Origin of the sequence: Ammoniphilus sp. YIM 78166 (genome assembly GCF_004522215.1) — a bacterium.
In the GTDB taxonomy this organism is placed as follows: Bacteria; Bacillota; Bacilli; order Aneurinibacillales; family RAOX-1; genus YIM-78166.
The window spans coordinates 749,731-804,132 of the sequence record NZ_SDLR01000004.1 but is presented as its reverse complement, the minus strand read 5'-3'; the positions used below and the strand labels follow the sequence as shown (position 1 = coordinate 804,132).

Below are 54,402 nucleotides of genomic sequence, written 5' to 3'. Positions count from 1 at the left end.
TCTTCCAAAAGAATATATTTATTCGTTATAATGAACATATAAAGAGGAGGATGGATGCTCATAAAACGTATTAGTAAGCATATCTACTTAATGGTGTTGCTTTTATGTATCTCCGATGCTGTTTTTACCGATCTGGGCTTGCGCGCGGGTCAAATATCGGAGTTAAATCCACTGATGAATCATGTTTACTTCCATACCGGGATTACCTGGTTTTATCTCATTAAGGTAGGGCTTCCTCTTCTTCTCTTCCTGTTCAAGGCACACATTCCTTTTAAGAGGGTCTACAAACCACTGGCCCTTACTTTAACCCTCTACCTTCTAGTAAATGGCTTGCATTTGGTTTGGTTTTTTAGCCTTCACCCATGGTGAAGGCTAGCTCTCATTTCCTAAAGGCAACCACACTTCCACCCGGGTTCCTTCATCGACTTGGCTAGAGATATTCATCTTCCCGCCATGCGCTTCGATAATTCTATAGCTGACCATTAAACCCAAACCCATCCCTTTCTCTTTCGTCGAAAAGAAGGGTTCCCCTAGCTTGGCTAACCGCTCCTCCGGAATCCCTGGACCTTCGTCAATAAACCGAATGAACAGACGATCTTCCTGTCGGCCTGCTTGGATTCGAAGCGTTCCCCCATCCGTCATCGCTTCAATGGCATTTTTGATTACATTAATAAACACCTGCTTCAACTGGTTTTCTTCACAGGAAATCAACGGGAGATCAGGTTCAATGTCGGTTTCGATAACCACATTATTTAAGATCGCCTGTGTGTTGGCTAGGGTAATTACATGATTGAGAATAGTGCCGACTTCTTTGGGTTGGAAGTTGAGCACATGTGGCTTAGCCAACAGCATAAATTCACTAACGATGAAATTAATGCGATCGAGCTCGGAAGACATAATGTCATAGTAATAGCGGTGGCCTAGGTTCTGTTCCTTTAACAATTGAACAAATCCGCTTAATGTCGCTAAGGGGTTGCGTATTTCATGGGCAACTCCTGCCGCCAATTCCCCCACAATCGAAAGGCGATCCGACTTTCTCAGCCATTCCTCCGCTCGCTTCCAGTCAGTAATATCTTTGGCAATACCGTACACGCCTACGATCTCGCCGTTCACCACGATCGGAACATTTTTGATGCTCATATCGATGGCCTCTCCACTTTTATGACGAAACTTCACCTCAAAGGTCGGCTGCTCTCCAGCTAAAGTGAGACGAAAGTTATGTTTGACCATCTCCCAATCCGGCGGGAATACCAGGTCGGCATAATCCATCGTGTTGAGCTCTTCACAGCTATACCCGGTAATCTTCTGACTAGCGGCATTCGCACTGACAAACTTCCCGTCTCGATCATAGGAAGCAATGGCTTCGGGATTTTGCTCAAAGAGGGACTTGTACCGCTCTTCCGCCTCTTTGAGTTCCGTAATGTTGCGCCCGATTACCGTGAGTCCTTTTCTCCTCCCATCCGGGTGAAAGGTAGGGACTTTAATCACATCAAAAACACGTACGCTGCCATCGGGCTTCGGAATCACTTCTTCTAGCCGAATAATCTCATGGGATTGCAATGCTTTCTGATCAGATTCATAGCAGTAAAGCAAGGCCTCCTGGTAAAAATCAGAATAAGCGGCAAGTTCCTGATCGGTTTTCCCTTTGTATGGAACTCCCTCTAGCTGGAACAATTGCAAGGCAAAAGGATTGGCTTCGACCCAACGGCCTTTTGCATCTTTATAACAAACAAAATCAGGCATCGTATCCACGACAAAACGGAGCTGCTCTTCTCGTTCCTGGTAGAGGAGTTTGGCCTTTCGCTCCTTGGACACTTGTCGAAAAATCAAGAAGGAAAGAACCCCCACCGTAACAAGCATGAAAATTAGTTCTAAGATCACATGGCTCCAAAAAGGATGTTCCGTCGTTAAAAATAATTGGGAGGATATCAAAATCCAAACAATGGAAAGGATAAAATATATAAAGGGTATAGTAAGATAAGCTCTAGATTCTTTCAAATTGGTTCGCCTTCCCCCGAGTGCAAAATTTTTTGCATGACTCTGAGATTATAGCATAAAACACAAAAAAACCCCTACAACTCTGCAGGGATTTATTATGCATCTTCTGGCAGGCGATCCACCACGAGCTTCGTTACAGAGGTATAATCTCCCTCCGCTACTTCTTCATCGGTTGCCTCTGCTTCCAGCTCATCCATTTCCAGACCGGGAGCCACTGTGGGTTCCCCTGCTTGCTTCCTCGTTTCACGATCTTCTGGCATCATCTTCAACTCCTATTCCATCGTAGTATGTCTAGAATCGGTTCTTTTATTCGTTACCATTTCGTGAACTTCTTTACAGTATGAAAAAAGGGCGGTAAAATTTACCTAGTAAAAGGGCAAACTTGTCGAAAGACAAGGACGCAAAGCATTGGGCCTAAGCGATCACCATCCATCGTATGGTTGCCATGCCGCCAGGTACTCCTAGAGAGGGTCTTGGCCTTCATCTAAGGAGGTGCACGTATGAGAGGTATCATTATGATGGTATTATTTACTTTACTTTTTTCCCCTGTTCATTTCGCACAAGCCAAAGCCTCTCCAGTACAGAACCAACCCCACCTCAGCACCTGGTTCTGGCATACGGAGATGATTGAAACTCACCCATCTGACGTGCTTTCCTTTATCAAACAGCAACAAGTGAAGACGGTTTATCTCCAAGTGAACTCTAGCATTTCGCCCCAGTCCTACCAAACCTTCATTCAGAACCTGTCGAAATGGGAAGTAGAAGTCCATGCGCTAGATGGCTCCCCTTCGTTTTCAGAAGAGCAGCTCGCCAACTTTTATACATGGCTCACCACATATCAGGAGCAAGCCGCTCCTAACCAGAAGTTTAAAGGAGTGCATTTGGATGTCGAGCCTTACCTCCACTCCGACTGGCAACAGGATAATCCTAACGCCATCCTTCGTTATCAGGAGTTTGTCATCCAAGCTAAGGACGGCGCAACTCGTTTAAGCCTCCCGCTGAGTTTAGCGATCCCGTTTTGGTTTGATGAGTTCACCTACAGTAATCTTTATGGGTCAGGGAATCTGGCGAAATGGATTATTGAACAAACCGATGCCATTAGCATCATGGCCTATCGCGACTCCGCCGATGCTATTATTCAAATTGTCAAAGAAGAAATCAACTGGGCTAATCAGCTAGGCAAAAAAGTCATCATTGGCGTGGAAACCAACCAGACCGATGAGCCATCTTTTATCACCTTCCACGAGGAAGGCGAAGCCTACATGAAAGATCAATTAACAAAGGTTGCTTTGCACTATCAACAAAGTCCAAGCTATGCCGGCATTTGCATCCATGATTTGAAGAACTGGATGGTCATGAAAAAATGAAGAAAGAGCCTCCATGGTTTAACGTGGAGGCTCTTTCTTGTCAAAGAAGCTTTCTAAGCACTTTTTTCCCTTTCTCGGTTATCCTGAATTGATCCTTTTTTATTCGCTCAATCTCTCCATGATCAAGCAAAAGTTTCATTCGTTCCTTTGTTCGAGGGTCATTTATCTCCAGATCAAGATCCCGCAGAGTTAACTCCCCATTTTTATCTAGCACATCTAATATTCTTTTGGATAAGATCATTTCTACCCCTTAATCTTCCGTTCTTATATTCATTTTGATATGATCAGGTTTAGGAAATATGCTCATCAATAGATCTATCGCTTACTTTTGCAAGCACTTATCATAAATTACCCCACTTAGGAGGATCTATGAACGCGAGAGCCTTTGGTGCTTATCTGCGAGAATCTAGAAAACAAAAAAAGCTATCGATTCGTAAGGTTGAACGCCTGAGTGGAGTATCAAACGCCTATATTTCTCAAATTGAAACGGGCAACCGTGGCATCCCTTCACCCGAGGTCCTGCGAAAAATAGCGGAGCCACTAGGGATTACTTATGAGGAACTCTTAGAAAAAGCAGGCTATGTAGACGCTCCACCCTCCGACTCGACTGACCTAGAGGATATCTTTCGGAATATGACGGTGACCTTCAAAGGAAGGGAATTAAACGATCATCAAAAACATTCCATGCTTAGCTGTGTGAAGACCCTTATTGAAATGTCGGAGGAGGAGTCATAACGGTTTCCCCTCCATCATTTTTTTCAGCATCCCGACATACGCCTCAAATAGCTGCGGATATTGTCGCTCCTCCACAACAACGACAAACGTTTTACTATGTAAAGTAATAGGAGTTCCCTTCTTCGTCCAAGATTCATACTGAAACTCAAAGCTTCCCTTTGTTTTCAAAAAACCTTCGTAATGTTCAAAAATCGTATTCCTGGTATCCTCATCCATCACCCGAAAGGCTGGTGTCCCCACCACTTCCCCAGGGGCATAGCCCAGTACATTCTGAATGCCAAAGGAAACATATCTTGTCTTTTTTGATCGATCCACCAAGCAAATAAATTCGTTCAACCGATTATCCCAATACTCAATCCAATCCCCCGATATCCCCTGAATCACTTTACTAATTTCCATATATTCCCTCCCCTCTTAACTATAATTTACCATTTATTTATAAACTTGTCTTTCTTTGTTTTAATAGCCATCCATGCATCCCATACTCCACCATCCCTAAGGATAATCCCGTAGCAGCAGCGCCCAAGAGGGTAACCCCATTCCCTGGTACGAGAAAAGGAAGAACCCAGGTTGCCCCTGTCATAAAGAGAGCTCCCTGAATCGTCGCTTTCTCATTTCCGAACATCGGCAAGATCGTTTCATCTGCAAAAAGCCCAATCAAGATAAAGAAGCCACTAAGCAGAAGAGGCGGAATCCAAGAGGAATAGTGAATTTGGGAAGGAAGGAGCGCCCCTGCCCCGAAAATTATGGTGGGAAATAGGATGATTTTATACATGAAATTGATTGCCATGCGTTGGCCAAGATTCATTTTCCAACGAATCCTCCTTTTTTCTTTCATTCTCGACAGAATCCCCCCTGCTCATGCAAAAACTGTTGATCGAAACTCGTTTACCTACCAAATATTACTAATTTATAATTAATTTTGTTACTTTATGGGAAGGAGAACGACAAGTGAAACGGATATGGACTTGGATTGTCGTCTTATGCCTGCTCGCGGGAGCCGGCACCTCGGTAGGAGCAGCAGAAAAGAACACGCAACTCATCATTATTAATAAGGCCACCAATAAACTAGCCTTTTACCAGGACGGAAAACTGATCAAATCATTCCCTGTTGCCACCGGCAAGCAACAAACGTATACACCTGAAGGAACCTTTGAGATCGTCAATAAAATCAAAAACCGCCCTTATTACAAAGGAAAAATTGCCGGCGGCGACCCGAAAAATCCCCTCGGCGATCGTTGGCTGGGTCTGAATGCCCGTGGTACGAAAGGGGACACCTACGGAATCCATGGCAATAATAATGAAAAGTCGATTGGCAGCTATGTTTCCCTTGGCTGTGTTCGGATGCGCAACCAAGATGTCCGGTGGTTGTTTGACCAAGTCAAGGTGAAGACTCCCGTCATTATCACCACCTCGAAGCTAAGCTTTGCTGATATTGCCAAGAGCAAGAACTTTACGGTTGAAGCTGAGCCAACTCCAACGAAGCAGCCTGCAGCGCCTGTCAATGCACCACTAGAAAAGGTAGATGTCCGTCTGACCTTAACCAAGAAGGCCGCTTTATATAGAAAGCCCGGAGTCGAGCCTACTCCCCATGCCCTATCGCCACAGCCCATTCAAGCTTTTGAAAAGCAAGGCGATTGGTATCGTGTAAAAACCTGGACGGGGGACCTTTGGCTTTACGCTGACCAAGTTCTAATAGGTGAAGCTAAACCAGTCGATAAAAAAATCCGTGTAGATCAGTATGTGCCCATTTTTGAGCAGCCCTTAGTCTCCAGCCGGAAACTCGGCGGGCTATCCCCTCAAGTCGTCTCCGCCTTCGAAGAGTGGAACGGCTGGTATCGCATTCAGAGCTTTGCCGGAGAGGTTTGGTTCGATGGACGCACAGCTTGGTCCGAGGTCCCTGTCACCATTGCAGAGCCTGGCGAGCTTCCTGTGGAGCTCAGCTCCGATCAACCTTCCGTCCATATCTGGAATGAAGAGAGCTTTGTGTATATCCCTACTGGTCATGTGAAAAGTGCTTGGGAGAACCGCCAGGAAGTCGTCGTCACGATAGAGTCAGGCGGAATCCCCGCCCCAGCGGTATGGGTGAAGCTCGAGCAGGTGCCGCAAGGGAAAGGAATTAGGTTTGTGTTGGAATAAGAAGGGGCAAATTTAGCGGATTCTGTTCCGGTTAATGATTGAGGATGCTACTCAGAAGGATGAATAGACGGAGTAAAATCCGGTTAAATGGTTAGCTAAGGGCTGTCTTTAAATATCAAAGCAAAATAACCGGAAGAGCTTCCGGTTATTTTGTTTATTTTAACTTGTTCCTTTACATTAAACGGAATCCACTCCGCTAAAAAAAAGAGGCAATCACCTCCAGGTGACTACCCCTTGCGCTTATTCGAATAGTATACATCTAGAACGATAGGATGGCCCTTCTGTGTCTCACAAATGTTACAAACGTGCAAGGTCTCACTCATATATTCACTGATTTCACGTCCACAATCGATACAGTATTGACTCTTCATGACTATCCCTCCACTATGTATGAATTTTATGTTTATTTATATGCAAGATGGGTGCCAACCATTCAGAGCCCATTATTCCGCCTATCAACCACAAAAAACGCCCAATTTCCAGCACTAAGCCGAAAATTGGGCGTTTTACTAACTGATTTGACGCTGCAAACGGCGGATAACTTTCCGCTTTCGATAAAAAACTAGGGCCCCATACACGAGTCCATAACACACCAGTGAGATCACTAAGCCATCAATAGCGCTGCCCGTAAGAAACACTAAGCCATTTTCTTTCAGAGACTGCAAAGAAAGGTGCAGGGCCGGAGCACCTGAAGAACCCGGGTCAACCAACAAGGCCCCCACTTTATAGTTCAGGACCAAGAAAAACGGCACGATAAACTTCCCCATCACGAAGCCAATCAACGCCACCGGAAGGGATCCGCGGAATACCTTCATAAACGGATATAACAGAAAAAAGGCCAAGCCCATGGTAGGCAGGGTGATAAACTCAATAAACATTCCGATGGCAAAGCTGCGGGCGATGACCGTGGTGGCCCCTTTGCTGCGGATCAACTTTAAATATTCCAGCTTGATTTTTCTATGCATAAGAACTTCCTCTCTCTTATGAAAATGGAAGGTTAGGGAATCCTACATTCTATAGCGTTTACTGTAGGAGGCTTTTTTATGGTTAAATATTGCATAATGTTGGGTCTCGTCGTTCTTACTGGATGCGGCGCGCAAACTGTGCCTCAAGATCACTCATTCATTGTCAACCAATTGTCCGGTACGACAGGCACTTCCTTTAACGGCGAAATGCTCCGCACCCGCAGCTACGATGGCGTTCGCAATTACTGGGATGATAATATTGCTATTTTTGTTACGGATGAGCGTGGGGATACGGCTATCCTCCATACCAATCCACCAAGGTAATTCATATTGTAACAGATATTTGTCCTACTCACTGCATAAACATGTCCAGAAGATAGGTTTAGGAGGTGGGTAGTTTTTGTCATGAGGCTCAACCGTTACCGTTTACGGCAAAAGTTGTCACAATACGGCCTTTTTGCCATGGTCGCCCTTCTCGTCGCCACGTTGCTCATGTTCTTTTGGTTCGGGGGCTCTTCACCCTCCATCCCCGGGAAAATGACGCCCCCCCAACAGGTGCTGGAGCAGTTTTATCAATATGAGCAAGCCGGAGACTTCGGGAGCTCTTGGGAGCTATTTCATCCCCAGATGAAGGAAAAATTTAAAAAGGATTCCTACATCCAACAGCGTGCCCATGTGTTTATGCAGCATTTTGGTGTCTCTTCTTTTGACTATCAGTTGGGTGCAGCCACCACGCTAAACGATTGGGAAATGAGCCCAGGAGCAACAACCTTAGCCGAGGTCATCAAGATACCGGCGACCCTTTCCTACTATAGCTCGTTTGGAGACTTTGTCATCCAGCAGGATGTGTTTTTGGCCGTTGATCAAGATCAATACACCATCCTTTGGGCTTATTCCAAAGCCAAATAGCTTCCGACACCATCGGAAGCTATTTTTCTAACAGCACTTGCTTGACCAGCTTGGCTCGCTGAACCCTTTGGCGCTGGTAAAACTCTTTTTCTGCCCTTTTCAGCACACTTCGTTGAATCCCCTCTTGGTTGGCACTTCTCTTCATCTGGATCATCACCTGCTCAAACTGCAGATCCACCGCTTGTCCTAGTTTATACATCAACCAATAATGATGAACGTTACCCTGTTTGGCGTAAGAAAGCAGCTCTTTTAGCTCTCGCTTATATTCTTTTTCAATGTAAAGCAGCTGCGGCACATATTTCTCCCGAAACTGCTGATAAGCTTTGTCCTTAGGCCGATTCAACCGAACGACCTGTGTTGCCACTCCTGCGGCTTTCTCGCTGCCTGGAACAAAAAAAGGAGTCGGCGGCGCCTTCGTCGTTATCAGGACGATGCCCGTAAACAAAGGAACGAGAAGCAACACCGCTGGGATCCAAGTCAAAAGGGGAACTGTTCCCTTCCTCAATTCCATACGGTGCAGAATAATGGGCACCACCAGCCCCGTTACAATGCCCGCCCCATTTGCCAGTACATCCAAGTATTCCGTATCCCGACCCGGGAGAAAAAATTGCCGATATTCATCCAATATGCCCACCAAAAACAGCAAGCACGCCACCCCAAAAATCCGCTGCAACGCCCTTCCTTTCGGCGAAAGCTGACAAGCCACGGTCCCTAAGATCAATGCTATGATTCCATAAAAGAAAAAGTGATAAACCTTATCTATCCCGATCACAACGCAGATCACCTCTACGTCCAGTATTTCCCATATGGACGGGTTCCTATCCTTTTTATGGAAGGATTACGATATTCGTAGACACAGGTCTTTCCTTCCCATCCGAAGGTCGGTTCAGCACTTTACCGTTATAGTAAAAAACACTCGAACCTCCTCCATCCAGGTTATAGGCATCTCTCACTTTAAAGTCCAGCAGTTTTTCCTGCGCTTCCTCTAGTGTAACCCCCTCACTCCACCCTTTTCTGCGCCCATCGATCACAATGAACAGCAAATCCCCATTGGAAAAGTGGCCGATCAAGGTTCTCGGGTGCTTTTTCTTCGCCCACTCCGCAGGAATTGGCAGCTTCTGGCCTCCTTGCAAGAGGGTCGGAAGAAAGCTGGCTCCTTGCAAAATCCCCACCTGCTGAAGCTGCTCAGGGGTCGCGATGTTGCCTCCTACTAACCTTCCTTGCTGATTAAAACCCACGAAACTCAGAGACGTGGAATTCGAAAAGGTCCGAATCTGCCCATCCACCACGGTAATCCCCAGCGGAACCAGCTGTCCCTGCGCATCCGTCCGGAATCCTCCCGCGTTAATGCCCAATATTGCTTGCTTACGTCTTGCGGCTTGGCTCGTCGTCTCCCCTTTACTCATCACCGCATCCTGTGCCAGAATCATTTTCAAGGCCTGAGGATCATGAAGCTTGACCTTAGCCATATACCCCTTATAGCCTGCCTCCTCCAAAGAAAACACCTTAATGGTCGCTCGTTTGCCAAAGGTTTGTCCAATCGGCTTGCCCAGCATATTGGATAGTATCTGATCCAGAACGTCTTCGGACTTCTTTAACTGCGTTTGACTGTTCTCAAGAAGCTGGGCCAATTGCTGGTTTTGTTGCTCAACATCCTTTTTCTCCGACTCGGCCCCTAACTGAATTTTAACGATCAGGTCCTGCGTTTGTTTAATCTTTTCCTCCACGTGCTGAACGCCTTCTGTTAAGTGTTCGACCGGAAGGTAGAGTCCCGCGGGCTCAGCGGGAAAAAACGGATGATCCGTTTGATAGAACGCGAGCATAAACCCGATGATCGGCGCCGTCAGCCAAAACATAAACAAAAGAACTTTACTGGCCACGGGCAGCTTCCTCCAGATGCTTAAGCGAGGTTTTTAATTGCGTCAGCTGGCTATCCAGCATCGCCATACGTTCCTGCAGCGCGTGCTTCGTCTGATTCGTTCCATTCAAGGTCTCATCGGCAAAAGCAAGCTCCTCCTTAATCAGCCCTAACTCCTCCTGCATCTTCAACAGCTCTGTCTGCAGCAGTGCCACCTGCTGTTCATTATGCACCTTCACCTCTTGGATTTGCTGCTGGACATAAGCCTGGGTATTTTTAATGTACTGATTCGCTAGATAGTAACCGCCATAGAGAAGCCCTCCCCAGACTACTAAAGTCAATACTCCGATGAGAAGTTGTTGGTTGGCATTCGCTTTTCTGCGCTTTTTCATATTAGATTCTTCGATTTGCATAGTTTCACTTCCTAATGAAAAACTGACAGAAACTAGTATAGCACCCTTTTCTTCATTTTTTCTACATAGTTAGATGAGATAATCTAAGTAAGAAAAAGAAAGGAGGGTTGGCATATGAGACGATGGATGATAGCAGGAATCGTTGGAACGCTCGTGCTGATTGGTATGACAGGGGCTTGGGCAGCTACCGCAACCCCCGACTTTGAGCGGATGCTGCCGCATATGAAAGAAATGCATCCCGAGATGGGCGATGCGGAAATGAGGGCAATGTTTGAGGCTTGTCATGCAGACGGCGGTCACGGCATGATGGTTGGGATGATGCACAGAAAAGGAAACTAGCAGTTTTAAGACACGGGGTAGGTGGATGGCACATAGCATAGTAATTGTCCCCTAGCAGGGTGTTCGGCCTACTTGGAATCATTACTGGTTTGAATGCACTTGCTTGATTCTGTGAGCAAATGGCATGAATTATTTGGAATGATACCAGGTACGTAAGCAACCGACATCTCATCGTGAGCATCCACCACTTTTCCGTGAGCATATCAGAATGTTTGTGATCATCCAGACCGAACAGCAGCCATGCGGCCGTTCCAGGTTATGTAAAAAGAATAAAAGCCTAAAAACCAGACTAAAATCACACTAAATCTTAAAAAAACTTAGAGAAGGTGCTCCAACTCCTTGGAATGAACAAGTAAAGGCTCTCCCTTGCGGGTGAGCCTTAGCCGACTAATCTACATCTGGATTGAACGGTGCAAACATACCGTCAGGATTGGGCTTCCAGATCCATGCGTGGAGGGTGTAGGGTATATCACCATGGGGAGGATCAAAAGTTTCGCCGAACAACTCGTTTTCCACTGTCGATATATATTCCACCCCTACGAGCTTAAATCCATTTTAGTTTCGATATAAAGTAATGCTTCAGGTTTAGTAACATCTACTTCTTCATCAATTAGGATTGGTTTAACATAGTGGATTCCCATTCCGGGAACTGGAGGTGAACCAGGTACATATCCATCCTCTTCTGCTTTATTAATATCATGATACTTAGCCGTCGCTTGTTTCGCTTTCGCTAGATCCTTGCTCACATCAGATTTACTCGGTTCGGCACTGACGAATGACACAACGGATAAAGCCATGGCAGCAGTCAAGCAGAGAACTTTAACTTTTCTTAAATGTTGTTTCATACCTACAACCTCCCTAGACAAAAAAATATTTTGTACAGGTAGATTATATTGTCGAGGAACCGCAAAAATTGCTGAAGAAAAACAAATAATGACTTGTTTTAGGAGTAAAACAGATATGTTGTCGATTATTTTTTGGATCAACAAAACAGGGTGACCCTTAATAGCGGGTCACCCTGTTTTAGATATTCAATTACTGATTAGGTTGGGTGTTGTCTGTTGGTGCTGCTGCTGGAGTTGTAGCTGGAGTCTCTGTAGCTTCAGCTGCTGGGGTCTCTGTTGCAGGAGCTTCTGTTGTTGCAGCAGGAGTTTCCGTTTGTGCAGGTGTCTCCGTAGTTGCTGGAGTTTCAGCTGCTGGAGTCTCTGTCACAGGAGCTTGTGGAGCCTCTTGCTCTACAAAAAATCCTTTATCATAAAGATTGCGAAGAACGGTAGCCATTTCTGCACGGGTTAAAGCTTTTTCAGGGCTGAACTTATCGTTCCCTGTTCCATTCATTAATCCCATGTCTTTTGCCCATTCTACGTTTTCTGCATACCATTTTTCTTTAGCCACGTCTGTGAAATAGTTTTTGAAGGTATCTGCTGCAGCCATTCCCAAACCTGCTCCTACAGATACTGTAGCTACCATACCAAGGATGAATCCTTTAACTGTGTGCTTGTTCATGTTGTTTCCTCCTGTGTACGTTAGAGTCCTGTACATCGTAATACAGTTAGGGGGCCCTTTCAATATGTAACCATTGGAAAAACAAAGGTAAGATGCTTCACCTACTTGGAACCATTACCGGTTTGGTAGCAAGTGACTTGGTTTCGTGATCTAATGGTGCGAGTTATTTGGAATGCTACTAAGTACGTGAGCAAAGAGCACGTCTTCGTAAGAATCCTCCATCTTTCCGTGAGCATATCAGAATTAACGTGAGCATCCGGACCCAAGCAGCTGCTATGCGTTCCTAGACCAGGCCAGGATGAAAAATAAAAGCCAAATTACCTAAAAAATCAGCTTGAAATCGGCGTCTCTAAACCAAAGTTTAGATGGCACTTTTAAAAAACAGGCTAAAATCACCCCAAACCTCGAAAAAAATGGAGTGAGGCCCTCGATCCGTCTCTGATTTGATGCTCGCAAGTAAAAAAGATCATCCCTCTGCACGGGATGACCCTATTTATATAGCCTACTTAGGCTCTTCCATATTGCTGATCAAAAAACTTCCATCCTTCTGCTTCGTCACGGTAACCACATACTCAATCTGGGAGATTGCGCTATCCTTTGTCAGCTCACTCGTAATGGTTCGGTTTGAGCTCAGTGAATATTGAAAGTCTTTTCCAGAATGCTTGATAAATTTGATCTTCGGCTCTGTTCCAGTCACGACCGCCTGTGAGTCGATAATAAACTGCTTCATACCCGCACGCATTTCATGGTATTTCTTCGCATAATCAGCGGTTAGATATGGGTCCCCTTTCTCAAAAGAGCCAGGGTCACTGTACGTCACACTTGCCTGTGTCCCTTCAAAAGCTCGGACTACTTCTTCTGCCGCCTGTTTATCTTTTTGAATATCCTCTGCACTTTGTTTAGCACATCCCACAATCATCAAAGTAAATATAGTCAATAGAATAATACCTAGTCTTTTCAGTGTCATAGTAAAGCAGCCTCCTCAAAGAACATCTCTACCTCATTCTGCCATAGGAACAACCAACTTTAAACCATTAATAATTAGCAGAAATAGAAAAAACAGCCCCTTATCTCTACTCAGGAAGCTGTTTTCCCTATCTGGTGACATTTCACACAATGTTTGAAAATGTAGAAGGGATGGGCGTTGTTGGTACCTTTTGGGGGACCCGACTCTATTGGGCGTTCCAACTTGGATTGGGCGCTTCCCACCGCTTTTCGGGCGCCTCAACTCCGCTTTTGGGCGACCGAGCACCACTATTGGGCGTTCCAATCTGGATTGGGCGCTTCCCACCACCTTTCGGGCGACTCAACTCCGCTTTTGGGCGACCGAGCACCACTATTGGGCGTTCCAATCTGGATTGGGCGCTTCCCACCGCTTTTCGGGCGACTCAACTCCGCTTTTGGGCGACCGAGCACCACTATTGGGCGTTCCAATCTGGATTGGGCGCTTCCCACCGCTTTTCGGGCGACTCAACTCCGCTTTTGGGCGACCGAGCACCACTATTGGGCGTTCCAATCTGGATTGGGCGCTTCCCACCGCTTTTCGGGCGACTCAACTCCGCTTTTGGGCGACCGAGCACCACTATTGGGCGTTCCAATCTGGATTGGGCGCTTCCCACCGCTTTTCGGGCGACTCAACTCCGCTTTTGGGCGACCGAGCACCACTATTGGGCGTTCCAATCTGGATTGGGCGCTTCCCACCGCTTTTCGGGCGACTCAACTCCGCTTTTGGGCGACCGAGCACCACTATTGGGCGTTCCAATCTGGATTGGGCGCTTCCCACCGCTTTTCGGGCGCCTCAACTCCGCTTTTGGGCGACCGAGCACCACTATTGGGCGTTCCAACTTGGATTGGGCGCTTCCCAGCCTCTATCGGGCGCCGCCCCCCACCTTCCGTACCATCTCCCACCAAGTCGAATACAATAACACGAGGTGATCTAGCGTGTCGTATCGTATCATAGTCTCCATTAATAAACGGCAGCTCTACTTGTTAAGGGATGATATTGTTGTTCGTGGCTTTCCTGTAGGGATTGGAAAAATGCTTACTCCAACGCCGACAGGCGACTACACCATCATTAACAAAGCCCCAAATCCGGGAGGCCCGTATGGAGCCATGTGGATGGGGCTGAATAAGCCTGGCTATGGCATTCATGGAACGGATGCACCATGGAGTATTGGTAAACAAGTGTCCAGGGGATGTATTCGGATGTACAATGATGACGTAGTAGAACTTTCGAAAATTGTGCCGATTGGCACAAGGGTCACGATTAGGCCCAACTAGCGGGAGAACGGGACGCGAGCCGAGCGAGATACTCACCGCTTTGAACCATCGGAGTACAATCTTCTACATTCTCCAAGCCAATTTCAAAAATAAAATCTTTAGCTCGCAAAAAAGGCAACAACGCTCCCCAGTCCACATTTCCTTCCCCCAACGAAAGGGAGTCATGGCCATAGCCCTGACTATCCACCACATGGTAATACTCGATGTACGGATAGGCTTCAGCGATGGATTGCTGGAGCTTTTTGTTATCCCCCTTGACAGCGATAAAAGCATGACTGACATCCATGCATAACGAAAGAGCCAGGGGTCGAACTACGTCCGACATAAGATAAGGATTTTCCTGCGAAAATAAGCCCTGGGTCGTGTTTTCCCAAAGGAACCAATCCGGTGCCCGGTAGTGGATTTGCTCGATGCGTTCCCGGAGCTGCCGCGAATGTTGATAGGGGTCCAATCTCGTGCATTCGGTATGGGCATAGTGAGCGTGGACAACGCACTTGACCCTTTCACGCTGACACAGCTCGCTCAGTTCGGCACAGGACCAATCATAATAGTCTCGACGTTCGGGATCCTCACTCAAGATGTCAACATATTCTCCTTTCCACCTCATGGGGTGATGCAAATAGACAGTGATCCCTTTGTCCTTTAACATTCGAATGACGCTCGCTACTCTCTTCGGCTCATACAGGTCTTGTTCAAACAGCTGGAGCTCTAGGATTTCGGGATGGTGTCGCAACCGATCGGTCAGTTGCCGGATATGGATCGCAGATTTTAATCGAATGTAGTTCATTTTTTGCTCACCTCTTTTTACAGACCTATTCGGTAAATTCCTATTTTAGAAATATTTTCATAAAATCCATTGACACTTATGACCACATAGGTGTAAATTACACATAAGAAGATAATTCGCAGGGAGGTACCTCCGATGGTGACGAAAAGGAGAAGGAAAATGGGGAATATAAACGAAGAGCAGAATGTAACTGAAGTCGTAGAAGACGTGGTAGAAACCAAAACTGAAATTTCAGATGAGGTCGCGAGTCAGATTGAGCAGCAACTTTTAGACAAGCATCCCCTCGCCGATGAGACTGTTGTTGAACCCGTTGTCGAACCGACCGCAGAACAAGAAGCGGAGACCCATGAGCTTCATCCTTTTGTAACAAGCTGGAAGCAACAGCTTCAAGCGATGAACTCTATCCACGATCAATGGGAAAAGTGGAGCCTTGAGGCGTTAGAACAGCAAGCCGCTTTTTCTCAAAGCCTGATGAATTTCTTACCGCAGCATGAACTTTTTGTACCTGCCCATGAAGCAGTTAAGACCACCTGTGAACAAGTGCAATCCTCTACAAGAAGCTTTTTCGCTCAGAGCAGACAGGCTCGCAGCGAGTGGCTTGACCGAGCAGAAACCTCGACCTTACCTTTTCAGAAGATGGGCCAGCTTTTTTGCCCATATAAATAGGGAGCCATTTGGCTCCCTTTCGTTTTTCCTCCTCTATGTAAGTTTTTGGGTTAGATAAGCTTCTAGCTGGAATATCATCTCTTGAATAATTTCCTTTGCTTCCAGTGAATGTTCACTTTGTGCTTTTTCGTAAATGCGGGTTAGAATTTCCACGATGTTCTGAGGCTCTAATCGATGAAAGGATCTACTCACTAGGCATCTCCCCTTTTTACGAGTAAACTACTGTATTATATGTACCGAAGGTCAAGTTGGTTAGCTTTTTTCATCCACTTCATGGCGGAGTTGGCAGAATGCGTGGGTTGAACGCTCTCCTTGAACGCTTGTATAATGGCACAGGAAAGGGGAGGAACTATTGATGAGAAAATCGATGTTGTTCACATTCTTCGTTCTAGCCGCGTTACTTTGGACCATGCCCGCGGAAAAAGCAGAAGCCGCGCCTACGCTAACTGTAGGAAGCCAGGTCGGAGATGTATGGGACGTTCAGTTCCGTTTAAATATGTTAGGATACTACCCCCAACCGCTGGATGGCGTTTATGGCATAGGTACTGCCAATGCCGTTCGCCGTTTTCAGCAAGATTATGGACTTCACGCGGATGGCGTGACAGGTTCCCAAACCTGGAGAGCACTAAGACTTCATTCGGTTAACCAGGCCGAGTTAGAAATTTTAGCCAAAACCGTATACAGCGAAGCGCGCGGAGAATCCTATACAGGTCAAGTGGCCGTCGCCGCTGTGGTCATGAACCGTGTAAAATCCTCACAGTTTCCCAACAATGTAAAAGATGTAGTGTTCCAGCCACGGGCTTTTACGGCGGTTGATGACGGACAGTACTATCTAACGCCAAACCGATTGGCTTACCAAGCAGCAATTGATGCGATTCGCGGTTGGGACCCTAGCAAGGGAGCCCTATACTACTTTAACCCAGACACCGCTACTTCAGCATGGATCTGGAGCCGACCGCAGATCTTGAAAATTGGAAAGCATATTTTCTGTTCTTAGATAGAAGGAAGGGTCGCTACCGAGTAGCGGCCCTATTTCTTTTGCTGCTTCTTGTTGGCCTGTTCATCCAGCTCTTTTTGCTTTTGGTTGGTTTCCTTGCTAATCCTCACATAAGGGTGCTTGCTGCCATGTTCATTGATATTCATGAGTCCCGTGACTCCCCTCAATTTGTAATTGCCTTTAGGATTCCCCGTTCTCCACTTTCTATAAGAAAAGCTTCTATTGAAGCCCTTTCGAAGATGTAGTATCCATCATTAGAGGAAGCTTTCCCCCTACGGGGACAACAATTGCTTCTGAGCAGGATGTTAATCGACGAAGTCCAGAAGCAACAGAGGTTGTCATGCCGATAGGAAATTAGGTTTACTTTAACATTTAAAGTAAACCTAATTTCCTATGCGGTGTACGAAAGAGGGTGTCACGTTAGACCAGCCTTGGTCTAGCGAGACACCCTCTCTATGAATTGCAGTTCCTCTCCCCTAAAACACTTTTTCTCTCTTTTGTTTTTTTCTCTTTAGCCCTAACTTTTTGTCTCTAGTTTCTCTCCATCTTGCTTTTTGGGAATGTGATGTATTTAAATTGATTATATAACAAATTTTCATTCTTTTATAAAAAGAGTCGTAAAAGGTTCATTTTGCTGTCTGAATGGCTGATTCTCGAACGTGATCGGCTAATAAAACCCTAAACGACTAGCGTCCGCTCCGCTTTCCCACTGCTGTTTTTGAGACTTGCGAAGATCGTTTTGCAGTTCAGCCAAGAGCTTGTTCACATCCACTTGTTGATCGTAATGATAGTGTAAGGCTGCACTAATGTACAACTCGTTCAGCTGAGCCATCGAGCATCCCGCCAGCTCCCGCGCCATGTGTTCGACCTCGGAAGTACTCATGAACCGCTCAAAGCCGCGCTTGATCAAATAACGATGACGCATCTCGGTATTGGGCAACTTAATCTCATACGCTCGGTCAAACCGACCCGCACGGTTCATCAGGGCTGGATCGATTTTTTCCGGATAATTCGTGGTCCCTATCAGAAAAATTCCTTCTTTGGAGGTGGCTCCATCCAAGGTATTCAAAAAGACGGAACGAACGCCCTCCGGCATCGAGTCAATGTCCTCAATCACTAGAACCATGGGGGACATTCTTAAGGAAGTTTCAAATACCTCTTTGATGGAGTAGCTATTGGTGTATTCGGTTATTTGCCAGTAGGCTACCGGTGCCGAAATGCTATTAGCAATCGATTTGACCAGCGTCGTCTTCCCATTTCCCGGCTTCCCGTAAAGCAAAATGCCTCGCTTGTATGGGATTTGATAGGTGCGGAAAAACTCCCCGCTATCATGGAAGAACTCATCAATCGAGCGGTAAATCTGAACCTTCAGCTCCTCCTCCAACAACACGTCTTCACGTTGAACCATGTGGGTGATGCTCACTTTCTTACGGTCAAGCCCATCTTCGGTATCCGTAAAAACCGTCACATGGTTCCGGTCATGTTCCCGTTGACGACGGTTTACATAGCGGATAAACTCCAACACATCCAAGTCTTGCTCAGCAAAGATAAAATGATGCTGATACGGGCCTGAGGCATGGAACACCGTGGCTCTCGCTAGTGCGACCCGAAACCCGGGATAGTAGTAAATGGCGTTTTCCAAGAACGGCTGTACTTTAAATTGAATCTGATGCTCTTCTTGGATGGAGCTCACGACTCGCGTTTCTACTCCGTCCATAATATAGCCGACCAGCTCTACTTTCTGTTGCTGGGCCTCAATATCTTCAGCCAACACGTTCCAGATATCGTGCTGGTTTTCGTGATCAATATACATCTGGCAAGCAAAATCATACTGATCCATCAAAGCATCCTTAATCCGTTTGACTACATAGGCGTAATCATAGTAATTGGGGAGCTGCCCTGAGGATATATCACCGAACTTTATGATGAATGGATTCATGGTTTCTCCTCTTTTTTCTTTTATCAAACTATTTTAAAGGGTAGGTGGGTGGTTCGCAACGCTGAAAAAAAGGAAAAAGACGGACGGATAGGTCCCGTTCGTCTTGTCAACTTGCCACTGAGGATTTCTTTTGCTTCCACTTCACCCGCGTTGAATCCAACCAACCGCTTCCTAGCAGGACTCCGCTGACGATGAATAGAAACCCGATCACATGAGCGAGTCCGATGCTTTCTCCAAGAAAAAGAGCAGACCCCAGTAAGCCATAAAATGGCGTCATATTAATAAAGATCACCGTTTGACCCGGCCCTAGCTCCTGAATGCCGCGGTTCCAGATCATCCCGCCGAAGGCTGTGGCGAGGAGGGCTGATGCAAATAGGAGTAACCACATGGAAGGGGTGAGGCCGCTAAGAAGCGCTAGAGGTGACACCCGCTCCACAGCGAGTCCTGTGAAGGTGAGCATTCCCCCGCCAAGAAGCAGCGTATAGGAGGTCACCTGGTTGACGGAGACGGTGGAAAGCAGCTTCCTTACAGCCAGAAAGCTACAGGATTGGACGAACATCGCGAAGAACATGTACAGGTCTCCCTTTTGGATCATGAGAGATTCCGCCCCGCGCAATACAATCGTGAAGACGCCCGCCAACCCAAACGCTACCCCCGCTGATCGGAGCCACGTCAGTTTTTCCCCTAAAAACAAATAGGCGAGAACGACCGTAGTTAACGGGTTTAGGGCAAGAATCAGAGTCCCATTGGAGCCGCTCGTTTCCTTGAGGCCATAGGCAAGAAAAACTTGATGGATATACACACCCGATAAAGTAGCTAGGATCAGATACAACCATTCCTTTTTCTCGAGTCGACGCACGCCTTCCGACCACCAAACAAACAAAAAGACAAATGTTCCTGCGATAAGGATACGAATCCCTGTAATGCCGAGTGGCAGGTACGCGGTGACCAGCACTTTGATGGCAATAACATTTAATCCCCAGCACATCATAGCCAATGTGAGAGCGAGATAAATTCCTTTGCCTTTCATATAGGCTTCCTTCTTTCCGTTCTGAAATTCTATTTCCTCATTGTAACTCCAGAAACGCTAAGAAGCCATGAACGAACGTTCAATTAATTTTCTCGCGAAAACGTTGTAGCACGATGGCATAAGCCCAAAGCGGCAGCGGTTCCTCCAGCTTTTCTTTCCACATCGGATGCGTAAGTAGGCCTTGCTCGTACATCCAATCCATCGCTTCTTTTTTCCACAGCGGAGTCTGGGGTGGATAACCATCCTCGACTTGCTGAACCTGCTCAAGAAACCATTCCTTAGATAAACCGGAGCCCGGGCAAGTTTTTCCCGAATGCTCGCGATGAAAGACGATATCTCGCAACTGCAGATTGAACCGAGTAAGGAGCAGCCTCACCAGATGAACTGTAGCCTCAAGCTGACTACCCTCCAGCCTCTCCTCTCCCTGGTCAAAGTTTCCGATGATCTCAATCATGATCCCGCCGGTATTATGGCCTTGAATACCAGCTGGAATCTGATCCAGCGGTCTCCCATCCCAGATCAACCCATCCGGAGAAACCGTAAAGTGCTGGGCAATATCCGCCCATCCATTCGTCTGGGTATGATATTTCCACATGTTATAAATTGTCTGCTCTCCTGTATAATCCGTTATTCTCGGCTTCCACGTGTGGTGGATTTGAATATGATTGATGGGGCGAGTGGGGGTCGGGAGATTTTGCAGATACTCTTGAAACTGATCGATCGAGAAGGAACGGAAGGTGCGATCTTTAGAAGGGGCAGGCGTAGGGGCTGGGGTGGTTTGGATCATCCTTTGGTAGATACGGATAATGAGCTGCCCGTAGGACTCTCCAGCAGCCATGGCCGCTTGTAAACTGGAGTATTTGCGGGGATCATACCCGGGAACAGCCCATTTGCCCGCAAGGTCCTCCCAGTTAGGGGCACTCCCTCGCTGCACCAGGTGGAACCTCGGACTAACAAGAGGCTCTCCTGCTGGTAGGGGATCACGCGTCGCATAAGCATACAAATGTTGAATCTGAGCCGTCACACCCTCTTCAATGGTAGCAAAGCTATGCCCTGGGTTCCCCCCTCCCGTCGCGCCAATTCCTCCAAAATTGTTTTGATTCGGTTTCACGTCACCGCCGAATCTAAACCAGTTCGTTTCATGAATCGATTGACAAAACGCAATATCTCCACGAACGCCGTATCTATCCCCTACACGTAAAAAGTCACTCGCGATTTCTGGGTTGAAATTCGGATTGACCCCTCTCACAAAACTGACCATCTGACTGGCGGCAGCCTGACTTCTTCCCATGATTGGATTTTTAGATGCCATGAATAACCTCCTTTACACGCAACTAGTCCTTATTCTAGTGTATGAAGAAAAAACCCGTCTCGCAACGGGTTTCAACGGGATTACAATAAAAAGGCTAATGCAATAATCACAACAGAAATATAGAATAGAATGTCTAGCCAAGGCTTTCTCCTGCCTCGATTCAGCAGCTTAAAAGCCGCATAACCACATCTCACAATCACAATGACCCAGGCAATCTGAACGAGTAGTGGAATCATAGCATCCTCCTCGACTGGTGGGGATTGTTTCTATGTTTATGAGGGGGAGGCAGAAGGTATTCAGCGAATTGGAGGAGACGCGGAGATTTAACCGTAAATTTACGGTTATTCTTCGGTTTGGGGGTCTTCTGGTCCATTTTAACCGGAGATTTACGACTATTTCATCTCCAGCGCTCCCCTATCGGCCCTTCCCAGCCCACTAGTCGGAGCTAGTCCGACTATTTCTCCTCTCTACTCAGCCTCCAGACCATTTAATCGGAATTTTACGACTATAGCCGCCATCTGCCCACCACCCGCCTCAGCTACCTGGCAGCTAGCCTTAACAGGATTGAAAGAGACACGGAGATCCGCTCGGCCATCTTAACCGGAGATTTACGACTATTTCATCTCCAGCGCTCCCCTATCGGCCCTTCCCAGCCCACTAGTCGGAGCTAGTCCGACTATTTCTCCTCTCTACTCAGCCTCCAGACTATTTAATCGGAATTCTACGACTATAGCCGCCCTCTGGCCACCCTACTATAGACGAAGTCTCACCTGTTCCCTCAATCGGTAAGATGTGACCCTAACCTTTCCTGAACTCGGCACAAGAAGCTTCTTATCTACCAACCCCCCCAATATTTTTTTAACCGTCTTGTCCGATACCTTTAACCATTTTTCAACATCGCAAGGTCGTATATCTCCTGCTTGGACAGCCAAGCGAACCACATCTCTCTCGAAACTTGATAATGAAGCCATCTCATCATCCCACGCTAACAATCTTCCCATCATCTGCTGGATCGTCTGTTGACAACGGCGGGGGCGATCATTAACAAGATCATAGGAAAACCTTAAGATAAACCAACCATCAATCATTAAATCATTTTGTCGTTCGAGGTTGTCCGAAAACTGCCATCTGCTAACATTCCTAAAGTGGGGACCGTATCCATCAATTTCGATACAGATACTTAAAGTGGGGCGAATATAAGCGAAGTCTAAATACCTTTTACCATCCTTGAAGTCATCAATCTCATATTCTGGATGGAGATAGTCAAAATGCTGAAACAAAGGCCACCAAACCTTTTCCAAAAACATCTTCTCGGCATTTCCTAGCCCTTCTTCCACTCTTCGCCGACGCTCACCGGTTCTCTCCAGCACGTGTCGGTTCAGAAATTTCCCATATTCCTCTTCAAACCCCATAACACTCCTCCTTTCAAAATAATGGTAACCCTTTTTGTCCCTCCCTTCAACAAAAAAACACGCCCTCCCAAAGGAGCAACGTGTTCTACCGACTATCTCTACTTCCCATACCCCTGCGGCCTGCTCTTGTGCCAGTTCCAAGCATGAGTAACAATCGTCTCCAAATCTGGATACTGTGGCTTCCAGCCTAGCTCTCTCATGGCTTTATCCGAAGAGGCGATCAGCACCGCGGGGTCTCCGGCGCGGCGGGGTGCGACGACAGCCGGGATCGCCTCCCCCGTGACGCGCCGGCAGGTCTCGATCACTTCCTGAACGGAGAACCCCGTTCCATTCCCTAAGTTGTAAATTCCACTTACACGGGTTGCACGCAGCTTCTCCAGTGCCAGGTAGTGGGCCTGAGCCAAGTCCATGACATGGATATAGTCGCGGATGCAGGTTCCGTCGGCTGTCGGGTAATCTTCACCAAATACACTGACGGACTCTCGCTGGCCTAGCGCGCATTGCAAGACAATCGGAATCAAGTGGGTTTCGGGGGTGTGGTCTTCGCCAATTTGACCCTCGGGATCGGCTCCCGCTGCGTTAAAGTAACGCAAACACACCGACTTCAACCCATAGGCTTGATCCGCCCACTTCAGCATCCGTTCAATCGCGAGCTTCGTTTCGCCGTATGGATTAGTTGGAATCGTAGGATCTTCTTCTTCAATGGGCACCTTCAAAGGTTCACCATAAGTCGCTGCAGTGGAGGAGAAGACGATGTTTTCCACACCACGTTCGACCATTTTCCGGACCAGTAAATAGGAGCCGACGACATTATTCTCATAGTAAGCCAACGGGTCCTGGACACTTTCGCCGACCAAGGAATTGGCTGCAAAGTGAATGACAGCATCGATTGAATGCTTCGAAAAGATCTCGTCTAATTGATCCTCATCGTGCAGGTCTCCCCGATAAAACACATCGCCCAAAACGGCCTCCCGATGCCCCTTTTGCAGGTTATCGTAGACGATGACCTCTTCCCCTGCCTGTTTGAGCCATAATACGGTATGACTACCGATATAGCCAGCACCACCTGTCACTAGAACCGCCATGCTACCCTCTCCCTCTATGTACTGAAATTATTCTTCCTGCTCCTTCATCCACTGAAACATGCGTTGCCAGGCCCGCTCCATTTCCATGGGTGGAAAATGGTGACCCAGCCCCTCGTAGATCATCATCTCAAAGGTTTTTCCCGCCTGCGTAAGGGCTGACGCCAACCGATTGGCATGCTCCACCCCCACGGAGCGATCCTCACTCCCATGGACAATCAACACAGGACACGTCACCTCATGGATCCATAGAACCGGACTGCGCCGTTCATATTCCTCCGGCTTCTTCCATGGAGGTCCGCCGATCACTCGCTTTAGCATCCGCCTGAGATCTTCCCGTTCTTCGTAGGTTAAGACCATGTCTGATACCCCACCCCAGACCGTTACACTGCGAAAGCAGGAAAACTTCATCGCAGCGAAAAGGGCGGGCACGGAGCCTCGAGAAAAGCCGAACAAATGCAGACGACTTGGGTCCACCATCGGCAGCCCGATCACCCAAGGAATAGCCCCCAGCACATCCATCCGGTCGTCTCCACCAAAATCTTCACGCCCTTCTCCTCCGCGATTGCCGCGGTAGAAAGGAGCAAACACCACAAAGCCTTCCTGAACAAACCGACTGACCCAAGCGAGCTTCGTCATGCCAACATTTTTAATTCCGCCCCGGCAGTAGACGATAAGGGGAAAAGGCCCCATCCCATGAGGGACCGCCAGATAACCTTTGACTTTGAGCCCAGACACTACATAACTAACTAAATATAACTTAGCCTGTAGGTGAAATTCTGGGATTTCTCGTTGCTCAAGCATGCGCCTCATAATGCTGGGCCAGCTCGATGATCATCGCACCCATCCGTTCGTTTTCCGGTGCCAACAGGCGATGGACGCCCTCTTCGCGGAGCGCCTCTGCGCATACTTTACCCACAGCCACTGCTAAAACTTGAGTTTCAAAGGCCTTTAGCATCTCTTCCAGCAACCCGTGTTGCTTCACATATTCAAACAGGAATCGAACTTGAACCGCAGCTGTAAAGCAAACCGCGTCCACTTCTCCTGCCAAAACTTCTTTACAAAATTGGGATACGGTCGCTTCCTCCGGCGCGATGTGCTGATAGGGAAGCAGCTCCGATACAACAGCTCCTTTTTCCTCGAGAAAACGAATCAAACGAGGAGCGGGGTCGCCATGCAGCTGAACAACAACGCGCTGGCCGCTAAAGTCAAACGGCTGTAACGCCTGAATTAAGCCTTGTGTAGTTCCGTCATCATCCTTCGCAGCAGGAAGAATGTCTAGCTTTTTCAACACACTGTACGTTTTATACCCTCTCGCAGCTACTTTTGCCTGCGCCAACATCGAAATAAACCGATCTCTCTGTCCCATCTTCTCAGCAATCCCAACCAGTGCTTCCGTACCGATCCCCGTGGTGAGGATGATCCAGTCCGCTCCTTTTTCCATCAACTCAGCCATCGCGGGCGCAACTTCTTGCTCGGCTAAAAATACCGTCCCTTGCAAGGGGCGAATCAGCGCTTGCCCACCTTGCTTTTCCACCAAGAGACTCATCTCCTCGGTCTTTCTTGAGCCGGCAATAACGACTTGTTTTCCTTCTAGCCCTTTACCCATTTCTCTGCCCCTTTATTTTCAGTCTATTTTTACCTATTTTATAGCTTCCACTCCCCAAGCTCAAGATGCATCTGCTGTTTTTCGTCAAACCTTCTCATAAAAAGACAATACAAGCCCCTTCTCAAGCAATCGTTTTCAGAATATAATGATAAGTAATAGTGATCTGTATGAAGAACATTCGAAAGGGTGTGAACCGTGTGGAGCATCGGGAAGGAAACCTATCGCTCGGTTTGTTTTGGGGCATTACGTTAAGCATTCCTCTATGGGCTTCACTATGGGGTTGGATATTGCTCTTTCACACTCTACTCAGGAACATTTAAAGGCAGCACCTCTTGGTGCTGCCTTTTAGTATGTGATGCTATATAAAGATGGTTCAGCCACCATAAGGAACGATTCGATACCGTGCTCGAAATAAGGGAAGTAGAATTCATCTTGATCACCCACGTAAGTCATCCAAAGTTGCATATCAACAGGTGTGTAGTACATTGTCAGCCCTCCCTAGAATCATTAAGTTTATCTCTTTGTACCCTCATTATAGCTAAAGTTTGAATCGTCGCGCAAATGAAATTAAATCCAATTGAAGAGGGTAATCGTCCAACCCCCGATGGCCGGGCTTACATAGAATGAAGCAGGAGATATAATACTCCAAAATTCTAGGAAAGGACGTATGCAGCGATGTTTTGGCTCGTATGGGTCATCGTCAGCTTGTTAGCTTGGTGGGGAATTGATCAATGGATGGAAAGCAACAGCGGATTCGGCAGCTGGTGGGCCTCATTAATTATGTCATTAGCTGGAGCTTGGTTCGGAGATTGGCTCTTTGGAAGCATCTTTATTGTCCTGTGGGACTTCAACGTGGTTGGTGGCCTGATCGGAGGGGTATTCCTCACCTGGCTGTGGAATAGGCTAAAGGCAAAAATGGCCTGAACCAAAATGGACGGGCTGTAGGCACTAGCTCTCCCTCAAGTGCCTACGGTCCCCCTTTAAAAAGAAAGCATCAAGCGTTGAGTCTTGACAGCTGACTCCTTCTCCACCTTACAGGTTCCTAACGGAACCTTTTTATTATCCAATAAAGTATATCCTGAACGAAAAATGGTTGCTTGCTTTATTTCTGTTCTGTGTATGTTATTACAGTGAAGACAGTAAAACATTTCTACACCCCACCCTTACCTTTTTTCTCCATAATTCATTTTAGGACAAGATATGGGGTTTTTCCACACGAACCGTTCGCCAAAAACTGTCATAAAACCACATTAATTTAGCAAAGCTTTAACATCTTGTACGATTTCTTCATAAGGGGTGTTGACAGAGCCGCTATATTTCTTCACAATCACTCCCTTTTGATCGACAAGGAAAAAGGAGGTACCGTGGGTCACCTGGTCAGATGCGGCGGTTTTTTGGACAGGAGTCTTAAAGCTTTCCTTGGCAAACTCTTCAATCTCTTGCTGCGAATAGCCCGTTAAAAAGTTCCAGTTGTTAAAGTCCGCTCCAAATTTTTGCGCATATTCCTTTAAGACTTGAGGTTTGTCCACCTCTGGGTCGACACTAAACGATACGAGCTGAGCTTGAAGTCCTTGCTCCTGTAGGTCTCTTTGGATTAAGGACATATTCGCCGTCATTGGCGGACAAACTGTCGTACAATTGGTGAAGATAAAGCTTGCCAGCCAGACCTTTCCTTTTAAATCCGAAAGCCCAACTGGCTGTTCATCCTGATTCACAAAAGTGAAGTCATTTACTTGCCAATTCAATTCATTGGGCTTTTGGCTGCCGCAAGCGGCAAGTACAAGAACAAATACAAGAATGATGGCTTTCATCCCGTGCTTTGACATAACAAACTCCTTTAATTAATGACATAGAGCTAAATTATAGGCGATCATTTTCGTTTGTATTAAAAGGACGGCTATCCATGTAAAAACAATTCCCCAGCGGATGAACTTTCTTTGATGCATTCCATATAGTCCAATCGTCAAAAAGCTCACGATAAGGGTTAGTCCTAATAATCCCTTAAAGGGGGAGACCCAGTAAAATTGATCGAGCTGCACAACTAAGCTTACCCTCTTAAAATAATATTCGATAAAATATAGACCTATAGCCCACGAGAAGATCATCAGGGCTAAAGAGATCCTACGGACCGCCATGAAAACTCCCCCTTCACTAGAGTTATTTTAATCAGTCCCCTCGATCTCGTCAAATTGGCTTAATTTGTCGAAAAATTCTATGTTTTTATGTAGGGGATAAATGGTAAAATGGAGATAGACAAGCTATCCGTTTAAATCTATTTCTAAAGGTGGTGTTACCATGCGAATCCTAAGTACTGAACAGATGAAGCTCTATGACTTTGAGCGGGGCTATTGCACCCTAGTTACGTATTATAAAGTATTTGGTTTCACCATCCATAAGCGAGTGTTTAAGTGGAGTACTCGAAATGTAGGCTGAAAAAAGAGGACTGTCGCCTGACAGTCCTTGTTCATTCGATCAGTAACCAATCCGCCAGCTTCCACACGCCCGGGAAGGTGCTGCTACCCGGCAGTGGATTCACTCCTTCTTTTCCAACCACAAACTCAATCTCATAAGGCATGGATTCTTTTACCGTGCGCTGCGTCTCTAGCTCTTTTCCATTCAGCTTGATTCTGATGCCTTCTTTCATCTCCTTCCTCCCTTCAAATCAAGCAACCCATCCCTAGTTATTTATGATTGAAGAGATTGTCTATAGACCCATTTAGGCAAAAATTTACATACGTTCGATCTCCTGGGCCACGACAAAGGCCAGTTCCTCATTCCCAAACAACTGCAATACGTTCAGCACCGTTTGGTGGGGAATGTCTCCTGCTTCTTCCTTTGGAACGGTGAGCTCCAGCATTTTTTCCAATTGAGCATTTGCCCCTTGCTCCGGATACGCCTTCTTATAAATTTCTTGGGGATCGAGATCATGATTGACACACCATTGGGCAAACACCATGATCATCATGCCCTCATCTTTTTGATATTGGCCAATGATCTTTTGTTCAATTTCTTTACTCATCGCTAGACACATCCTAACATAGCATCTGAATGCCAAAGATTGTATAATAATCAGTATACTCTTAAAGGAGGATATCACAATGGCCCAAAACCAAACAACAACCCTATCCGATTTAGATGCTTACCTACAAGGGGAAACCTTAGTTTTCCTGGCTACCGTGGATGCAGACACCCAAACGCCTAGCATTTCTGCGATCTCATGGGTCAAGAAGAAGGATGACAATACCCTTCGTTTCTCTGTGGCAAGCCAGTCCCGCATTATCGAAAACCTAAAGGCCAACCCTCGCGTAACCCTCTCCCTTATTGGACTTGAGAGCGTATACTCTATCGTTGGGTCCTGCGAGATCTTAGAAGAAAAAATGGAAGCTATTGCCATTAAACTTGCGAAGATTGAAGTAAAAGTGGACAATGTATTCAACAGCATGTTCTGGGGATCTAAGATTACCCAGGAGCCGGTTTACGAGAAAACGTATGATAAGGAAAAAGCTCAAAAGCTTGATAACGAAGTGTACGAAGAATTAATGAAATAAGGTGCCGTCAGGCACCTATTTTCCTTCCTGCACAGGTATAGAAAAGAAAAACCTACTCCCCTTCCCCAGCACACTTTGAACATCAATCCGCCCTCCGTGCCGTTCCACAATCTCTTTGGTGATGGCCAGTCCAAGACCCGTTCCTACGTTTTTGGAATGACGGGAGGAGTCCACTTTATAAAATCTCTCAAATAAATGCGGAAGATTTTCCTCTGCGACCCCTCTTCCCGTATCGGTAACAGAAAACAAGATCTCCTCTTCCACCCGCTCTGCTTCGATCCAAACACTTCCTCCCGTTGGTGTATGTTTCATCGCATTGGTCATCAAATTGGTAAACACCTGCTCCATTCTTTGACGATCGATCTTAATCAGACACGTCGCGACAGCTGCGCTAACCTTTACAGTAAACGCCAGCTCTTTTTCCGCCATTTCAATCTCAAACTGCTTCTCCACTCGCTTTAACAGCGTCTCGACAGAAGTCATCTCAAAGGAAAAGGAAAGCTTCGCATCGAGCTTGGCCAATTCAAATAGATCAGCAATCAAATGGTTGACGTATAAAATCTTGTCATAGATTAAACTGAGATACCGTGGATCATTCGGATCGATCACCCCGTCCTTCATGGCCTTGACATACCCCATAATCGATGTCATCGGCGTTCCCAGTTCGTGGGAGATATTGGATACCAGGTCCCGACGCGAGACATTCACCTGCTCGATTTCCCTTGTTCGCTGCTTTACCTTTTCCTCTAGGGAATGATTAAGATCCTTTAGCTCAATAGATAGCTTCTCCACTTTTTGAAATGTATTTGCGAAGCGTGAAGCGAGAACGAGCATTTGAGCAAAGAGAAAGGCAAACATGCCAATCGGTGCAAAATCAATGGAATCAATGTAATAGTTATAATAGAGAATATCATTTATCCCAGCGACAAACACCACAATCCAAGCCAATCCACTGATCAGGGCTCCCTCCCGGTTTCGGCGACTGGCTCTCATGCATACCCAGATTCCATAGATAAAGGAAAAGACGATCACGACCTCATACATTTGCAGGGTATACGTGTAAATACGAGCAGGAAACACCACCACAAGGAAACTGAAAAAGCCGCCTAGCGCGAAGATCCCTCTTGTAATGAAGCGTTTCGCTTCCTCTGGATATAAGGCGTGGACGAAGGCCACCCCCAAGGGTATTCCCGTATAGACCGCTAGATATTCCAGTTTGACCGCCAACTCCCAAGGGATCACTGGAAAAAACCTTACAAGTAGGGTTTCCCCTAAGAGCAATCCACGCATGGCAATCAGTAAGCAAATCGTGCCTAAGAACACGCTAGGCAAGTCGTGTCGTCGGAACAGGAACAGAGCATAATGATAGATCCCCATAATAAACAAGGAACCAGATACGAAGGATTGGAAAAAAACGCGCTGATCTCGGCTAAGGGTAACGTCCTCTGCGGAACCCAGCTGGATGCTTTGCCAGAGCCCGCCTTTTCTCTGTACAAAGTTCGCGACCTGAACGACCACTTCCAGCTCTGTGCTTGGCACGGTGAAATACAGCACTTTAGCATAATTTTTAGGGAGCATCTCTTCCGCTTGCTCCGCCACGTGACCGTTGGAAGCGAGAAGCCCTCCATTTACCCAGAGCTTATAGGAGCTAGCGACACTTGGCATATAGATCGCTTTAACCGTTCCAACCTCCTCAGGCCCCAGCTTAACCTGTAAAACATATGTCCCGTATCCCTGATTGGAAAGCTCTTGCTTGGACCAAACCGAAGGAACTTCGATCACTCGCGCTTTCTGCCTTTCGTCCAGCTGCTTCCAATAAAATGTCCATTCACCATCCAGAGGGACCATCCCCTGTTCCTCGAGGTTCCAGTCGCGCAGATCCATCACTCCACCTATGGCAAGAGGAGGTGGAGTTGGGGCATTCTTGGATAGATTGATATAGAATATGCCTGCAGATAAAGCCACTAAAACAAGGGTAAAAACAAGATAGACCGTACTCTTTCGACTAAGCAATTTATGACCCACACCTCGAGCTCATATTGTATAGCTTTATCATAACGATTTGTATTTAAAAAAGGAACCAGCTCTTCGGCTAGATTCCTTTCCACTATTCCCCCCCTTAAGAAATGCTATTGAGAAATTGCTTGGCTCGCTCATGCTGTGGCTGGGAAAAGAACTGCGCTGGCCGAGCCTCCTCCAAGATCTGTCCATCTCCCATGAACACCACCCGGTCAGCCACCTCTCGGGCAAATCCCATTTCATGGGTCACTACGATCATGGTCATTCCTTCCTGAGCCAGCTGTTTCATGACCTGGAGCACTTCCCCCACCAACTCGGGATCAAGCGCCGATGTCGGTTCATCAAACAACATGATCTTAGGCGACATGGCCAGAGCCCGTGCAATCGCGACCCGCTGCTTCTGCCCTACGGAAAGCATATCGGGATAGCAATCAGCTTTTTCTTTTAAGCCGACTTTTCCGAGCAGCTCGTACGCTTTAGGTAGGGCCTGTTCCATCCGCATCTTCTTCACATACAGCGGACCCTCTAGCACGTTTTCTAGCGCCGTGCGGTGCGGAAACAAGTTGAAATGTTGAAACACCATCCCCACCTCTTCCCGCACCTTGTTTAGGTTCGTGTTCACCGGGTTAATCCGCTCTCCCCTCAGCCAAACTTCTCCCTCATCGGGAATCTCCAAAAAGTTTAGACAGCGAAGCAGCGTACTTTTCCCTGATCCACTGGCCCCAACCAGCACCACCACCTCCTTTTCCTTCACCTCCAGATTGACTCCTTGCAGAACCGTCAAACGCCCAAACGACTTCACCAGGTTCTTGACCATAATCATGAGAACCTCTCCTAATCTCTTTGGTATGAACTCATCATATGATCGAAAATATAGGAGTATTCGGATTTTCCCCCAACGCCAAAAGACCCACCCGGCATCCGGATGGGTCCATAAAATAACTATGCTTCTAAACTAGCTTCCTTCTTTTTCTCGGACGGTTTAAGCTTGACAATCGTCAAACCTAGCCAAGCAAATAGAATGGAAATGATTGGAACTGCATAATTTAAAATCGCATAAGGCGCGTACTCTAGGGTCGATACGGATAGGGTACCCGCTATAAATAAAGCACAGGTATTCCAAGGGACGAAGACGGAGGTAATGGTTCCACCATCCTCCAAGGCACGGGACAGATTTTTCGAGTGTAGGTTTCGATCCTGATAGGCCTTGGCGTACATCCGTGAAGGAACAACAATAGATAGATACTGATCCGCTGCCATCACATTCGTTAAGAAGGAGGTTCCTACCGTAGAGGTCAATAGTCCTCCGTCTGATCTCACCAAGCTTAAGATTTTACGAACGATGGCTTCTAGCATGCCCGTGTTCTCCAACACGCCACCGAATACGGCAGCGACTAGAATAAGGGAAACCGTATACATCATTCCGTCAATTCCCCCACGGTTCAGCAGCTTGTCTACCATGGCATTACCGGACTCGAAGCTAAATCCGCCTTGCAAGGTGCTAAGAGCTTCTCCTGTTGCCCCACCTTGCACACCGATATGGGCCAATACACCTAAAATTACTCCAACAATTAAAGCAGGCAAAGCTGGGACTTTCCGTGCTACCATCACGATAACAATGACCGGAATGAGCAACAGCCATGGAGAAATCGTAAAGCTCTCCTGAAGAGTCAATAACACGCTTTCCATTTCCTCCGCTGGAACGGTATCCGCATTAAATTGTCTGCCTAAATACCAGAAGACGCCTAAAGCAATCAATAGTCCAGGGATCGTGGTATACAGCATATGACGAATATGATCAAACAGCTGTGTTCCGGAAAGCCCAGAGGCAAGGAGTGTCGTATCAGATAAAGGCGACATCTTATCTCCAAAATAAGCACCGGAAATGACTGCGCCTGCAATCATGGGAGCTGGAATGCCCATGCTTAGTCCAATCCCCATTCCTGCTACCCCAATGGTTGCCATCGTAGACCACGAACTTCCGATTGCAAGCGACACAACGGCGCAAATTAAGGCAATCGCGACTAAGAAGTACGAAGGAGACATGATTTTCAAACCATAATAGGTCATGGAAGCAATAATGCCTCCGCCGATCCATGCCCCGATAATCATCCCTACTGTGATGAGGATTAAGACGGCAGGAAGAACGAGACGAATGCCGCGGTACATTCCTTCTTCAATATCAGCCCATCGGTATCCCACACGCCAAGCTACGAGAGCTGCCACCAAGCTACCGAAAACTAACGGTACATGAGGACTTCCTTCAAACACAATGATTGTAATGGCCATTCCTGCAATCATGGCTAGTAATGGAATAATAGCTAAACCAAAGGACATTTCTCTTTTCGCGTTTGCCAACTACTTAACCCCCTTAGATAATTCTGTATATTCAAATTTTAGAGATGCAATTCTCGTGCCATCATTATACCATGCAAAAGTCCTAAATCTCCTTTTTAAAAATAGCCAAAAAATTTGCATGAGCAAAGTATTTTTGCGCAAAAAATTTAGGTTTTTCCTTTGTGCAATTAGGTCTTTTGCTTGATCGATATTCCCTCCCTTCCATGCTATATTAATGCAATCAACTCTCGTAAAAGAAGGTGCTCACTTATGCCGCCCGCATGGCCTTTATACTGTCCTTCCTGTGAAGAAAGAAGCTGGCTTTCTAGCCTGACCGCTATCTGTCCTTCCTGTCATAAGGAAATTTTGCACGATCCCAAACCCGACGAAGAGAACCATCCCCTCCGAAAATAATCGCAAAGCCAACCAACACCCACTTCTTATAGAATGGGTGTTATTCGACATTTTCTGATAAATCTTGTGTTAAATTATGCTATAGTTATTACGACTGTAACACCCAATAGAAGGAGAACTATACCATGAAAAAATGTCCCTTTGCGCTGGCTTTTTCCTTTTTGCCTCTTAAGAAACCCACATCCTCTCTGATTGAAAAAAGCGAACATGAATCTTCCAAGCTGGACGTTTCTGACGAGCAGTTAACTAATCAGATTCGTATGCTTTCCCTATCTGAAAAAGACTTAAAATTTATAAAACTAATTCAACCTATCATTATAGAAAACATCGAAGAAATCGTTACCTACTTTTACGCGAATATTCAACAGCAGTCCCACTTGCTTTCTATTATTGAGGAGCATAGCTCCATTGATAGACTGAAGAAAACGCTAGAGGTTCATATCAAAGAGCTGTTTAGCGGGCATATTGATGAAATTTTTATCGCGAAACGAATCCGCATTGCTCATGCCCATGTGAAAGTTGGGCTGCAGACCAAGTGGTATATGTGTGCTTTTCAAGACTTATTTATTTCGATTATGAACCTTCTCGAAACTAAGATTTCTGATAGAATAGATTTAATGTATGCCATTCAAGTCACAAGCAAGCTTTTGAACTTAGAACAGCAGCTTGTTTTAGAGGCTTATGAGCAAGAGCATCAACGGATCCAAGCCTTACAAGAAGAGAGCAAGCGCGAACTGAGAGAAATGGTCATGCAAGCCGCGGAAGAACTCGCCGCTGTCTCCCAAGAGACAAGCGCTTCCATTGAAGACCTTTCAAATCAAACCGATAAAGTCGTCGAGTTTGCCAAACGCGGAACCGAGCTCGCCATAACCGCAGAAAACCGCTCCCTCAACGGCAAACAGCTCATCGACCAACAAAAACAAAGCATGAGCGGCTTACAGATCAGCATGGACCAGATCCTCCAGGATTCAACGGAGTTAAAAGATATTTCCACCAAAATCTTTGATATCGTGGGCATGATTAAGGCGATCGCAGACCAGACGAACCTTCTTGCCCTGAACGCCGCCATCGAAGCTGCACGTGCGGGAGAGAATGGCAGAGGATTTGCCGTGGTGGCTGATGAAATTCGAAAACTCGCAGACCAAACGAAGCAGTCTACCCTTGGCGTAACGGAATTAGTAACGCAAACCCAGGCCCAGGTCACCAGTGTGTCCCAATCCGTTCATTCGATCTACCAGTTTGTGGAGGAAGGGAACCAGTACACCGCTCAAACCGTGCAATACTTCTTAGAGATTCTTGAAGCCATGACTGAAACCAAAGCGCAAAATCGAAACATTGAGCTGGAATTGGAATCCTTCTTAAAAAATATAAAAGAAATTGCTTATGCCTCCACGGAGATTGCCCATTCAACCGATCGCTTGAGCCAACAGGCTACGGAGATGATCGATTAGAAACCGACAGTCATGGGGCAGTTTGGAAAGGACGGAACTCATGCTGGAGAAACGTGAGTTTTTTGAAAAAAAACTAAAAGATATCGAGTTTGCTCTCAATGAATCCACGATCGTGGCCATTACCGACGAAAAAGGAATCATCATAGAAGTAAACCAGGCCTTCTGCCGCATATCCCAATATTCGCAAGAAGAACTCATTGGCCAAGATCATCGAATCTTAAATTCCGGGTATCATCTACCTACTTTTTTCGCTGGAATGTGGAAGACCATCCTAAGAGGGAAGGTTTGGGACGGAGAAGTGCGGAATCGTGCCAAGGATGGCTCCTATTATTGGGTGAAGACTACTATCGTTCCTTTTCTAAACGATGAAGGCAGACCTTATCAGTTTATTTCCATTCGAACAGACATCACAGAGCAAAAAAAGGTAAAAGAGCAACTCAAGGAAAGTGAACAGCTCTTATCTACCCTCATCGATGTGATGCCCGACTTTGTCTGCTTTAAGGATGCGGAAGGTCGGTGGCTTAAGGCGAACGATTTTGCTTTATCCCTTTATCGTCTGCAGGATGTCGCTTATGTAGGGAAAACCGATCAAGAGCTCCTAGCGCAGGCGGAAGCCCAGTATTGTATGGTATCGGACGAACAAACATGGCAGCAAGGCCAAGTGAGCCGTGTGGAGGAAGTAGTGCCCCAGCCCCATGGCGAGAACCGCACATTTGATGTGATTAAAGTCCCTGTTTTTCATGCGGATGGTTCTAGAAAAGGGCTTGTCATCGTTGGACGGGATATTACGGAAAGAAAAAGGGCTGAGGGATTAAACGAGTATTTAGCTTACACCGACCCTTTAACCAATTTGCCTAACCGACGGTTTTTTGAGGAAAAATTAAATGAAATGCTGATTCAGGCAAAGGAAAAAAAGGAAAAGCTAGCGGTTCTTTATCTTGATCTCGATCGCTTTAAGTATGTAAATGATATCTTAGGACATGCTATGGGGGATAAAATCCTTCAAATGTTTTCAGGTCTCCTTTTAGAAATCAGGGGTCCTAAAGACTTCATTGCCCGTTTGGGCGGAGATGAATTTACCATTCTGTCTCCTGGTATCCAAGATCGCAATCAAGTGGTAGAGTTGGCCAAGACGCTTATTCAAAAGCTGGATCAGCCCTATATGATTGATGACTATGAGCTTTTTATTCAAACGAGCATCGGCATCAGCTTTTTCCCTGACGATGGGGAAGATGACCAAACCATTATGAAATACGCAGATGCCGCTCTCCACCGAGCCAAAGCAGAAGGAAGAAATAAATATCGCATTTATAACCCTTCCATCTTTAGTGAAACTAAAAAAACCTTTGCCATCGAAAAAGAGCTTCGCCTGGCCGTCCAAAAAGGGGAGTTCCATCTACACTATCAGCCCAAGGTGGATAGTAAGACAGGCAAGATATCTGGAGCCGAAGCCCTCCTTCGGTGGAACCACGCACAATGGGGTATGATCTCTCCAGCCGATTTTATTCCTTTAGCCGAAGACACGGGTATTATCTTTTCCATCGGGGAATGGGTCATGCAAACGGCATGCCGCCAGAGCAATGCGTGGCGGGATCAAGGCCTTCCTATTGTCCCCATCTCCATTAATGTTTCAGCAAAGAGCTTTATGCACCGGGACTTTGTCACGATATTTAAGAATCGTCTAGAGCAATGGGGAACCAGCAGTGAACAGATTGAGATAGAAATTACCGAAAGCTGTCTCTTACATAACCCAGAAGAAATCGAGAAGACGATTCAAAAGCTAAAAGCGATGGGAGTCAAGATCTCTCTCGATGACTTTGGAACAGGGTACTCCTCCCTTTCCTATCTAAAGAAATTTAACATGGATACCTTGAAGATCGACCGCTCCTTTATCCAGGACCTGGACGACCCGAAGGTCAACACCATCACCACCTCCATCATCCAAATCGCCAAAGGGCTGAATATGAGAATTGTAGGCGAAGGAGTAGAGACTCTTGAACAGCTAAAGTTTCTCCAGGCCCATCAATGCGAGGAAATTCAGGGCTATTTGTGCAGCAGACCGGTTTCGGCTGAGGAGTTTGGGAAAATGCTAGAATCCGAAGTATGTTTGCTATAGGAGATCGACAATAGGGCCCTCTTTTTGGAGGTCCCTATCCTTTTCCTTACCTACCTATCGGCTTTACCCATAGGTTCATATCTTCTAGCTTATCAAAGATGTTGCAGTTCTTCGTTAGTCTCCCCGCATACGTATACCCTAAATGACGGAACACCGCATTCATTCCGAAGGATAACGCCCGAGCCAAGGAGTAATGGCAAAAGATCTGCCGTTGAATCAATTCGTGTTCGAGGGCATGAATTAAGATCTTCATTAAGCCATGCTTGCGATGCTCCGGTAAGGTCGCGCAATCGGTCAACTCCGCATTATGATAGGTTTGGTTGATCTCAGCGGAAGCGGCACTTACGATCTCACCATTCCATTCGATTACTTCAAACACCGTACCCTCTTCCATCACTTTTTGCACATAATCCGCTTGGTCCATCGGTGTGGGATACACCGGGAATACCTTTCGGTATAGGTCAGCTAGCTTACCGGCATCTTGTAGTTTTGCTACTCGAATGGAGTATCCTTCAGGCAAGACCGGTAGCGGTCTGTCATCTTCGATTTTGAGCACGGCCTGCAGAATATCGTCTTCTTCCATCCAATGCTCGCTCGTCCTACGTTCTTCTGAGAAATATAAGGCCATGCTATAAGCATCGCTCCCGTTGAAATAAGCCTTAAAGATCCCTTCCATCATGTAACCATGGGCTAAGAGATTCGACACATCTTCTACCCGCGTCTTGATAAATACCTTCGTCGCTCCGTGCTCTTGAGCTAGCTCCCGTATGCGTGCTGCGATGCTGCTCACATTCCCTCGGTAGTCATCTACTCTGATTCTTGCATTCGCAGAATCCAAATAGATTTCCATAATAAAATCGCTGCCTATTTCCGTACGATTCACATAGGGTATGGTTTCCAAGGCATGAACCTCCTTCCGTGGTCCAGGGAGTAATCACCTGTCAATTAACCGGACTATTTCCGTCTAATTGCCCCATTTGAAGCTCTTTCTCTAGATATCCGGAATTTAATCCGGTAAGGACGAGAGACTCCCCCACAAGTTTTTCACCGGAGCCTTCAATAGATCCTCATAGCTAAAGACGTCCGCGTAAGCACTTAAGTCACACATATAGAGATGTTCTTCCACCTTTTGATTGGTCGCATCGGATAGATAAGAGCCGCAAGAAGGGCAGCCAAGAGCTGGTACCTGCAAGATCTGCACCGATCTTCTTCCATCCGGCATGATCCAATAACAATCCTTTTCTGTCTCTTGTGCGGTTGTTTCCCCGCACCATAAGCACTCTGTCATAGCGGGCTCCTTTCCCTTAAGCTTCACCCGAAGCTTTTGATTTCATTAGCTTTGCCTTCATTTCGTCGCGCTTCTCGCGACGGTCCTTGAGAGAGCTATGATCTTCGGCACCTTTGTAAGCTTCCCGCTTGTTCATGCGGCGCAAGCCTTCTGGGACGAGATTGAACTTTTCATCATTTAATAGCGCTGAGATGCCTACGGATTCTTGCTTTTCTGTGATGCCATAGGCTTCATTAAAATAGGAATCCGCACGGCCGGGAACGTAATTTTTCGGTTCTGGGTAGGAGGTGATGACCCCCTCAAAGTTACGCAGAACCACTTTATCCGGACTTTGGGCAATGAGGTAGTTCGGAGAAAGAGCAATCTTTCCACCTCCACCCGGCGCATCCACAACAAAGGTCGGTACGGCATAGCCAGAGGTGTGACCACGCAAGCCTTCGATGATCTCTAGCCCCTTCGCCACAGGAGCGCGGAAATGGCCAATGCCCTCGGACAAGTCACATTGATAGATATAGTAAGGTCGGACGCGCGTTTTGACCAGGTCATGCATCAGCTTTTTCATAATCGGTACACTGTCATTGATTCCGGCTAGGATGACGGCTTGGTTTCCAATCGGCACCCCGGCAAAGGAAAGCATATCGCACGCTTTTTTCGCTTCTTCCGTAATTTCCAAGGAATGATTAAAATGGGTATTCAGCCAGATTGGATGGTACTTTTTCAAGATATTACATAGATCTTCGGTAATGCGCTGAGGGAAGACGACCGGTGCACGAGTTCCAATCCGAATAATCTCAACATGGGGAATGGCCCGTAGGTTCTTTAATATATATTCTAAAATCGTATCATTAATGAGTAACCCGTCTCCACCCGAGATGAGCACGTCTCGAATTTCTGGGGTATCACGAATATAGGCGATGGCCGCATCTAATTGTTTTTTGGGAACGCCCATCCCCACCTGTCCGGAGAATCGACGACGAGTACAGTAACGGCAATACATAGAGCACTGGTTGGTGACGAGGAAAAGCACACGATCTGGGTAACGATGAGTCAAACCTGGCACCGGTGAATCTTCATCCTCATGAAGCGGGTCCTCTAGGTCATATTTGGTTTTATGAATCTCGGCTGATAGAGGTACGGATTGCATGCGAATCGGACAGCGCGGATCATCCGGATTCATTAAGGATGCGTAGTAGGGAGTAATATTTAAGGGAATCGTCTGGGTGGAGATGCGAACGCCCTCTTCTTCCTCCGGAGTGAGGTTCACGACTTTTTTCAAGTCCTCTAGCGTTCGGATCGTGTTCGTTAGTTGCCATAACCAATCATTCCATTGCTCATCGGTAACATCTTTCCACAGCTCGACTTCACGAAAATGACGGCGAACACCAGGTGCCACTTTATTAGATTGAAGGTCTTTTTCTAATAGGCTCATAAACATATCCCCCTCGATTGTTTGATGCCTATTACTATCGCAAGAGTCGTGCCATAGAAAAAAGAGGGGTTTCCCCCTCTTTTAACGATGAAAGTGCCGAATATCTGGCGATTTAATGAAGCTCTTGCAGCCATTTTCCTGGCAGTTCCAACCTGTAAAAATAAAACCCAAAACGAGCACACATGGGTCTAGCTGTTGGATATGTGTTTGTTTTGGATATCATTCATGTCATGTAATCCTTCAATATAGCCTTGCAGAAATTGATAATCTTCCATTAAAAGAAGAACGATAGCTACTATATACACACGGTTTCGTTCCACCGTTTTTCGGCTTACCATAATGTAGCTTAACAGCTCTTTAATGGGAAGCTTGCCTTTAGCGATAAAAAGCAACCGAAGCTTCGCATTATTCACTAGGGTTCGTGCGATGTGAAATGCATTTCGCCTAGCGTCTGCATGTTTAGGAGAAATATTCGGCAGCTCCGACAGCTCAATATTAAATTCCTTCAGCTTGTCCTTGTAATGGAGAATTTCCTCTCTGCGCATGATGGCTTCCTGCTCCAACTCATAGTGCTGAAGGGATGCCTTGATGTCGATAGGCGACAGGTCGCCTTCTGCTTCCCCTTCTTTCCAGTATTCCAATGAAAGTTGGTTCCCATGCCTTGCTTGCTTACGAATATAGTCAATCACCCGACGACGAATAACCAAATCGGCAAAAGAAAGAAAGGAGCTTCCCTTCTCCTCTGTGTAATGCATAATGGCTTCATCAAAGGCGATGAGGCCTACACTGAATTCATCATCTCGAGAGGGGACGATGTATCGCTTGCAAACCTTTGAGGTTACTTGGGATACAAACTTTTGAGACTCCTGAATCAACAGGTTGCGTACTTCCTGATTCCCTTCTTGGGCAAGCCGTACTTTTTCCTTTATTGCCTCTTTTTCTTGAGGGGGATAAGAAGAACGCTTTTTAAGAAAGGTTTTTAGAAACATATTCACACACCTGACCTCGTTTTTTCACTATTGTCACGTTTGTTTTATTTAATATAGCAATGCCTACTCAAAAGGGATACCCCCAAAATGTGGTTAATCCCCATGATGTGGTTGTGCTGGGGGCTTGTCTATATCGAAAGGGAGCCAGGCTTCATGATGAGATCGCTTAAACGTTGACAGCTTTGAATGAATGCAATTAGCTGTTTTTCCGTCTCATGGGGAGGGCGAGTAAGGTAGAGCTGAATCCCCTTTCTTTTGCCGGGTAGATGGACTTCTAACTTCCATTTGGTTTGGACTTCAGTTTTATATACAAGTTTAAAGTAAGTAAGCTTAAATTCTTTACAATCAATGAATGGTAGCACGTTTAGCATTCCTTCCTGGTAACATAAAGCAAGTCATTATCACTACGATTTAATCCTCATTATAAGGGGTAATTATGACCTTTTTATGACCGGACGATGATCAATTTCAGCTTTTGATAGAAAAAAAAATAAACCACCACCTTAGTAGGTGATGGTTCGTGTATGATATAGATTATTGTCCCTGAGTGTTTGTTGGGTCTTCTTCTCCCTCAGTTGGTGCCTCCGGAGCCATTTCCGTTGTGCCCTGGTCTCCTCCTAGCACTGGAGCAGCAGGCTCTTCCGTTTCAGTTTCTGATCCAATACCACCAGTGGAAGGAACAGCTTCCATCGGATCTTCTGCTGGCGGTTCATCCATTGGTTGTGGTTCCGTGCTTACCCCTTGATCCTGTTGTTGTTGAGGGTCATACATAGGCTCCGTTTCCTGTGATGAACATGCAACTAAACTCCCTAGTACAAGAACAGCAATCATCCCCATTAAAGTCCATTTACGTTTCATATCTCCTTGCTCCCTTCGGTAGTTGATTTGTTCTTACAAGAATCATCTTACCCCGAAAATGTAACCATTCTTTTTTTAAACTAAGATCATTCATTTAACATTTTGTTACCATTTCATTACCAGGTGCCTCTTTTATGGAGCAGACCATGGAGCATGCCATGGAGCTGATCGCCATATCATGGGCCATATCACGGGCCGAGTCCGGGACCAAGTTACGGGTCATATAATGTATCATATCTTGGTCTATACGCATGGACCGTATCATGAACCATCATGGACCAAATCATGGACCATACACGTCTTGGGATCCCTTTTTCCAGGAGGTTAAGCTTGCACCTGCCCCATAAAATGGCTGCAGCCGCTGTACAAATTCACGGATTACATGCTTACCTTCTATTGATTGGTTGCCTTTACTTTTCTCACGAATCTCAAGCATCATATCAAGCAACAGCTTCGAATCCAGTTTTTCTCTCATCCCATTCATCCTTTCCGGTTTAGCGACATATTTCGAGCAATTCCGGGGAGTGACAGGCACCATTATAAACGTGGAATTTGAACCCACCATGTTCAAATGTTTAAAAATTTGTGGTCACCTTTTCCAAAAAACCATTTGTGTTTACGAATGGATATCTATTCAAAGAATGGAAACAGGCAAAAGGAAAGGAGCAATTGGGTTGAACATTCTCAAACGCTTAATGCGAAAATGGTATGGCGATTCCTCAAAAGGCTGGTGCATCCTGTACATAGACACGAATTCGTTTCGTAGGGATCGTGTATTCGAAATCTTACAGGAATCTGGTCTGGAAGTAAAAGCCTCTCAAGAGCAGCTGTTAGTGAAACAGGAACAGTATGATCACGCGATGGGCGTACTCAAGAGTCATGGATATTAAGATATAGAATATTGAAGTCATGAGTATTGAAAGACAAACAAAAGAAGGTGCCTCAAGAGACTTGCATTTGAGGCACCTTCATCTGTTGTGGTTATCATCATCGACATAGATCGACTAATTTCGGGGAGTGACAGGCACCCTTTTGGCACCTACATAATACTTCGCTGCTTCATTTGACGATAAACGGATTTCCTGAATCGTCCCATAAGGTTTATAAGCGACGACAAAGCTTCCATCCCCCGTATAAATTCCCGTTGCCGTAAGCTTCTCTATATTCGTTCCAAAAAATACAACATCTCCCGGCTGAAGCTGCTCTTGTTCTTCGACCGGAACTCCGAGCTCATATAATTCCTTCAATCGACCTGGAACATCTAATCCAATCTGGCCAAACACCTGGGAGACAAAAGGAGCAGAGCCGTGAGTGATGGGTGATCCTACATGCTTCTTCGCTTCCGCTGCTATCCTATCTCCAACAATCCTATCCCAAAACAAAGGATCTTCCTGTCCAAGTCTCCAGCCACCCCAACCGCTCAAGCCATATTCCTGAACAAGCGCAACCTTTTTTATCAAACTTTCAGCATTATCGATCCAAATCTCGTATTCCTTCCCTGTATCTTGGCTAACAAAGCGGGCAAAGGTCGTCTGGTACTCTTCATCCCATTCTAACTGAGCCCCATTCTGCTTAATCACATCTTCTGCTTGGGCAAAAGTAAAAGGCAGACCCTTTACATCCTCTGTCCAGTATCGACCAAAAAACGGAATGCCCAGCACCAGCTTCTCCTTCGGAATGTGAGTAGAAAGATAGCGTACCGTCGCTTCCGTCCAACCCAATCCCGCCTGCGGTCCAGACGGTCCGCCTATCCAATGCTGCTCGTACGCCATAATAAATACTTTATCAACTAGCTTCCCAATGGCTTCGAGATCATAAGAGCCAAACCAACCCTTCGCTGTATCCGAGGAAATCGGGGCCATGGCTATGGAGACGGTCTTGTTATGCGGTCGAAGCCTGTCCACTAAAATCTGCAGAAACTCCGTTTGTTCATCTCGGTTATGCTCTCGCAAGTTTTCAATGTCAAAATCGACCCCATCCACATTATGGTGCAGCACCGCATCCGCTAACTGATGAGCCAGCTTCACCCGCTTCTCCATGGCAGTCTGCCCTAATTCATAGTCCCAATGATTACTAATAAAGGGCGTAATTTTATATCCATGATCATGGGCATACTGAACAAACGCAGGATCCACATGATCAATTAAGTTGCCGTCGGCATCAATATCAAAATATCCCGGCACCAGAGTGCCTGCCAGATTTTTAGTGACGGAAAGCTGCTTGATATACGTTTCCGTAGACTCTCCATATAAATAAAGCATATTATTCGCATTCGGCGCAGCCTCAAGCTGATCTACCGGAATAAAGAGAGAAATCATAATAATCAAAGTAAATAGTGCTTTTTTCAACATTGTTTCCCTCCTCTAAATCTACTAAGCTATTAAAAAATTTTAGCAGAAAATCAGAAGTGAGCCACTGTAATCCATTGGCACTTTTTTGGGCAGAAAGTCCCAAATTCCCTTTTCTCCCCCAAAAAATCAATCCTCCCCCTCGAAGGTAAAGGTAATAAAGAAAACTTGGCTGGCGCCAAGCTTTGGCGCTGAAACTCCACTTGACATTCTTGTCAAGTGAGTTGTGCGGCAGCCTAGTTGCACTTATGCAGATAAAGATTTCTAGATATTTTATAAAATTCTTATCTGCCAAATAAAAACTTTATCCATTGGAGAGGGGAACTACCAACATGACCTACTGGAAAAAAGCAACTTTTAGCGTTTTGGCAGCAAGCTTACTATTTTCACACGCTGCATTAGCCGATGGCAACAGCACAAATGCAGCCTCAACTACTAAGGCAGAAGTCGTCGTTTCGTCCAGCGTTAATGTGGACAAGTTTATCAAAAAGCTGAACAAGATCATCGCCAAATATGAGCAATTCAAACTCCAGGATGTTCCTGCAACAGCTCAGCAAGGTAAAATGGGCTCCATCCAAAACCGCCTGAACGCCTTGAAAGCTCAACTAGAAGAACTGGCACCTTTGCAAGAAGAAGTAAAGATTCTGGAAGGTAAAGAAAAAAAGCTAGCAGCCACAACACTCATTGAACTCTATATTCAATTAGGCGCATACAACGAGGCCTTCAACGTTCAAAAAGATTACGTGAAAAAACTAAACAAAAAAGCATCCGATGAGGAGCTTTTAAAAGAATATAAACTCATCGGGGAACTGCTTCAGAAACAAGGAAGAACCGGGGTTAAAGCTGTCATCAACGGAGAAGAACCAAAAATGGACGTTCGTCCCATCGTTGAACATGGCCGTACTCTGTTGGCTTTCCGCCCCCTAGCTGAAGCCTTAGGTGCCGATGTCGACTACAATCATGAAACCCAGCTCGTAACAGTGGTAAAGGGAGACAAGACCATTACCTTAACCATCGGCAACTCCGTCGCCTATATTAACGGGCAGCCTCATCCCCTCGACGTTCCAGCCAAGCTCGTAAACGGAAGAACCCTAGTCCCTCTTCGCTTCATCGCCGAGAGCCTAGGCTTACGCGTCCTATGGGAAAGTGACACACAGCTAGCCATTCTTTTAGAGAAAAAAGATTTATTGGCTGAGACTTATTAAGATAAAAAGGAAGCTGCGGAAACAACAATTGCTTCTGAGCAGAATGATAATCGACTGAGCTCAGAAGCAATTGTTAGAAAGCACTAATGAAAAAACTTTATAACTTGGCTAGATGCCCCACCTACTTGGAATTTTTACCGATGTGGGAGCATATTGCTTGGTTTCGTGATCAAATGGCCTGTTTGATTTGGAATGGTACCAGGTACGTGAGCAAACGGCCTTTATTTGTGAGCATCCACCACCTTTCCGTGAGCAAATCAGAAATTTCGTGAGCATCCGGAGATTGAACAGTAGCCATTTGGTTCCGGGCCATGCCATGTGATAAAGAAAAACCTAATTACTATAAACCAGCTTAATATTGGTTACTCTAAACCAAAGTTTAGATTGCACTCCAAAAAACAGGTCAAAATCACACAAAACCTTAAAAAAATTAGCAAGGTGCTCTCACCTACTTGGAACCATTACCGGTATGGGAGCAAGTGACTCTGTTTCGTAAGCACCCGATTCCTCCTACTGAGACCCTACATCTACCACGCCACAAGCTCCGCTCTTTTCCACGAATTGGGCGCGACGCAAACGTAAACATATCCTTGATCCCATACAATCTGACCAACTTGTCCAGGAGCGGACGAAGAGGCCGGAGTAAAAGACTTTCTAATGCGCACGCTATCCCCATTCACATCCAACTTGGTCTCAGGGTCGCTATTCCCGATCCCTACGTTTCCATCGCGCCGGCTAATCGCAAACGGAGTGTCGAGCGCTTCTCCTTCATCCGAGTATCGGATGATGCCAAAGTTTGATCCCGCATTAGAGCCCGATTCTTCCGCATTGTCCGCTCTAAGCGTCCAGCGCGGCGTAACCTCATGACCAGTCTCAGCTTTAGCCAACTGCAGGTCGCGATGAACTCCCTCTGATCCAGCGACTCTCAGCATGCCGTCCATCACATTGAAATTGGAAGAGTGAGTTCGAATTTCGGCTACGTCCTGGTCGAATGGAATCTCAAGACGAGTGAACAGCTCGTTCGGGTGTTTACCCTCAGGAGACATCGTGGTTTCAATCGAGATATGGTTATGATCCGGTTGGTTCGGATCATTGGCCTTGGCGTGAGAGACGATTGCCGTTTTGTCCAATCCTTTTTCATCCGCCCAAGAAATCGCCGGTTTCGCTCGGTCTGCTGTCCATTGCAGGCGTATCAGATCCGACAGGTGACCTTGCGAATAAACCCATGGCTGATCGGTCGACAAGTGGAATCTTTGATTGTGGGGAACCTTCATTCCGCCTCCCGCTAAGGAAGACTCCGAAAACACCGCATCCACACCAGTTCCATCTCCCCCGCTAGCCGCGTGAGCAATCCCCACGCCAAGTGCTGTCCCTACAGCTAACAAAACTACTGTTCTTAACATTTTCACTGCTCCATCCCTCCCTTTTTATCCAAAGCCCGCCAATACTGAAAGTCATGAATCGCAAATCCAGCAAAACTGGAGTAGAGAGAAAACGCTTCTCTCGCCAGCTCCAGTTCCTTTTCCATAGCCTCTACACTCAACGAATAGAAGGTAGTATGATCTCCTTCCTTACTCGGCTTGGTTTCTACGGCAATGACCACTTCTTTCCCCTGAACCGCTGCCTCCTTCAAAATGGGGAGGCCATGAACCACCATCCCATTCGCTCCTAAGGCAAAATTCCGGTAATCCATAATCACAACACGATCTGTTTTCTCCAGCAGCCACGCGCTAAGGGTATAATCCCTTGAGTCAGGTATATACGACTTATAGATCCAAAACGGCAGATCGACCGTGATTCTTAATCCCATGTCCCTCGTTTCCTTCTCAATGAATCGCATGTTATCCATCCATTGTTGGATCACTCGCTGGTTTTCCGTTTTCCACTCCTTTAACACATAGGGCTCAATATCAAAGTGAAGCCCTTGGAATCGCTCCGATGGATCAACCGATGCATTGTACTTCTTGACCCACGTGATCCACTCGTGGATATGAGCTTGATGATCACGCAAAGCCCATTGTGGACGACCCGCAAGGGCTTCGACCTGAATTCCTCTTTCGTTTGCTCTTCGTATAAACTCTTGATACGTCTTAGCATGAACATCCCTGTCAATGTGAAGATAGAAAACGGTCACCCGGTTATCTGCGGCAAATGTCAAGATATTATCCTGTTGCTTATCAATCGTTCGCGCATCCCATATCCATGTCCCTTTTTGTTCCCTAACCGACCCTGTCGTAATGACCACTAACTGGCGTTCCCCGAGCCACCCGACCCGTGCTCCAAACATTTCACTAATAAAACGAAGCGGAACTATCGTCCGGTCATTTCTCACCACAGCCGGCGCATCAAACCTAACCATCTTTCCATTCACCAGGGCATAGTTCTGGCCAACCACCAAGTTCATCGTTTGACCCTGATGGTTAAACGTCACTTGCCTTGCTGCACCATCCCACTGCACCGCTGCCCCAAAGCTTTCTGCGATGAATCTTACCGGGACCATCGTGCGACCATTTCGTGGATCAATATAAGGCTGTGCATCCGGAAATGCCACCCTTTGCCCGTCCACCTCCACCTGAACCTGCGGAGTCGCGAATACAGGCATCACTAACATCCCTGCACACACGAAACATGTAAAATACCTCATTCCGCTCTCTCGGTAAATACCTTCTCCGCCTCCGCTAGCTGCTCGCGGTCGTTGATCCCCATAACCTCCTTGGCATCATCCAACGTCACCGAATCAAACCGCTTTCCCTTCATCGCCTCGATAATATCCGTTAAGTAATACTCCCCCTGCGCATTCTCTTGGCCAATCCGAGGCAAAGCCTCGAACAAGCTCTCATTGTCAAAACAGAAAATGCCAGTATTCACTTCTTGAATCTCCTTCTGCTCCGCGGTTGCATCCTTCTCTTCCACAATCCCCATCACACTCCCGGTTGCACGATCCCGAAGAATTCGGCCATACCCTGTTGGGTTCTCTTGCACCGCTGTGAGGACCACGCCCGCACTCTGGCTGGACTGCTGAACCTGCAAGAGCCGCTCCATCGTATTCTTTTTGATCAAAGGCGTATCTCCCGTCAGCACCAGTGTAGCCCCCTGCTTGCCCTTCAACATAAACTCCGCCTGCCTCACCGCATGAGCAGTTCCCAGCTGTACCGCCTGTTCCACATAACCCACACGCTCTCCCAAATGCTCCTTAATCATTTCCCCTTTATGTCCCACCACCACGATGATTTCATCAAAACCAATCCGCTCCAGCTTACTGACTAGATGCTCCACCATCGGCTTTCCGCCGATCGGATGCATCACTTTAGGCAATTCCGACTTCATCCTTGTTCCTTTTCCTGCTGCCAAAATCAAAGCAAATCGATTCATCATCATTCTCCTTTATTCCGATTCAGTATAGGAAGACATCCAATGAGGAAAGCCATGAATGGCCACCCCACCGAACCCATCGTATTTCTCCATAACCTTGCTGGTGATCTCGAGCTCCCGCTCCATTACCTCGTACCCTTCCTCATAAAACGTCGCTTTATTTCCTTCGTCGCTTGGGGCCATTTCTACACCAATAATCAAGGATTTCCACTTGCCCATGGCCGTTGCTTTTTTCACCATCTCCAAGCCATGAGCGATGATTCCATCCTCTCCCTGAGCTGTATCGCGATAATCCATCAGTACGACTTTATCAAACCGCTTAAGCATCCAACTGCCCACATCATAATCCCGATACCCGGGCACTTCGACCTGATGAATCCAGAAAGGCAAATCCACAGAGTTAGTTAATTGACTCATTAAATTCCCTTCCTTCAACACGAAGTCCATATTGGACAACCATTCCTCCAGCACTTGATCCTGATCTGTTTTCCACTCCGGCAATAGATAAGGTTCAATATCCCAATGGATGCCTGCGAACCGTTCCTCCTCCGCTACATTGAGATTGTAGCTTGCCACCCAGTCAAGCACTTCCTCGATGTGGTGTCGCTTTTCCCTTCGCCCCCATGAAGGATCTCCAGCCAAGGCCTCCACCTGGATATCCAGTTGGGACGCGGCACCAATGAAGTCGGCGTAATCTCTTGGCCTCGCCTGATCCCGCGTCACGTGCAGATAGATATTCGTCACCCCCTGTTCTTTCGAAAAAGACAGAATCTCGTCTTGATGCGTGATCATCGTTGGGGTATCCCAAATCCACGTGCCTTTATACGCTGGCGTCTGCCGCGCTTGATATCCCACAAGAAGCAACAGCGCTAACAACAACACTGCCGCTCCCAGCCAAACAAGTCTTCCCTTCATCCAAACCACTCCTCAATCGAAAAGCCCCGTCAGCAGGAACGGGGCTCATCCAACCAATTACTCGACAGTCACACTTTTCGCCAGATTTCTCGGCTTATCAATGTCATTGCCTAAGGCCAAAGAAGTATAATACGAAATCAGCTGAAGCGGAACCACCGCTAAGATCGGAGCAAAGAGCTGAGAAGCTTGCGGAATAAAGCAAATCTCATCCACCGCATTGAATAAATCCATATTTCCTTCCCCCGTTACCCCCATCACATGGGCGCCCCGGGCCTTCACTTCTTTAATATTGCTAACCGTCTTCTCATACAATTCCTGATGAGTTACTAACGCAATGACTGGCGTACCTTCTTCCACCAAAGCCAAGCTTCCATGCTTCAACTCACCGGCAGCATAAGCCTCGGAGTGAATATAAGAAATTTCCTTTAGCTTCAAAGAGCCTTCCAGCGCTACCGCATAGTCTAACCCGCGTCCGATGAAAAACAGGCTTTTCTGATCTTTGATTGACTCAGCAAAGCATCGAACCTCGTCAGCGTTCTCCAATACCTTTTCCACCTGCAAAGGCAGCTCCTTCAATCCTCTCACCAGGTCCCTCCGCTCCTGATCATCGAGCGTCCCCTTCGCTTGGCAAAAGTAAATGGCTAACAAGTAAAAGGCAATCAGTTGCGCAGTATAAGCTTTCGTGGAGGCTACGGCAATTTCCGGTCCAGCCACCGTAGGGATCACGTAATCCGCATCGCGGGCAATGGAGCTAGTCGCGACATTCGTAATGGCCAGCACTTTGGCACCGCGCCGCTGACTTTCCTGTAGAGCCGCGAGGGTATCCGCGGTTTCTCCCGACTGGCTCACGACAATGACAAGAGTCTTATCCGTCACAATCGGGTCACGATAGCGGAATTCAGAAGCAATATCCGTTTCCACCGGGATACGCGTGAGCTTTTCAATCGCCGCCTTTCCGACCAAGCCGGCATGATAGGCGGTCCCGCAAGCCACGATAAAGATTTTTTCAATTCCTTGAACATACTTATCCGTTAACTCCAACCCTTCAAACGTAACTTGATCATCACGACCCAAACGGCCCAACATGGTATTTCGCAGCGTTAAAGGCTGCTCGTGGATTTCTTTAAGCATAAAATGCTCAAACTGTCCTTTTTTCACCTGCTCCACATCCCAATGGACACGAAGCTTTTTCCGCTGGGCGGGCGCACCCGTTTCCGCCTTCATAATCGTGATCTCCTCCGCCGTAATGACCGCCAGATCTCCATCTTCTAGAATATACACATCCCGCGTGTGCTCGATAACCGCCGCCATATCCGAGGCGATGAAATTCTCGCCTTGCCCTGCTCCGATCACGAGCGGACTGGCCTGGCGGACAGCCACTAGCTTATCCGGCTCATGCTCGGTAATCACCCCGATGGAGAAAGCCCCTTGAATCCTGCCAATCAAGGCACGTACCGTTCGAACGAGATCCCCGTCATACAAATCCGCCATCAAATGGGCGATGACTTCGGTATCCGTTTCCGAGCGGAAGACGACCCCTTTCCCCATAAGCTCTTCCTTCAACTCCATGTAGTTTTCAATGATGCCATTATGCACCACGGAAAACTTGCCCGACATATCCGTATGGGGATGGGAATTGGCGTCAGAAGGTCCTCCATGAGTGGCCCAACGCGTGTGGCCAATGCCAATCGTTCCTTTGAGGGGCCGCTTGTCCAACTTTTCGCTTAAGTTCGCTAAACGCCCTTCGGCTTTCCTCACATCCAAACGCTCGCGCTCCAGCACCGCAATTCCAGCCGAATCATACCCCCGGTATTCTAGCTTGCTTAACCCATCAACCAGGATGGGCTGTACCTCACGATTTCCGATATATCCTACAATTCCACACATAAGCTAAACTCCTCTCCACCTCGTTTTTATACGCTAACTGGCACCTTCACTTCGGTTTTCTTGATGCCGGTCCCTAATTTATAAATGTTTTCCGATTGAATCTCGGCAAAAGCATTGCGTGTATCAATAATAGGCACACCGAGATCAGCCAATTCATGATAACTAAAGCTACGATGGTTGGTAATGAACACCATGCAATCATATCGGGCAAAAACAGCTGGATCATATTTCACCGATTGCACGATTTGTCCCTCGGCATCGCGGAAGGACGTTGCATACGGGTCATAATAGTCGACCCGCGCTCCACTTTCTTTGAACAATTCATAGACTTCCAATCCCGGAGATTCACGAAGATCATCCACATCCGGCTTATACGCCATGCCCAAGATAAGAACCTTTGAATTGCGAATCGACTTCGCGTACATATTGAGGACCTGGGCTGCTTTATTCAAAACATAATCCGGCATATTATCATTGATCGATTGAGCCAGCTCGATAAACTTACTGTAAAAGCGGAACTCCTTTGCCTTCCAGCTCAAGTACATCGGATCCAGTGGAATACAGTGCCCGCCGATACCCGGACCGGGATGAAAAGGCATGAAGCCAAAAGGCTTCGTAGAAGCGGCTCGAATAACTTCCCACACATCAATGCCCATCTTGTCGCACATCATCGCCAATTCATTGACAAAAGCAATATTCACACTGCGGAACGTATTCTCCAAAAGCTTGGACATTTCCGCTACCTTCGGAGAAGACACGGGAACGACCGTTTTCACCACATGACTGTAAACCAGGACACCCAATTCTATACACGCTTCCGTCGTTCCGCCGATAACTTTTGGCGTATTGTAGGTATTGAAATTGCGGTTGCCCGGATCTACCCGCTCTGGGGAAAAGCAGAGAAAATAATCGCTCCCTACCGTCAACCCTTCGGCCTCTAGCTCGACTTCAATTAATTCTTCCGTCGTCCCCGGGTAGGTGGTGCTTTCCAAGACGATCAGGGTTCCTTTTTTCATATATTTTTTGATCTCGCTGACCACACTTCGAATAAAGGATGTATCGGGATCTTGATTTTCACTTAACGGTGTCGGCACGCAAATACTGATCATGTCCAGCTCTTGGATGACACTATAGTCGGACGTCGGACGGAATTTGCCTAAAGAAACCGCCTCTTTCACCACCGAACTGGGCACATCCTGGATATAGGACTTTCTGTTTAAGAGGGTATTCACTTTTCGAATATCGAGGTCAATTCCGTATACCTGAAAGCCCCCCTTCACCATCTCCATCGTCAAAGGCAATCCGACATAGCCCAGTCCAATCACGCCCACCTTGCCCGTTTTATTCTGCAGCTTTTCCTTCAATGCACTATAATACATGTTCCATCCTCCTCAGTTTTTTGATTCTCCACTCAAGCTCCGAAATCGAAAAGGGTTTAGTAACGTAATCCGATGCTCCTAATTCAAAGGCACGATTCATGTCTTTGGACAATTGCTTGTCCGTCAACACAATCACTTCCCCACCCTTCTGTTTGATTTGGTGGATAAGCTGGTACCCATCCACAATCGGCACATTCAGTTCCGTAATCACAAGTTCCGGAGTCAGCTCTGAATATTTTTCCAGTGCTTCTGAACCATCTCTCGCTTCATGCACCTCGTATCCCTTTAATTCCAGCCGCAACTTGACAAACTCTCGGTTAACCTCGTCGGGATCGACAACCAAGATGGAGGATACCCCTTCCTTCATCGAGGCATCCACAAAAAGCTGAATCTCCCGACTCTCTCCCTTGGCTTCCATAATCGTTTGAGATAATTGCAATAGCGTGCGTTTGGTAGGCTCCCCGCTCTCAGGAAAGCTAGCCACCACCATTTGTCCCTCTAACACATCGAGCCGATCTAGGAAGTCTTTCAAAACTAAAGAGGAATAATGGGTACCTGCCAGCTTCTGATTATCCAGCACCACCCCAAGAATCTGGTTTTGGTCATCGACCATATAGTGAGCAGAAAGCTCCGGCTCGCTTTTTTTCAGAAAAGCCTTTAAAGGATCCAAGACCTTAGGTCCGAGATTGGCGCACGGGGCGAGAATAACCCCGCACGAAAGATGATGTTCATAAGAGGACTGTGTCCATTGTGCGAGCTGTTGCGTTAATTCTTGAATTGGATCCTGAACCAAAACCGCCATGTTAACCACTCCTTTTATTTATTGAAATTCGTTCGGACCATCGTTCCCCATGTGTTGTTATTGCGCAAGAAGTCAATGTGGCCCCTGAACCGCCACCAGACGCCTACTTGACGATAGCCAACGAACATCAGAAAAGAAAATAAAATTAATTTGTTCAAATCGCTGATTTTCGGGTAGCGGCTAAACGCTGACTCCTCTATGAAAAGAGCTCCTAGGCTCAATAAAAAACAGGATAGGAAGTTTACCAGAGCGAAGACGACCAAGGTCATCCAATCGGTCATATTCAACAGCCAGTAACCGAGAATAGCTAGAAAACCAGTAATGCGGAAATAAGGATTCAGCGTTTCGAAAAAGATGTTATACGGCAGCGTGACCAGGCCAAACACCTTGTATTTCGGGCGAAACACCATATGGATGCCTTCCTCCACCATGTTTTTCAGGTTCCCTCTCCCCCAGCGCATGCGCTGACTGCTTAGAATCCGGTAGGTGTCCGGGGCCTGTGTCCAGCACACCGCATCCGGGCAAAAGGCTACCCGATAAGGGATATCATTTTCCAAACAATAGCGATGGAGCTTAATCACAATATTCATGTCCTCGCCAGGATAACCCCCGCGATAGCCGCCAACGGCAATAACTTTATCCTTTTGGAACACGCCAAAGGCTCCGGATACGATAATCAATCCATTGATCGCACTCCAGCCA

At 46.7% G+C, this 54,402-nt stretch carries 67 protein-coding genes, 1 pseudogene and 1 riboswitch (1 of these 69 only partly in view); of the genes and pseudogenes, 18 read left to right on the top strand and 50 right to left on the bottom strand.

The annotated features are described in order from the left end of the window. The first annotated feature begins 54 nt into the window (after positions 1 to 54). Positions 55 to 369 carry a DUF5658 family protein gene (locus EIZ58_RS20515; RefSeq protein WP_134702720.1) on the top strand — a complete coding sequence of 105 codons (315 nt, stop codon included), beginning with the start codon at positions 55 to 57 and terminating at the stop codon, positions 367 to 369. Between the two features lie 3 nt (positions 370 to 372). Here EIZ58_RS20515 and EIZ58_RS20510 read toward each other — a convergent pair whose 3' ends face one another. Together EIZ58_RS20510 and EIZ58_RS33640 are read right to left on the bottom strand one after the other, a co-directional pair. Next, the gene (locus tag EIZ58_RS20510) at positions 373 to 1,815 is read right to left on the bottom strand and encodes a PAS domain-containing sensor histidine kinase (protein WP_167577835.1); all 1,443 of its coding nucleotides are present in this window, start codon (positions 1,813 to 1,815) and stop codon (positions 373 to 375) included. Between the two features lie 278 nt (positions 1,816 to 2,093). Then, complete coding sequence (locus EIZ58_RS33640; RefSeq protein WP_167577834.1) at positions 2,094 to 2,258, bottom strand: hypothetical protein; 165 nt, start codon at positions 2,256 to 2,258, stop codon at positions 2,094 to 2,096. 105 nt (positions 2,259 to 2,363) lie between these two features. Further along, positions 2,364 to 2,454, top strand: a riboswitch (cyclic di-GMP riboswitch). 44 nt (positions 2,455 to 2,498) lie between these two features. Between EIZ58_RS33640 and EIZ58_RS20505 the strand changes: the two genes are divergently transcribed. Continuing rightward, positions 2,499 to 3,365 carry an amidase gene (locus EIZ58_RS20505; RefSeq protein ID WP_134702718.1) on the top strand — a complete coding sequence of 289 codons (867 nt, stop codon included), beginning with the start codon at positions 2,499 to 2,501 and terminating at the stop codon, positions 3,363 to 3,365. 40 nt (positions 3,366 to 3,405) lie between these two features. On the opposite strand, the gene EIZ58_RS20500 is transcribed toward EIZ58_RS20505, so the two are convergent. Next, positions 3,406 to 3,606: a hypothetical protein gene (locus tag EIZ58_RS20500; protein WP_134702717.1), complete on the bottom strand. Its 201-nt coding sequence runs from the start codon at positions 3,604 to 3,606 to the stop codon at positions 3,406 to 3,408. Between the two features lie 128 nt (positions 3,607 to 3,734). On the opposite strand from EIZ58_RS20500, the gene EIZ58_RS20495 reads away from it, so the two are divergent. Continuing rightward, positions 3,735 to 4,100, top strand: coding sequence for a helix-turn-helix domain-containing protein (locus EIZ58_RS20495; protein ID WP_134702716.1), 366 nt, complete (start codon positions 3,735 to 3,737; stop codon positions 4,098 to 4,100). On the opposite strand, the gene EIZ58_RS20490 is transcribed toward EIZ58_RS20495, so the two are convergent. Next, entirely contained in the window at positions 4,095 to 4,499 is a 405-nt protein-coding gene (locus EIZ58_RS20490) for a PAS domain-containing protein (protein ID WP_134702715.1), read from the bottom strand. The two genes, EIZ58_RS20495 and EIZ58_RS20490, sit on opposite strands and share 6 nt — an antisense overlap. Positions 4,500 to 4,536: 37 nt before the next feature. Beyond that, positions 4,537 to 4,908, bottom strand: coding sequence for a hypothetical protein (locus tag EIZ58_RS20485; RefSeq protein ID WP_134702714.1), 372 nt, complete (start codon positions 4,906 to 4,908; stop codon positions 4,537 to 4,539). 143 nt (positions 4,909 to 5,051) lie between these two features. Here EIZ58_RS20485 and EIZ58_RS35065 point away from each other — a divergent pair, with 143 nt between their 5' ends. Continuing rightward, complete coding sequence (locus tag EIZ58_RS35065) at positions 5,052 to 6,239, top strand: L,D-transpeptidase (RefSeq protein WP_134702713.1); 1,188 nt, start codon at positions 5,052 to 5,054, stop codon at positions 6,237 to 6,239. Positions 6,240 to 6,466: 227 nt separating this feature from the next. Here the strand turns inward: EIZ58_RS35065 and EIZ58_RS33635 are convergent, their stop codons facing one another. Further along, a complete protein-coding gene (locus EIZ58_RS33635) occupies positions 6,467 to 6,610 on the bottom strand; it encodes a hypothetical protein (protein WP_167577833.1) in 144 nt (47 codons plus the stop codon). A 138-nt stretch (positions 6,611 to 6,748) separates the two neighbouring features. Beyond that, positions 6,749 to 7,204, bottom strand: coding sequence for a DUF2062 domain-containing protein (locus tag EIZ58_RS20475; protein ID WP_134702712.1), 456 nt, complete (start codon positions 7,202 to 7,204; stop codon positions 6,749 to 6,751). Between the two features lie 78 nt (positions 7,205 to 7,282). Here EIZ58_RS20475 and EIZ58_RS20470 point away from each other — a divergent pair, with 78 nt between their 5' ends. Together EIZ58_RS20470 and EIZ58_RS20465 are read left to right on the top strand one after the other, a co-directional pair. Then, positions 7,283 to 7,528, top strand: coding sequence for a hypothetical protein (locus EIZ58_RS20470; RefSeq protein ID WP_134702711.1), 246 nt, complete (start codon positions 7,283 to 7,285; stop codon positions 7,526 to 7,528). Positions 7,529 to 7,609: 81 nt separating this feature from the next. Then, positions 7,610 to 8,113, top strand: coding sequence for a hypothetical protein (locus EIZ58_RS20465; protein ID WP_134702710.1), 504 nt, complete (start codon positions 7,610 to 7,612; stop codon positions 8,111 to 8,113). Between the two features lie 19 nt (positions 8,114 to 8,132). Here EIZ58_RS20465 and EIZ58_RS20460 read toward each other — a convergent pair whose 3' ends face one another. From EIZ58_RS20460 to EIZ58_RS20450, 3 genes are read right to left on the bottom strand one after another with little or no spacing between them, the layout of a single operon-like run. After that, complete coding sequence (locus EIZ58_RS20460) at positions 8,133 to 8,885, bottom strand: VanZ family protein (protein WP_167577832.1); 753 nt, start codon at positions 8,883 to 8,885, stop codon at positions 8,133 to 8,135. Between the two features lie 55 nt (positions 8,886 to 8,940). Further along, on the bottom strand, positions 8,941 to 9,993 hold the full coding sequence (locus EIZ58_RS20455; protein ID WP_240689236.1) for a phosphodiester glycosidase family protein: 1,053 nt from the start codon (positions 9,991 to 9,993) through the stop codon (positions 8,941 to 8,943). Further along, positions 9,983 to 10,384, bottom strand: coding sequence for a hypothetical protein (locus EIZ58_RS20450; RefSeq protein ID WP_134702708.1), 402 nt, complete (start codon positions 10,382 to 10,384; stop codon positions 9,983 to 9,985). Before EIZ58_RS20450 ends, EIZ58_RS20455 begins: the two co-directional genes overlap by 11 nt. 114 nt (positions 10,385 to 10,498) lie before the next feature. On the opposite strand from EIZ58_RS20450, the gene EIZ58_RS20445 reads away from it, so the two are divergent. Next, entirely contained in the window at positions 10,499 to 10,723 is a 225-nt protein-coding gene (locus EIZ58_RS20445; RefSeq protein WP_134702707.1) for a hypothetical protein, read from the top strand. Between the two features lie 536 nt (positions 10,724 to 11,259). On the opposite strand, the gene EIZ58_RS20440 is transcribed toward EIZ58_RS20445, so the two are convergent. From EIZ58_RS20440 to EIZ58_RS33620, 6 genes are all read right to left on the bottom strand, one after another. Then, complete coding sequence (locus EIZ58_RS20440) at positions 11,260 to 11,568, bottom strand: hypothetical protein (protein WP_134702706.1); 309 nt, start codon at positions 11,566 to 11,568, stop codon at positions 11,260 to 11,262. 190 nt (positions 11,569 to 11,758) lie between these two features. After that, the gene (locus EIZ58_RS20435; protein ID WP_167577831.1) at positions 11,759 to 12,229 is read right to left on the bottom strand and encodes an S-layer homology domain-containing protein; all 471 of its coding nucleotides are present in this window, start codon (positions 12,227 to 12,229) and stop codon (positions 11,759 to 11,761) included. Between the two features lie 502 nt (positions 12,230 to 12,731). Next, positions 12,732 to 13,196: a hypothetical protein gene (locus tag EIZ58_RS20430; RefSeq protein ID WP_134702704.1), complete on the bottom strand. Its 465-nt coding sequence runs from the start codon at positions 13,194 to 13,196 to the stop codon at positions 12,732 to 12,734. 369 nt (positions 13,197 to 13,565) lie between these two features. Beyond that, positions 13,566 to 13,727: a hypothetical protein gene (locus tag EIZ58_RS33630; protein ID WP_167577830.1), complete on the bottom strand. Its 162-nt coding sequence runs from the start codon at positions 13,725 to 13,727 to the stop codon at positions 13,566 to 13,568. Positions 13,728 to 13,729: 2 nt separating this feature from the next. Continuing rightward, positions 13,730 to 13,891: a hypothetical protein gene (locus EIZ58_RS33625; RefSeq protein ID WP_167577830.1), complete on the bottom strand. Its 162-nt coding sequence runs from the start codon at positions 13,889 to 13,891 to the stop codon at positions 13,730 to 13,732. 2 nt (positions 13,892 to 13,893) lie between these two features. Further along, a complete protein-coding gene (locus tag EIZ58_RS33620; protein ID WP_167577829.1) occupies positions 13,894 to 14,073 on the bottom strand; it encodes a hypothetical protein in 180 nt (59 codons plus the stop codon). A gap of 97 nt (positions 14,074 to 14,170) precedes the next feature. On the opposite strand from EIZ58_RS33620, the gene EIZ58_RS20425 reads away from it, so the two are divergent. Next, positions 14,171 to 14,509: a L,D-transpeptidase gene (locus tag EIZ58_RS20425; RefSeq protein WP_134702703.1), complete on the top strand. Its 339-nt coding sequence runs from the start codon at positions 14,171 to 14,173 to the stop codon at positions 14,507 to 14,509. On the opposite strand, the gene EIZ58_RS20420 is transcribed toward EIZ58_RS20425, so the two are convergent. Then, the gene (locus EIZ58_RS20420) at positions 14,496 to 15,296 is read right to left on the bottom strand and encodes a sugar phosphate isomerase/epimerase family protein (RefSeq protein ID WP_134702702.1); all 801 of its coding nucleotides are present in this window, start codon (positions 15,294 to 15,296) and stop codon (positions 14,496 to 14,498) included. The genes EIZ58_RS20425 and EIZ58_RS20420 overlap by 14 nt on opposite strands. Before the next feature lie 135 nt (positions 15,297 to 15,431). Here EIZ58_RS20420 and EIZ58_RS20415 point away from each other — a divergent pair, with 135 nt between their 5' ends. Continuing rightward, positions 15,432 to 15,962 carry a hypothetical protein gene (locus EIZ58_RS20415; RefSeq protein WP_134702701.1) on the top strand — a complete coding sequence of 177 codons (531 nt, stop codon included), beginning with the start codon at positions 15,432 to 15,434 and terminating at the stop codon, positions 15,960 to 15,962. 33 nt (positions 15,963 to 15,995) lie between these two features. Here EIZ58_RS20415 and EIZ58_RS33615 read toward each other — a convergent pair whose 3' ends face one another. Beyond that, positions 15,996 to 16,154 (bottom strand): YwzD family small protein, encoded by a 159-nt coding sequence (locus EIZ58_RS33615; RefSeq protein ID WP_167577828.1) that lies wholly within the window; start codon positions 16,152 to 16,154, stop codon positions 15,996 to 15,998. Between the two features lie 163 nt (positions 16,155 to 16,317). Here EIZ58_RS33615 and sleB point away from each other — a divergent pair, with 163 nt between their 5' ends. Continuing rightward, positions 16,318 to 16,959, top strand: a complete 642-nt coding sequence (sleB, locus tag EIZ58_RS20410; protein WP_134702700.1) for a spore cortex-lytic enzyme — start codon at positions 16,318 to 16,320, stop codon at positions 16,957 to 16,959. A gap of 667 nt (positions 16,960 to 17,626) precedes the next feature. Here the strand turns inward: sleB and EIZ58_RS20405 are convergent. From EIZ58_RS20405 to EIZ58_RS33605, 9 genes are all read right to left on the bottom strand, one after another. Continuing rightward, positions 17,627 to 18,898, bottom strand: coding sequence for an AAA family ATPase (locus EIZ58_RS20405; RefSeq protein ID WP_134702699.1), 1,272 nt, complete (start codon positions 18,896 to 18,898; stop codon positions 17,627 to 17,629). A 106-nt stretch (positions 18,899 to 19,004) separates the two neighbouring features. Next, positions 19,005 to 19,928 carry a DMT family transporter gene (locus EIZ58_RS20400; protein WP_134702698.1) on the bottom strand — a complete coding sequence of 308 codons (924 nt, stop codon included), beginning with the start codon at positions 19,926 to 19,928 and terminating at the stop codon, positions 19,005 to 19,007. Between the two features lie 79 nt (positions 19,929 to 20,007). After that, positions 20,008 to 21,240, bottom strand: a complete 1,233-nt coding sequence (locus EIZ58_RS34515; RefSeq protein ID WP_240689234.1) for an N-acetylmuramoyl-L-alanine amidase — start codon at positions 21,238 to 21,240, stop codon at positions 20,008 to 20,010. Between the two features lie 80 nt (positions 21,241 to 21,320). Then, entirely contained in the window at positions 21,321 to 21,476 is a 156-nt protein-coding gene (locus EIZ58_RS33610; protein ID WP_167577827.1) for a hypothetical protein, read from the bottom strand. Between the two features lie 516 nt (positions 21,477 to 21,992). Beyond that, a complete protein-coding gene (locus tag EIZ58_RS20390) occupies positions 21,993 to 22,652 on the bottom strand; it encodes a DNA-binding response regulator (RefSeq protein ID WP_134702697.1) in 660 nt (219 codons plus the stop codon). A 98-nt stretch (positions 22,653 to 22,750) separates the two neighbouring features. Further along, entirely contained in the window at positions 22,751 to 23,737 is a 987-nt protein-coding gene (galE, locus tag EIZ58_RS20385; protein WP_134702696.1) for a UDP-glucose 4-epimerase GalE, read from the bottom strand. Between the two features lie 27 nt (positions 23,738 to 23,764). After that, positions 23,765 to 24,538 carry an alpha/beta hydrolase family protein gene (locus EIZ58_RS20380; RefSeq protein WP_240689226.1) on the bottom strand — a complete coding sequence of 258 codons (774 nt, stop codon included), beginning with the start codon at positions 24,536 to 24,538 and terminating at the stop codon, positions 23,765 to 23,767. Beyond that, positions 24,531 to 25,343 carry a uroporphyrinogen-III synthase gene (locus EIZ58_RS20375; protein WP_134702694.1) on the bottom strand — a complete coding sequence of 271 codons (813 nt, stop codon included), beginning with the start codon at positions 25,341 to 25,343 and terminating at the stop codon, positions 24,531 to 24,533. Before EIZ58_RS20375 ends, EIZ58_RS20380 begins: the two co-directional genes overlap by 8 nt. Positions 25,344 to 25,688: 345 nt before the next feature. Beyond that, positions 25,689 to 25,829: a hypothetical protein gene (locus EIZ58_RS33605; RefSeq protein ID WP_167577826.1), complete on the bottom strand. Its 141-nt coding sequence runs from the start codon at positions 25,827 to 25,829 to the stop codon at positions 25,689 to 25,691. Positions 25,830 to 26,018: 189 nt separating this feature from the next. On the opposite strand from EIZ58_RS33605, the gene EIZ58_RS20370 reads away from it, so the two are divergent. After that, the gene (locus tag EIZ58_RS20370; RefSeq protein WP_134702693.1) at positions 26,019 to 26,267 is read left to right on the top strand and encodes a hypothetical protein; all 249 of its coding nucleotides are present in this window, start codon (positions 26,019 to 26,021) and stop codon (positions 26,265 to 26,267) included. A 326-nt stretch (positions 26,268 to 26,593) separates the two neighbouring features. Here EIZ58_RS20370 and EIZ58_RS20365 read toward each other — a convergent pair whose 3' ends face one another. Further along, complete coding sequence (locus EIZ58_RS20365; RefSeq protein WP_240689224.1) at positions 26,594 to 27,169, bottom strand: SCO family protein; 576 nt, start codon at positions 27,167 to 27,169, stop codon at positions 26,594 to 26,596. A 15-nt stretch (positions 27,170 to 27,184) separates the two neighbouring features. Beyond that, entirely contained in the window at positions 27,185 to 27,478 is a 294-nt protein-coding gene (locus EIZ58_RS20360; protein WP_134702692.1) for a hypothetical protein, read from the bottom strand. 160 nt (positions 27,479 to 27,638) lie between these two features. Between EIZ58_RS20360 and EIZ58_RS33595 the strand changes: the two genes are divergently transcribed. Continuing rightward, entirely contained in the window at positions 27,639 to 27,776 is a 138-nt protein-coding gene (locus tag EIZ58_RS33595; RefSeq protein WP_167577824.1) for a hypothetical protein, read from the top strand. A gap of 31 nt (positions 27,777 to 27,807) precedes the next feature. Here the strand turns inward: EIZ58_RS33595 and EIZ58_RS20355 are convergent, their stop codons facing one another. Beyond that, positions 27,808 to 27,987, bottom strand: a complete 180-nt coding sequence (locus EIZ58_RS20355) for a hypothetical protein (protein WP_134702691.1) — start codon at positions 27,985 to 27,987, stop codon at positions 27,808 to 27,810. Between the two features lie 84 nt (positions 27,988 to 28,071). Continuing rightward, positions 28,072 to 28,362 (bottom strand): hypothetical protein, encoded by a 291-nt coding sequence (locus EIZ58_RS20350; protein WP_134702690.1) that lies wholly within the window; start codon positions 28,360 to 28,362, stop codon positions 28,072 to 28,074. Positions 28,363 to 28,441: 79 nt separating this feature from the next. On the opposite strand from EIZ58_RS20350, the gene EIZ58_RS20345 reads away from it, so the two are divergent. Continuing rightward, on the top strand, positions 28,442 to 28,891 hold the full coding sequence (locus tag EIZ58_RS20345; protein WP_134702689.1) for a pyridoxamine 5'-phosphate oxidase family protein: 450 nt from the start codon (positions 28,442 to 28,444) through the stop codon (positions 28,889 to 28,891). A gap of 15 nt (positions 28,892 to 28,906) precedes the next feature. Here the strand turns inward: EIZ58_RS20345 and EIZ58_RS20340 are convergent, their stop codons facing one another. The 3 genes from EIZ58_RS20340 to nhaC all read right to left on the bottom strand — a co-directional run bounded on the left by EIZ58_RS20340 (position 28,907) and on the right by nhaC (position 33,247). Further along, on the bottom strand, positions 28,907 to 30,904 hold the full coding sequence (locus tag EIZ58_RS20340; RefSeq protein ID WP_134702688.1) for an ATP-binding protein: 1,998 nt from the start codon (positions 30,902 to 30,904) through the stop codon (positions 28,907 to 28,909). Positions 30,905 to 31,010: 106 nt separating this feature from the next. Then, positions 31,011 to 31,733: an amino acid ABC transporter ATP-binding protein gene (locus EIZ58_RS20335; protein ID WP_134702687.1), complete on the bottom strand. Its 723-nt coding sequence runs from the start codon at positions 31,731 to 31,733 to the stop codon at positions 31,011 to 31,013. Between the two features lie 119 nt (positions 31,734 to 31,852). After that, positions 31,853 to 33,247 carry a Na+/H+ antiporter NhaC gene (nhaC, locus tag EIZ58_RS20330; RefSeq protein ID WP_134702929.1) on the bottom strand — a complete coding sequence of 465 codons (1,395 nt, stop codon included), beginning with the start codon at positions 33,245 to 33,247 and terminating at the stop codon, positions 31,853 to 31,855. Positions 33,248 to 33,786: 539 nt separating this feature from the next. On the opposite strand from nhaC, the pseudogene EIZ58_RS35355 reads away from it, so the two are divergent. The 3 genes and pseudogenes from EIZ58_RS35355 to EIZ58_RS20320 form a co-directional block, all read left to right on the top strand. Continuing rightward, positions 33,787 to 34,347, top strand: a pseudogene (locus tag EIZ58_RS35355) (protoglobin domain-containing protein); the annotation flags it as partial. A 57-nt stretch (positions 34,348 to 34,404) separates the two neighbouring features. After that, positions 34,405 to 35,112 (top strand): methyl-accepting chemotaxis protein, encoded by a 708-nt coding sequence (locus EIZ58_RS35350; protein ID WP_483296330.1) that lies wholly within the window; start codon positions 34,405 to 34,407, stop codon positions 35,110 to 35,112. A gap of 40 nt (positions 35,113 to 35,152) precedes the next feature. Then, on the top strand, positions 35,153 to 37,228 hold the full coding sequence (locus tag EIZ58_RS20320; RefSeq protein WP_134702685.1) for a sensor domain-containing protein: 2,076 nt from the start codon (positions 35,153 to 35,155) through the stop codon (positions 37,226 to 37,228). Positions 37,229 to 37,274: 46 nt separating this feature from the next. Here EIZ58_RS20320 and ablB read toward each other — a convergent pair whose 3' ends face one another. The 7 genes from ablB to EIZ58_RS20290 all read right to left on the bottom strand — a co-directional run bounded on the left by ablB (position 37,275) and on the right by EIZ58_RS20290 (position 42,267). Then, positions 37,275 to 38,129: a putative beta-lysine N-acetyltransferase gene (ablB, locus tag EIZ58_RS20315; protein WP_240689222.1), complete on the bottom strand. Its 855-nt coding sequence runs from the start codon at positions 38,127 to 38,129 to the stop codon at positions 37,275 to 37,277. A gap of 105 nt (positions 38,130 to 38,234) precedes the next feature. Beyond that, on the bottom strand, positions 38,235 to 38,516 hold the full coding sequence (locus EIZ58_RS20310) for a YokU family protein (RefSeq protein WP_134702684.1): 282 nt from the start codon (positions 38,514 to 38,516) through the stop codon (positions 38,235 to 38,237). Between the two features lie 16 nt (positions 38,517 to 38,532). Then, positions 38,533 to 39,945, bottom strand: coding sequence for a lysine 2,3-aminomutase (gene kamA, locus EIZ58_RS20305; protein ID WP_134702683.1), 1,413 nt, complete (start codon positions 39,943 to 39,945; stop codon positions 38,533 to 38,535). Between the two features lie 188 nt (positions 39,946 to 40,133). Further along, positions 40,134 to 40,934, bottom strand: a complete 801-nt coding sequence (gene sigI / locus EIZ58_RS20300; RefSeq protein WP_240689278.1) for an RNA polymerase sigma-I factor — start codon at positions 40,932 to 40,934, stop codon at positions 40,134 to 40,136. A 534-nt stretch (positions 40,935 to 41,468) separates the two neighbouring features. Then, positions 41,469 to 41,792: a hypothetical protein gene (locus tag EIZ58_RS20295; protein WP_134702681.1), complete on the bottom strand. Its 324-nt coding sequence runs from the start codon at positions 41,790 to 41,792 to the stop codon at positions 41,469 to 41,471. 94 nt (positions 41,793 to 41,886) lie between these two features. Further along, on the bottom strand, positions 41,887 to 42,015 hold the full coding sequence (locus EIZ58_RS34890; RefSeq protein WP_255438350.1) for a hypothetical protein: 129 nt from the start codon (positions 42,013 to 42,015) through the stop codon (positions 41,887 to 41,889). A 60-nt stretch (positions 42,016 to 42,075) separates the two neighbouring features. Continuing rightward, positions 42,076 to 42,267, bottom strand: coding sequence for a hypothetical protein (locus EIZ58_RS20290; RefSeq protein WP_134702680.1), 192 nt, complete (start codon positions 42,265 to 42,267; stop codon positions 42,076 to 42,078). Between the two features lie 199 nt (positions 42,268 to 42,466). On the opposite strand from EIZ58_RS20290, the gene EIZ58_RS20285 reads away from it, so the two are divergent. Further along, positions 42,467 to 42,682 carry a hypothetical protein gene (locus EIZ58_RS20285; RefSeq protein WP_134702679.1) on the top strand — a complete coding sequence of 72 codons (216 nt, stop codon included), beginning with the start codon at positions 42,467 to 42,469 and terminating at the stop codon, positions 42,680 to 42,682. A gap of 114 nt (positions 42,683 to 42,796) precedes the next feature. Here EIZ58_RS20285 and EIZ58_RS20280 read toward each other — a convergent pair whose 3' ends face one another. Further along, positions 42,797 to 44,143 (bottom strand): glycosyl hydrolase family 18 protein, encoded by a 1,347-nt coding sequence (locus EIZ58_RS20280; RefSeq protein WP_134702678.1) that lies wholly within the window; start codon positions 44,141 to 44,143, stop codon positions 42,797 to 42,799. A gap of 329 nt (positions 44,144 to 44,472) precedes the next feature. Between EIZ58_RS20280 and EIZ58_RS20275 the strand changes: the two genes are divergently transcribed. Next, positions 44,473 to 45,345: a copper amine oxidase N-terminal domain-containing protein gene (locus EIZ58_RS20275; RefSeq protein ID WP_134702677.1), complete on the top strand. Its 873-nt coding sequence runs from the start codon at positions 44,473 to 44,475 to the stop codon at positions 45,343 to 45,345. Between the two features lie 527 nt (positions 45,346 to 45,872). On the opposite strand, the gene EIZ58_RS20270 is transcribed toward EIZ58_RS20275, so the two are convergent. The 8 genes in view from EIZ58_RS20270 to EIZ58_RS20235 are tightly spaced (at most 57 nt apart) and all read right to left on the bottom strand, a layout consistent with a single transcriptional unit that may run on beyond the window. Next, entirely contained in the window at positions 45,873 to 46,748 is an 876-nt protein-coding gene (locus EIZ58_RS20270) for a hypothetical protein (RefSeq protein ID WP_240689276.1), read from the bottom strand. Positions 46,749 to 46,750: 2 nt separating this feature from the next. Next, positions 46,751 to 47,989 carry a copper amine oxidase N-terminal domain-containing protein gene (locus EIZ58_RS20265; protein WP_240689221.1) on the bottom strand — a complete coding sequence of 413 codons (1,239 nt, stop codon included), beginning with the start codon at positions 47,987 to 47,989 and terminating at the stop codon, positions 46,751 to 46,753. Beyond that, the gene (locus EIZ58_RS20260) at positions 47,986 to 48,717 is read right to left on the bottom strand and encodes a sugar phosphate nucleotidyltransferase (protein ID WP_167577823.1); all 732 of its coding nucleotides are present in this window, start codon (positions 48,715 to 48,717) and stop codon (positions 47,986 to 47,988) included. Before EIZ58_RS20260 ends, EIZ58_RS20265 begins: the two co-directional genes overlap by 4 nt. 12 nt (positions 48,718 to 48,729) lie before the next feature. Further along, the gene (locus EIZ58_RS20255; protein WP_134702674.1) at positions 48,730 to 49,632 is read right to left on the bottom strand and encodes a hypothetical protein; all 903 of its coding nucleotides are present in this window, start codon (positions 49,630 to 49,632) and stop codon (positions 48,730 to 48,732) included. 57 nt (positions 49,633 to 49,689) lie between these two features. Further along, positions 49,690 to 51,519, bottom strand: coding sequence for a glutamine--fructose-6-phosphate transaminase (isomerizing) (gene glmS / locus EIZ58_RS20250; protein WP_134702673.1), 1,830 nt, complete (start codon positions 51,517 to 51,519; stop codon positions 49,690 to 49,692). A gap of 26 nt (positions 51,520 to 51,545) precedes the next feature. Beyond that, on the bottom strand, positions 51,546 to 52,898 hold the full coding sequence (locus EIZ58_RS20245) for a nucleotide sugar dehydrogenase (RefSeq protein WP_134702672.1): 1,353 nt from the start codon (positions 52,896 to 52,898) through the stop codon (positions 51,546 to 51,548). Continuing rightward, complete coding sequence (locus EIZ58_RS20240) at positions 52,888 to 53,700, bottom strand: response regulator transcription factor (RefSeq protein WP_134702671.1); 813 nt, start codon at positions 53,698 to 53,700, stop codon at positions 52,888 to 52,890. Before EIZ58_RS20240 ends, EIZ58_RS20245 begins: the two co-directional genes overlap by 11 nt. Positions 53,701 to 53,714: 14 nt before the next feature. Then, a protein-coding gene (locus EIZ58_RS20235) for a glycosyltransferase family 2 protein (protein ID WP_134702923.1) crosses the window boundary here: on the bottom strand, positions 53,715 to 54,402 show its 3' portion. It continues 713 nt past the right edge of the window; 688 of the gene's 1,401 nt are visible here — the last part of the coding sequence; its start codon lies beyond the right edge, outside the window — the gene reads right to left on this strand; it ends in the stop codon at positions 53,715 to 53,717.

Excerpts from the sequence above, each read along its gene's own strand:
- EIZ58_RS20515 (WP_134702720.1), top strand. The coding sequence starts at position 55 with ATGCTCATAAAACGTATTAGTAAGCATATCTACTTAATGGTGTTGCTT.
- EIZ58_RS33640 (WP_167577834.1), bottom strand. The coding sequence starts at position 2,258 with ATGCCAGAAGATCGTGAAACGAGGAAGCAAGCAGGGGAACCCACAGTG.
- EIZ58_RS20505 (WP_134702718.1), top strand. The coding sequence starts at position 2,499 with ATGAGAGGTATCATTATGATGGTATTATTTACTTTACTTTTTTCCCCT.
- EIZ58_RS20500 (WP_134702717.1), bottom strand. The coding sequence starts at position 3,606 with ATGATCTTATCCAAAAGAATATTAGATGTGCTAGATAAAAATGGGGAG.
- EIZ58_RS20495 (WP_134702716.1), top strand. The coding sequence starts at position 3,735 with ATGAACGCGAGAGCCTTTGGTGCTTATCTGCGAGAATCTAGAAAACAA.
- EIZ58_RS20490 (WP_134702715.1), bottom strand. The coding sequence starts at position 4,499 with ATGGAAATTAGTAAAGTGATTCAGGGGATATCGGGGGATTGGATTGAG.
- EIZ58_RS20485 (WP_134702714.1), bottom strand. The coding sequence starts at position 4,908 with ATGAATCTTGGCCAACGCATGGCAATCAATTTCATGTATAAAATCATC.
- EIZ58_RS33635 (WP_167577833.1), bottom strand. The coding sequence starts at position 6,610 with ATGAAGAGTCAATACTGTATCGATTGTGGACGTGAAATCAGTGAATAT.
- EIZ58_RS20475 (WP_134702712.1), bottom strand. The coding sequence starts at position 7,204 with ATGCATAGAAAAATCAAGCTGGAATATTTAAAGTTGATCCGCAGCAAA.
- EIZ58_RS20470 (WP_134702711.1), top strand. The coding sequence starts at position 7,283 with ATGGTTAAATATTGCATAATGTTGGGTCTCGTCGTTCTTACTGGATGC.
- EIZ58_RS20465 (WP_134702710.1), top strand. The coding sequence starts at position 7,610 with ATGAGGCTCAACCGTTACCGTTTACGGCAAAAGTTGTCACAATACGGC.
- EIZ58_RS20450 (WP_134702708.1), bottom strand. The coding sequence starts at position 10,384 with ATGCAAATCGAAGAATCTAATATGAAAAAGCGCAGAAAAGCGAATGCC.
- EIZ58_RS20445 (WP_134702707.1), top strand. The coding sequence starts at position 10,499 with ATGAGACGATGGATGATAGCAGGAATCGTTGGAACGCTCGTGCTGATT.
- EIZ58_RS20440 (WP_134702706.1), bottom strand. The coding sequence starts at position 11,568 with ATGAAACAACATTTAAGAAAAGTTAAAGTTCTCTGCTTGACTGCTGCC.
- EIZ58_RS20435 (WP_167577831.1), bottom strand. The coding sequence starts at position 12,229 with ATGAACAAGCACACAGTTAAAGGATTCATCCTTGGTATGGTAGCTACA.
- EIZ58_RS20430 (WP_134702704.1), bottom strand. The coding sequence starts at position 13,196 with ATGACACTGAAAAGACTAGGTATTATTCTATTGACTATATTTACTTTG.
- EIZ58_RS20420 (WP_134702702.1), bottom strand. The coding sequence starts at position 15,296 with ATGAACTACATTCGATTAAAATCTGCGATCCATATCCGGCAACTGACC.
- EIZ58_RS20415 (WP_134702701.1), top strand. The coding sequence starts at position 15,432 with ATGGTGACGAAAAGGAGAAGGAAAATGGGGAATATAAACGAAGAGCAG.
- sleB (WP_134702700.1), top strand. The coding sequence starts at position 16,318 with ATGAGAAAATCGATGTTGTTCACATTCTTCGTTCTAGCCGCGTTACTT.
- EIZ58_RS20405 (WP_134702699.1), bottom strand. The coding sequence starts at position 18,898 with ATGAATCCATTCATCATAAAGTTCGGTGATATATCCTCAGGGCAGCTC.
- EIZ58_RS20400 (WP_134702698.1), bottom strand. The coding sequence starts at position 19,928 with ATGAAAGGCAAAGGAATTTATCTCGCTCTCACATTGGCTATGATGTGC.
- EIZ58_RS34515 (WP_240689234.1), bottom strand. The coding sequence starts at position 21,240 with ATGGCATCTAAAAATCCAATCATGGGAAGAAGTCAGGCTGCCGCCAGT.
- EIZ58_RS33610 (WP_167577827.1), bottom strand. The coding sequence starts at position 21,476 with ATGATTCCACTACTCGTTCAGATTGCCTGGGTCATTGTGATTGTGAGA.
- EIZ58_RS20390 (WP_134702697.1), bottom strand. The coding sequence starts at position 22,652 with ATGGGGTTTGAAGAGGAATATGGGAAATTTCTGAACCGACACGTGCTG.
- galE (WP_134702696.1), bottom strand. The coding sequence starts at position 23,737 with ATGGCGGTTCTAGTGACAGGTGGTGCTGGCTATATCGGTAGTCATACC.
- EIZ58_RS20380 (WP_240689226.1), bottom strand. The coding sequence starts at position 24,538 with ATGCTTGAGCAACGAGAAATCCCAGAATTTCACCTACAGGCTAAGTTA.
- EIZ58_RS20375 (WP_134702694.1), bottom strand. The coding sequence starts at position 25,343 with ATGGGTAAAGGGCTAGAAGGAAAACAAGTCGTTATTGCCGGCTCAAGA.
- EIZ58_RS33605 (WP_167577826.1), bottom strand. The coding sequence starts at position 25,829 with ATGTACTACACACCTGTTGATATGCAACTTTGGATGACTTACGTGGGT.
- EIZ58_RS20370 (WP_134702693.1), top strand. The coding sequence starts at position 26,019 with ATGTTTTGGCTCGTATGGGTCATCGTCAGCTTGTTAGCTTGGTGGGGA.
- EIZ58_RS20365 (WP_240689224.1), bottom strand. The coding sequence starts at position 27,169 with ATGTCAAAGCACGGGATGAAAGCCATCATTCTTGTATTTGTTCTTGTA.
- EIZ58_RS20360 (WP_134702692.1), bottom strand. The coding sequence starts at position 27,478 with ATGGCGGTCCGTAGGATCTCTTTAGCCCTGATGATCTTCTCGTGGGCT.
- EIZ58_RS33595 (WP_167577824.1), top strand. The coding sequence starts at position 27,639 with ATGCGAATCCTAAGTACTGAACAGATGAAGCTCTATGACTTTGAGCGG.
- EIZ58_RS20355 (WP_134702691.1), bottom strand. The coding sequence starts at position 27,987 with ATGAAAGAAGGCATCAGAATCAAGCTGAATGGAAAAGAGCTAGAGACG.
- EIZ58_RS20350 (WP_134702690.1), bottom strand. The coding sequence starts at position 28,362 with ATGAGTAAAGAAATTGAACAAAAGATCATTGGCCAATATCAAAAAGAT.
- EIZ58_RS20345 (WP_134702689.1), top strand. The coding sequence starts at position 28,442 with ATGGCCCAAAACCAAACAACAACCCTATCCGATTTAGATGCTTACCTA.
- EIZ58_RS20335 (WP_134702687.1), bottom strand. The coding sequence starts at position 31,733 with ATGATTATGGTCAAGAACCTGGTGAAGTCGTTTGGGCGTTTGACGGTT.
- nhaC (WP_134702929.1), bottom strand. The coding sequence starts at position 33,247 with ATGTCCTTTGGTTTAGCTATTATTCCATTACTAGCCATGATTGCAGGA.
- EIZ58_RS35350 (WP_483296330.1), top strand. The coding sequence starts at position 34,405 with ATGGTCATGCAAGCCGCGGAAGAACTCGCCGCTGTCTCCCAAGAGACA.
- EIZ58_RS20320 (WP_134702685.1), top strand. The coding sequence starts at position 35,153 with ATGCTGGAGAAACGTGAGTTTTTTGAAAAAAAACTAAAAGATATCGAG.
- EIZ58_RS20310 (WP_134702684.1), bottom strand. The coding sequence starts at position 38,516 with ATGACAGAGTGCTTATGGTGCGGGGAAACAACCGCACAAGAGACAGAA.
- kamA (WP_134702683.1), bottom strand. The coding sequence starts at position 39,945 with ATGAGCCTATTAGAAAAAGACCTTCAATCTAATAAAGTGGCACCTGGT.
- sigI (WP_240689278.1), bottom strand. The coding sequence starts at position 40,934 with ATGTTTCTAAAAACCTTTCTTAAAAAGCGTTCTTCTTATCCCCCTCAA.
- EIZ58_RS20295 (WP_134702681.1), bottom strand. The coding sequence starts at position 41,792 with ATGAAACGTAAATGGACTTTAATGGGGATGATTGCTGTTCTTGTACTA.
- EIZ58_RS34890 (WP_255438350.1), bottom strand. The coding sequence starts at position 42,015 with ATGACCCGTAACTTGGTCCCGGACTCGGCCCGTGATATGGCCCATGAT.
- EIZ58_RS20290 (WP_134702680.1), bottom strand. The coding sequence starts at position 42,267 with ATGAGAGAAAAACTGGATTCGAAGCTGTTGCTTGATATGATGCTTGAG.
- EIZ58_RS20280 (WP_134702678.1), bottom strand. The coding sequence starts at position 44,143 with ATGTTGAAAAAAGCACTATTTACTTTGATTATTATGATTTCTCTCTTT.
- EIZ58_RS20275 (WP_134702677.1), top strand. The coding sequence starts at position 44,473 with ATGACCTACTGGAAAAAAGCAACTTTTAGCGTTTTGGCAGCAAGCTTA.
- EIZ58_RS20270 (WP_240689276.1), bottom strand. The coding sequence starts at position 46,748 with ATGTTAAGAACAGTAGTTTTGTTAGCTGTAGGGACAGCACTTGGCGTG.
- EIZ58_RS20265 (WP_240689221.1), bottom strand. The coding sequence starts at position 47,989 with ATGAGGTATTTTACATGTTTCGTGTGTGCAGGGATGTTAGTGATGCCT.
- EIZ58_RS20260 (WP_167577823.1), bottom strand. The coding sequence starts at position 48,717 with ATGAATCGATTTGCTTTGATTTTGGCAGCAGGAAAAGGAACAAGGATG.
- EIZ58_RS20255 (WP_134702674.1), bottom strand. The coding sequence starts at position 49,632 with ATGAAGGGAAGACTTGTTTGGCTGGGAGCGGCAGTGTTGTTGTTAGCG.
- glmS (WP_134702673.1), bottom strand. The coding sequence starts at position 51,519 with ATGTGTGGAATTGTAGGATATATCGGAAATCGTGAGGTACAGCCCATC.
- EIZ58_RS20245 (WP_134702672.1), bottom strand. The coding sequence starts at position 52,898 with ATGTATTATAGTGCATTGAAGGAAAAGCTGCAGAATAAAACGGGCAAG.
- EIZ58_RS20240 (WP_134702671.1), bottom strand. The coding sequence starts at position 53,700 with ATGGCGGTTTTGGTTCAGGATCCAATTCAAGAATTAACGCAACAGCTC.